Here is a 57,671-nt window from a genome sequence, read left to right on the forward strand (position 1 = left end):
TTGATACTGATAAAGAATTGAAATTAATGCAGATGATAGGCTTTAAGGATGTACACAAGTCTGAGTAATTATTTGAAAAAACATTCTGCTAAACCGGCCAAAAAACCTACCTTTGCATCCCGAACGCAACAATCGGGATTTCCCAATTAAGCGCATAGCGAAAAGTCCTATACTTTCGACTTTTAACTTTTGACTTTTACTTTTTCAAAAAAGCACTATGCCCAAAGATAACTCCATTAAATCAGTACTGATCATCGGCTCAGGCCCAATTATTATTGGCCAGGCCTGCGAATTTGATTACGCCGGCTCACAAGCGGCGCTATCGTTAAAAGACGAAGGTATTTCGGTATCCATTATTAACAGCAACCCGGCCACCATCATGACCGATAAGGTTATTGCCGACCATGTTTACCTGCTGCCGCTAACCACTGCCAGTATTGAACAAATATTACAGGAGCAAAAAATTGATGCCGTACTGCCTACCATGGGTGGCCAAACTGCATTAAACCTTTGTATTGAGGCCGATGAGCAGGGCATATGGAAAAAATATGGTGTTAGGATCGTTGGTGTGGATATTGCCGCCATCGAAAAAACAGAAAACCGCGAAGCCTTTCGCCAGCTAATGGTGGATATTGGCGTGGGTGTTGCCACCTCAAAAATTGCCAATTCGTTTTTGGAGGGTAAAGAGGCTGCACAGCAAATAGGTTTTCCGCTGGTAATACGCCCAAGCTACACGCTGGGTGGTAAAGGCGCAGGCTTTGTACATAAAAAAGAAGATTTTGATGCCGCCCTGAACCGCGGCTTACAGGCATCGCCAACGCACGAAGTATTGGTGGAGCAAGCTGTTTTAGGCTGGAAAGAATATGAGTTGGAGCTGTTGCGTGATAACAACGATAACGTGATCATCATTTGCTCTATCGAAAACTTTGACCCGATGGGTATCCACACCGGCGACTCGATCACCGTGGCACCGGCCATGACTTTGAGCGACCGCTGCTACCAGGAAATGCGTAACCAGGCCATCCGCATGATGCGCGCCATTGGCAACTTTGCCGGCGGCTGTAACGTACAGTTCTCTGTTAACCCGGCCGACGAAGCAATCATCGCTATCGAGATCAACCCGCGGGTTTCGCGTTCATCGGCTTTAGCCTCAAAAGCTACCGGTTACCCTATCGCTAAAATAGCCGCTAAACTGGCTATCGGTTACAACCTTGATGAAATTGAAAATCAGATCACTAAAACAACGTCGGCCTATTTTGAGCCAACGCTGGATTACGTGATCGTAAAAATACCACGCTGGAACTTTGATAAATTTAAAGGCGCTAACCGCGAGTTAGGCTTGCAAATGAAATCGGTAGGCGAAGTAATGGGCATTGGCCGCAGCTTTATTGAGGCTTTACAAAAAGCTTGTCAGAGTTTAGAGATTGGTCGTGCAGGTTTAGGGGCCGATGGCCGCCAGAACCGCAACCTGGACGAGATTATGCACAGTTTGGAAAAACCAAGCTGGGACAGGCTGTTCCATATTTATGATGCCATGAGTTTGGGTGTGCCGATAGAATCTATCCGCAAAGCAACCAAAATTGACCGCTGGTTTTTAAACCAGATACAGGAGCTGATCAACCTGGAAGCAGAACTGCGCCGTTACTCGGTGAATAACGTACCCGAAGAGATCTTAACAAACCTGAAGCAAAAAGGCTTTAGCGATGTGCAGATTGCCTATATTTTGGGTAACAGTACTACCGAAGAAGATGTTTACCAGCGCCGCAAGGCCCTGGGCATACGCCGGGTGTACAAAATGGTTGATACCTGCGCTGCCGAGTTTCCGGCTAAAACGCCATATTATTATTCAACTTACGATGGCGAGAATGAGTCGATCCCATCCGACAGGAAAAAGATCATTGTATTAGGCTCGGGCCCTAACCGTATTGGCCAGGGCATTGAGTTTGATTACAGTTGTGTGCATGGTTTGCTTGCCGCGAAAGAATGTGGTTACGAATCGATCATGATCAACTGTAACCCCGAAACGGTATCTACAGATTTTAACATGGCCGATAAGCTGTACTTTGAACCCGTATTCTGGGAACACGTGCGAGAAATTATCGAACTGGAAAAACCGGAAGGTGTTATTGTTCAGCTTGGCGGGCAAACTGCTTTGAAAATGGCCGAAAAGCTGCATGAGCATGGCATCAAAATTATCGGTACCTCTTTCAACGATATGGATATTGCCGAAGATCGTGGCCGTTTCTCAGACCTGTTGAAAGAACTGGACATCCCATATCCTAAATATGGTGTTGCCGAAAGCGCCGAAGAAGCTATTGAGGTTGCACACCAGGTAGGTTACCCTGTATTGGTACGCCCGAGCTATGTGTTGGGTGGCCAGGGCATGAGCATTGTGATCAACGATGAGGACCTGGAGAAAGCGGTAGTGAACCTGCTGAAAAACCTTCCGGGAAACCGCGTGCTGATAGACCACTTTTTGGATCGTGCTGAAGAGGCCGAATCAGACTCGATCTGTGATGGCGACGATGTGCACATCATCGGTTTGATGGAGCATATTGAGCCGGCGGGTATTCACTCGGGCGACTCATACGCAGTATTACCGCCGTTCAACCTGTCGGACAAGGTGATCAAACAGATGGAAGATCACAGCATCAAGATCGCAAAAGCGTTAAATGTAAGCGGCTTGTTAAACATCCAGTTTGCGATAAAAGACGAAAAGGTTTACGTGATAGAAGCTAACCCGCGTGCATCGCGTACGGTACCGTTCATCGCCAAAGCATATGATGTGCCTTACATCAACATCGCTGCCAAAGTAATGCTGGGCGCGAACAAGATCAAAGATTTTACGATAGAGCGTAAGCTAAAAGGTTATGCCATAAAAGAGCCGGTATTCTCGTACGATAAATTCCCGGAAGTAACCAAAGAGCTTGGCCCCGAAATGAAATCGACAGGTGAAGCCATCCGCTTTATCCCGGATCTGCAGGATCCATATTTCAGGCACTTGTACAAAGAGAAATCGATGTACCTGAGTAAATAGGTTTTGATTTGATCAAAGATATAAGGAGCAAGGAATAAGGATTTCTTGCTCCTTTTTTGTTTCAGTCTTCATCTTTAGATCAAGGATATAAGGAACAAAGAATAAGGATTTTTTGTTAGTCGTTTATCCTTGCTCTTTGTTCCTTCAATCTTTATTCCTACAAAACCATCAACCCCGATGCTTCAAAGCTCAATACCTGTTTGGGATTGGTTTTTACCTGGTGCTGTTTTTTACCTTTTACAGTATCGCCTGCAAAGTGCTGCATATCGTCGGCAATAAACTGCTTTTGGGCAACGCCTTCTATTATTACATTGCGTCCCCTCAGGTCGGCAGGTAGGTTGATGCCATAATCGCGAAAGTGTACTTTGATCACCCGGGCGTTGCCGGCATCCATATCAAACCAGCCGCCTTTAGGTTGGGTTACCCGCAATACTTTGCCTGTTATGGTAGTTGATATGCGCACTTTTTTACCCATAAAGTCTTCTACTTTGTAAGCGGGCATCATGCCGGTAGTATTAACCTTTTGCCCGTATAACATACCATGGGGTAAAGGTGTATGTTTTTGTGCGGTGGCCGCAAAACAGAGCAGCAGGGCAAGTATGGTAAGATGATGTTTCATGGGTAGTGATTATAGGTATGTAACAATGCAGTATACAATATGATTTACTAATGTTAATTATTGTTAAAAACCGCGTTATTAGCTTGCAAAGCCTGTTGGCCAATCAAAAATTCATCTAAATTTCATCTTCGCCGGGGATTTTTATTGGTATGAAAAAAAACATACCTGCCTTATTTGTTCTGTCAATGTTTTTGTTTGCTGCGATCTTCATTACAGGCTGCAGCAAAAACTCCGACACGACTTACACCCCGATTGTACCCGGTATACAAACCACCAATGTTATAGCTAATGTTAACTCAACAAGCGCGGTAAGCGGCGGTAATATTTTATACGCCGGCGATGATACTGTTACCGTAAGAGGTATTTGCTGGAGCTCGACGAACTCGGCCCCAACTACAGCCGATAGCAAAACCGTTGACCCGGTTGTAGAAACCTCTTTTACCCTTAACCTTACGGGTTTAAGTGCGGCAACTACCTACTACGTAAGGGCGTTTGCTACCAGTACAGCAGGTACAGGTTATGGCAGCGTTATCAAATTTACCACCACATCAACCGCCACAATGCCTACTGCTGTTGTAACTACCTTTGCAGGAAGTTTAACAGCGGGTTTTACCAATGGTACAGGTACGGGTGCCCAGTTTAACACGCCTAAAGGTATAGCCGTTGATGCATCGGGTAACCTGTACATTGCCGACTCGTTCAATAACGCGATCAGAAAAGTAACTACCGGCGGTGTCGTAACTACTTTGGCAGGCAACGGTACCCTTGGCTATGTTGATGATACAGGCGCTAACGCCCAGTTTTACGCGCCACAGGGCGTGGTGGCCGATGCCAATGGCAATGTATACGTAGCCGATTACGGTAACAATATCATCCGTAAAATAACCGCGGCAGGTGTGGTATCAACCTTAGCCGGCAGCGGTACACCGGGTTATGCCGATGGCACCGGAAAAGGCTCGGCATTTAAAAGCCCTCGCGGCATGGCTGTTGACGGCAACGGCAACCTGTATGTAGCCGATTACGGCAACAATGTGATCCGTAAGATAACATCGGCGGGTGTGGTAACTACATTAGCAGGTTATGCGGCAGGTGGTTATGTAGACTCGATTGGCACTACCGCCGCATTCAGAAATCCAGCCGGTATAACAATTGATGCCACTGGCGCCAACCTATATGTAGCCGACCAGGGCAACCATGCCATCCGCAAAATAGTAATCGCCACCGGTGTGGTTACTACAGTTGCCGGTACAGCGGTGCAAAGCAAAACCCTGAACAGCCCGAACAGCATTGCGATGGATGCCAATAACAACACCTACTTTATTGATGCTGCGGGCCGCATAATGGAACTAACTTCGGCTAAAGTATTGTATACCCTTGCAGGCAGCAGTAATAGCGGGTTTGCCAATGGCACCGGTGCTGCCGCGCTGTTCAATGCGCCGCAATCGCTTGCGGTTTATCAGGGGGTATTATATGTACTCGACTCCGGTAACAACCAGATCAGGAAACTGGTATTGCAGTAGGGGAGCCTTGATGGATGATGTAAAAAATCCAGGTGAGGTACCCGGTTTGTCATTTCTCTCCCGGTGATCCGGGAGAGAAATTAAGCCTTTTTGTAAATGACCGGCATGAGCCCTTTACAATTTATGTACATCGCCCGAACCGGCTTTTGATATAGCAACCTGCTTGGTAGCGCCGGTATAACGGATATCGCCCGAACCTGAAACCGCGGCGTCGATCTTCACGTTAGCGTTCACCGTTGCATTGCCCGAACCCATCACCTTTACCGTAGTGTTATTGGTCACAAGGTCCCGGCCCGAAAAATCACCTGAGCCTGATACAAGTACAGTGCTTCCGTCGGCATGGCCCGCTAATTTCACATCGCCCGATCCCGAAATAGCAGCATCCAATGTTTTAACAGTTAAATTCCCCGTAATATCACCCGAGCCCGAAACTTTGATCTTCATAGCTTTGGTATTGATACCACTCTTAAAAAACACATCGCCCGAACCGTTTACGGTAATGCTGTTCAAATCTTTGGCTACAACATATATTACGCGTTTTTTACCAATCAGGGGCATCCCGCTGCTATGGCTTTTTTCGTAAATATTTAAAACGCCGCCACGCACTTCGGTAACAATGTGTTCCAGGTCCTCGGCCGGTGCTTCAACCTTAACCGATTCGGCCGGCCCCTGTGTAATATACACATCAAACGATGCCGAAAGGTTAACCGCATTAAACCCCGTCAGGTGGCGATCATCAGTATTAGCTGCTTTAGCTGATACATTGATCAAGGCGACAACAACGGTCGCGAATAAAACTCTGGTCAGTGATTTCATAATTTTGCTGTTTTAAGTTAAGACACGGACTTTGTTCTTTTGGTTACACATTCAATCAAAAGTCCATTATCTGGAGTCTCTTTTTTGACTCAGAACTCAAGACTTCAGACTCAGGACCAAAAAGCCCCCGGGGGAGAGGGTTAATCTACTAATACGCCAATATAATAATTAAACTCATCAACTTCTACATTATCCTTAGTTACGCCTGCCACATCAAAAGGCTGAAACCTGCTGGTAGGCGTTATCATTTTATACTCGCCGCCTTTGGCCCGTATTTTTACCGGCATAGTAAAGCCGGGTGCTTCGGCTACATAACGCGCCATCAGCCTGCCGTTGTTATCAAATCTTAGCTCTAAGGTAGCCAAACTTTTATGACGCAGGTACTGGTCAAACACGCTGCTAAAATTAAAGCCCGATTCTTTGTTAATGTAGTTTACAATATCATCATAAGTTACGGTTTGGTGGTAAAAGGTTTTGTTTAAACCGCGCAGTATCTGGCGCCATTTTTCATCATCGTTAATGGCTGTGCGTATCATGTTAAACAGCACCGAACCTTTGTTGTACATATCACCCGAACCTTCCTTATTAACGCCGTACGGGCCAACAACTGTTTCGTAGTTACCAATAGTGCGGCGCAGCCCATGGTCATACTCCTGCCCGGCTTGCTTGCCATAATACATATCAATAAACAGCGACTCTGAATAATCGGTAAAGCCTTCGTGTATCCACATATCGGCAATATCCTTGCTGGTAATGTTGTTGCCAAACCACTCGTGCCCGCTCTCGTGCACCACAATATAATCCCATTTCAGGCCCCAGCCGGTACCGCTCAGATCGCGGCCCAGGTAACCGTTTCCAAATTTATTGCCGTAAGCTACTGCGCTTTGGTGCTCCATACCCAGGTGCGGGGTTTCAACCAGTTTGTAACCATCCTCGTACCAGGGGTACGGGCCAAACCAGTATTCAAAGGCCTTAAGCATCCGTTTTACATTGGCATCAAATTGCTTTTTAGCTTTCTCTACATTGTACGATAACACCCAGTAATCCAGCGTAAGCTTGCCTTTTTCGCCCGCGTAGCTGTCGCTGATGTGAGCGTAATCGCCGATGTTGGCTGCGATGTCGTAGTTGTTGATGGGGTTGCTCACAAACCAGTCGAATTTGGTATAGCCATTCTTCAGGTCGGTAACCTTACGCAGGCGCCCGTTCGAAACATCCTTTAAGCCGGTAGGCACGCTGATGCTGATCAGTGCGCTGTCAACCTCATCGGCCTGCTGATCCTTGTTGGGGAACCAAACACTGGCGCCCATACCCTGGCAGGCCGTAGCTACCCATGGTTTGCCTAACGAATCGGTAGTAAACACAAAACCGCCATCCCACGGTGCACGCACGGCAATGGTTGGGTTGCCCGAGTAATAAACGGTAAACTCGTCTTTACTGCCTTTGGCAATAGTTTTAGGGAAGGTTACAAACACGGCGTTAAACTCGCGGGTGTAAGGCACTTCTTTACCTTTATAGATGATCTTTTCTATTTTCAGGTTAGCAAACAGATCAACCTGCAGCCTGGTAAAATCAGCCATAGCCGTAAATTTGATCAGGTTGCTGCCGCTGATAAATTTCTGCGCGATATCTACCTTCACATCCAGGTGGTAATAACTAACATCGTAACAGGTGCGGTATGGGGTTGTCAGGCTGCCGCGCAGCGTATCGGCACGGGTAAAAGCAGGTTTAGGCTGCATTAGTTGCGCTTTTGCAGTAATGGCGCTAATGCTCAAAGCCAATGCGCAGGTAATAAGGTGTTGTATTTTCATTTAGGTCAGTTAAACGTATAATCAAATTTGCAACATTTTTCCCGAAGACATAGGTATTTATCGGTATTTTTTAGTTTGGTTTTGTCTCTCTATTATCAATTTGGCAATGGCTCAAGTTCTTTTCGATGCCGGATATATTTGCTGATGATGTTTGAATAATGGTCATTGAACTGAACCTGGGTAATAGAAGCATAATCTACTGATGTTGACTCTTTATCGAAATAGCCTTCAGCATCAAAGTATTGGATATAAACATATTTGCTACCCACATTTGTTATAGGTCCGATAGTAAAAGTATCTATTTCAGGGGTTTCACATTCAACTATCACAGTTAAATCCTTTTTTTGTAATTGTTTAAAAACAGACTGCCAGCTTTTTAGATCTACTACAAAGTCAATTCCAATCTCATCTGTTATTTTTTCCCACCTCATTATTTTATCATAGTATTTATCAGCACGATTCATACGCAGTTCACAAATTTGCCAAATAGGTAATATGATATACCCTAATGCTCTAAAGTCATCCGTTTCATGAAGCAGAATAAAATCTTCAGAATACTGCAAAATATAACCGGCGCTTTTTTCTGTTCCACCACCCGGTATTTGCCTGATGATTTTTACATACTTTTTGCTTTCCTTATGGAACTTTATCCGCTCTATGATCTTATCGTTTTTCATTATTAGCATAGCGATGGGTTTCAAACCCATCGCTATTATGTTTATTAAATCTTACTTACCGACGATAACCCTATTATCAATTTCGCAACGCTTCTCGCGAACACATAGGTATTTATCGGTATTTTTTAGTTTGTTTTCAGTTGTTAATTATCATTTCCGCAATATGATCTGCCGGGTTTTCCATAGATCTTACGCCGACAAACACCAATCGCCTAATGACCGGTGAACTAACAACCAAAACCTAATTTACAACTTTCTTTTGATAAAACTGTATCCCATAATTAAGACTGACCATCTTGTGTGGCCGCTTGATCTGTATATAACCTTCTTATTTATATTTGTATCATTACAAATCACCTGCTCCTTATTAAAATGTATCTAAAAAAGTATTTACACCTCTTTTTTACAATCTCCCTGTGTTTTGCTGCAGCGGGCCTGCACGCGCAACAGCCCGTTCTGGCAGATAATAACACCGATGAGCATATTTTTCATTCGGGTGAAATTGAGTACCTCGAAGATCCACAAGGCAAACTGACCATAGATCAGGCCGAAAGCCAGGCCTTGAGCACCCGATACCAGGTTGCAAAAAATTACTATCCTAAAAACTACAACCTTAGATCGGTTTATTGGTATCGCGTTAAGCTTAATATTGAAAACGACAATAACGGGATATTTGAGTTTTTTGATCAAACCATCGAAGATATTACCGCTTATCTGCCCGATGGCCGTGGTAGCTTCACCGTGAAGAGATCGGGTGCCGCATATGACTTTAAAAACCGGTTGTACCAACACAAAAACTTTGAGTTTCCTCTTAATTCGCAATTAAAGGGTGAGCATACTTATTATTTCAGGGTACGGTCAAGCAAGAACGCAAACATCATTATTGTTTACCGAACCATTGAGCGCTTTATAAAATATGCCTTAACCGAGTATTTAACCTTCGGGCTATTTTACGGTATGATCGTCATCTTCAGTTTTCATAATCTGCTCATGTTTATTGCCATCAGGCGGCGGCGCTATCTTTTTTATGTTTTATATATCCTGAGCGTGGCCCTGTACGAAATGTCGGTTGATGGCATCGCTTTTCAATATGTATGGCCAAACTACCCTGCCTATAACGAGTTCGCATTCGGTTTCCCGTTATTTACGATGAGTATTTTTGCCCTTGTATTTACCCGCGAGCTTTTGCATGTTAAAGACAAAGCCCCAAAACTCGACCTGGTAATTAAAGTTATGCTTGGCGTGCGCGCGGGTTTCTTCGTATTATGCCTGTTCAATACCTCATTGTTCAATTATAAGATATTGGAACTGATACCGCTTACTGTGGCATTTTTTACAGGCATTTATATCTGGAAAAATGGTTTCAGGCCGGCACGTTTTTTTGTTTTAGGGTACTCGTTCCTGTTTACAGGGTTTATTGTTAAAATATTGAGCGTATACGGCTATGCCCGTTTTTTACCAGGCGTGTTTGGCCATTACAGTTTAGCATACGGCTTTGTTTTGGAGATGGTTTTCCTGTCTTTCGCTATTGGCGATCAGGTCCGGATCCTGAAAAAGCAAAAGGACGAAGCCCAGCAAAGGATCATGGAGCAAATGACCGTAAATGCCAAACTCAAAGACGCGCTAAACGAAGAATTAGAGATACAAGTGGCTAAACGTACTAAAGAAGTTGTGCTCAAATCAACCGAACTGGCTATCAAATCACAGGAAGTATTCGAAAAATCAGCATTGATCGAAGTTCAAAACCAGGAACTTCAACACAAAAACAACCTGCTCGAAAAACAAGCCGAAGAGATATCGCGGATGAATGTGCTGCTCGAAAAAGACAATATCAGCCTCAAATCCAATATCGAAACAGCCAATACGGCGCGGACGATGTTGACCGAACTGAGTTTCGAAGAATTTAGTGTTAAATACCCGGATCAGGAATCGTGCTTAAAATTTCTGGCCGAATTGAAATGGCAAAAAGGGTACACCTGTACCAAATGCGGTAACGATCATTACGCTATAGACGACCTTAACCATAGCCGGCGATGCAGCAAATGCCGCTATAAAGAATCGCCTATGTTCAATACCATTTTCGAAAACAACAAGATACCGCTTAATAAAGCATTTTACATGGTCTACCTGATCTATTTTTCAAAAGGTTTGATATCATCGCTCAAGTTGTCGGAGAAGCTGCAGATCAGGCAAAGTACTTGCTGGGCATACGCCAATCGTGTAAAAAGGGTAATGAACGAGCGCAAAAAGGAACTGAAAACAACCAGCAAATCGGGCTGGAGCTCGTTGATTTTGAAATAAGGCCAGGTGGCGATCGGCTATTTTGTTGATTTAAATTTATAGGCGATCAATGGTAATAACCGCCTATAAATTCTATCTTCATCCTCAAAATTCGTCAACACCTCAATTTTTCTACCATGAAAAAAATTTGCACCCTTATCTGTAGCTGCTTGCTTGGTTTGGTAACTTACGCCCAAAACATCCCGGCCATCATACCCAAGCCTGTAAAGCTAACCGTGCGCCCCGGCGAATTTTTGTTACCTAAAACTTTAACCATCTGTGCAGTTGGTAATGTCAGTAATGCCTCAGGCTACTTATCAAAAAAACTGGCCGACCTTGGTTTTAAACCAACTGTAAAACCCGGCACAACAGGCGCCATCAAAATGCAATTACTCAGCAAAACCGATACCGTCATCGGCAACGAAGGCTATTACCTCACCAGCAACACCCAGGGTATAATGCTTAAAGCTAATACGTCGGCCGGGTTGTTTTACGGCGTGCAAACCCTGCTTCAGCTAATGCCGAACACTCCGGGCGGAAAACACAGTGTACCACACCTCCAAATAACCGACCGTCCACGTTTTGCCTGGCGGGGTTTGATGTTCGATGTTGTTCGCCATTTTTTTACCAAAGCCGAGGTAATGCGTTTTATTGACGAGATGGCCCTTTACAAATTCAACCTGCTGCACCTGCACCTGGTCGATGACGAGGGCTGGCGCATCGAAATAAAAAGCCTGCCTAAACTAACACAGGTAGGCGCATGGCGCGTAAACAAGGTTGGCGACTTTGGCTCCTTTACCGCACCTACGCCCGATGAACCCCGCACCTATGGCGGCTATTACACTCAGGACGATATCCGCGAGCTGGTAGCCTACGCCAAAACACGCTTTATTGATATCATGCCCGAGATAGACGTGCCCGGCCATAGTTTAGCGGCCGTAGCTTCATACCCCGAATTATCCTGCACGCCCGGAGCCGAGAATTATCATGTACGCTCGGGCGAGCGGATCATGAATTTTAGCGGCGGCCTCACCGCACTGGTTGATAATACCCTCTGCCCCGCCAACGAAAGGGTTTACACTTTCCTTGACCAGGTTGTGGGCGAAATGGCGCCGCTGTTCCCCTTTGCCTATATGCACATGGGTGGCGATGAATGCGCCAAAAACTTCTGGCTGAAAAGCGATTCGGTAAAAGCCCTGATGCAGCGCGAAAACCTGCAAAACATGGCGCAGGTACAAAGCTATTTTGAAAAAAGGCTGGAAAAGATCGTTGAATCGAAAGGTAAAAAATTTATGGGCTGGGATGAGATCGTAGAAGGCGGGCTTGGCCCGAACGCTGCTGTAATGAGCTGGCGCGGCGTAAAAGGCGGTATCGAAGCCGCTAAACAAGGCCACAACGTAGTGATGAGCCCCACCGATTTTGCTTACCTCGACTATATGCAATCCGACCGCGTAATGGAGCCGCATGTTTACGCCACCCTACGCCTCAACAAATCCTACCAGTTTGACCCGATCCCGACAGACACGATCGACGAACACCTGATCTTAGGCGGCCAGGCCAACCTGTGGACCGAACAGGTTTACAACATGCGCCAGGTGGAGTATATGATATGGCCACGCGCTATGGCTATTTCCGAAGCTGTTTGGTCGCCCAGGGGCAGCAAAAACTGGCCCGACTTTGCCCAACGCGTAGAAAAACACTTTACCCGGCTGGACGAAGCAGAGATCAAGTACTCCCCCGCGGTGTACGACCCAACCTTCACCACATCGCTTACCGCCGACAACCAGTTACAGGTAACCCTAAGCACCGAGATCGACGGCTTAGATATCTACTACAGTTTCGATAACTCGTATCCCGATAAGTTTTATCCGAAATATACGGCCCCGCTCATCGTACCCAAAGATGCCAGCCTGCTGCGGGTAATAAGCTATCGCAACAACAAACCCATCGGGCGAATGATCACCATGCCTGTCAGCGAGCTAAATACAAGGGTAAAAAGAAAACCGGTGCAATAGAGGAAATTCCCAAAAAGCGTTGGATTGCGCGATTCCCCTCTAGAGGGGGTGGAGGGGTGTGCCCTTTATACGGCATAACATACTCCTTCATCACATTCAGTCGATTCGCTACCCCAAACCTCCTGGCTTGTGGTCCGAATGGCTAATGCTTGGGCAAATATCTTCTTCATAGCGATGGGTTTCAAACCCATCGCTATACCAAACCCGCCCGGTTAAGCGTCCGCGCTTAATCGCACCTTTAATGTAAGCGTCCACGCTTACGTATAACTACTCCTGCAACACAGTTACCTTCACGCTCGATGGTGCTTCCTTGTCATGGAAGATCCGCATCGTGGCAGCTTTAAAATCGCTGTCCTTAGCCTTGTAAATATCGATAAACTGCTGCGGGTTTCGGTCGCTAAGCGGGAACCACGAGTTTTGTACCTGTATCATGATCCGGTGACCCTTTTTAAACGTATGGCCAACATCAGGTAGAGTGTATTTCACTTCAGTAATGCGGCCCGGCTCAAAAGCTTCCGGCTTTTCGTACGAGTTGCGGTACCTGCCGCGGAAGATATCGCCACGAACTAACATCTCGTAACCACCCATCGTTATGTTTTTAGGGTTAGGCACCGGGTTCGGAAAATCATCCGGGAAAACATCGATCAGCTTCACTACAAAGTCGGCGTCTGTACCGCTGGTTGAGGCAAACAGGTCGGCAATTACCGGGCCGGTCAATGTCATGTCTGCGGTAAGCACATCGGTCTGGTAAGTTTTAACATCGGGCCTGCGCTCGGCAAAACGCTGGTCGTCTATCATGTACTCGCGGGTACGGCGTTCCTGCACACCGGCCTGGTAAGGCACCGGGCTTGCCGGGTCGCTCACGTACTGATCAAAGCTGTCATCGTAATTCGGTTTATCGAAGGTTATTTTACCATTTGCCTGTAAGTACAGTGATTTTTCAACTGTATTTGCAGGCGGCCAGGTTTTAAACTTGTGCCACTCGTTACTGCCGGTAATAAAAATGGTAGCCTCCGGCAGGTCCATGGTGCCTTTATCCTTCAGGTAATAATTGAAGAAAGGCAGTTCCACATTCTCCCGGAACCAGGCGCTGGTTTTTTGGCCGAAGTTCTGATCGCCAAAAGTATCGCCATCGCTGCGCTCCCATCCACCGTGAAACCATGGCCCTAACACCAGCATATTTTTGGTGGTTTGCGGGTTTTGTTTCTCGATAGCTTTGTAAACGTTTTGCGCGCCAAAAGCATCCTCGGCATCAAAAAAACCACCAACGGTTAATACAGCAGGTTTAATATTTACCAGGTGTGGACGAATATTCATTCCCTGCCAAAACGAGTCGTAGTTAGGGTGGTTCATCATATTATCCCAAAACTTCACCGAATCGCCCAGGTATTTCTTTTTAAAGTTAGGCAGTGCGCCCATCTCCAGGTAAAATTTATAGTTATCGTGCTGGGTATATTTAACCCTGTTTTTAAACTGGGCGGGAGTGATCGGTTTAGGACGGGGTACACCAAAACCGGTTAAAAACGCAAAAGCATCCATCTCAAAAAACGCACCGTTGTGGTGAAAGTCATCACCAATAAACCAATCGGTAACCGGCGCCTGCGGCGATACCGCTTTCAAAGCCGGGTGCGCATTTGGCAGCGAGGCGGTCGAATAAAATCCTGGGTACGATATCCCCTCGATACCTACACGGCCGTTATTGTTCGGTAAGTTTTTTACCAGCCAGTCAATGGTATCATAAGTATCGGTGCTCTCGTCAATATCAGTTTTGTTTTTGTAGCTGTTTAGCTGCGGGCGCACATCTACAAAATTGCCTTCGCTCATCCAGCGTCCGCGCACATCGGCATACACAAAAATAAAACCCTCGCGTGCCAAAAGCATATTTTGCCCTAATGTGCCTTTCATACCATCGCCATAGGGGGCAGCGTTATAGGGTGTGCGGGTCATTAAAATGGGATATTTTTTACTTTGGTCTTTAGGCACATAGATCGAACACCACAGTTTAATGCCATCGCGCATGGTAACCTGTTGTTCCATTTTACTGTAATTATTTCTAACATACAGTGAGTCGTCAATCTGTTGTTGTGTTCGGGCAGCAGGGCGCTGGGCATAAGCGCCGGTGCAAAACAGCGCAATGCAAAATGCGAGTAGCGTTTTTTTCATTTCGTTTTGTTGGTCAGTTAAAGAAAGCTAATTTAGATAAAGCATATCGATTTTAAAATCACAATATTGATACGGATATATTTATGCACGCAAAGGCGCTAAGCTGCAATAAAATCGCGATACGCACATCGCAATACGCAATACTAACCTAATCTTTTTTTGACACTCTTTTGATTTCGTTAGCATTTGATAATGTTTAACTTTGGCGCGTAAAAATCACACTACTATGCAATATGATGTTGTTGTTATCGGTTCGGGCCCTGGTGGCTATGTAGCCGCTATCCGTTGCGCCCAGCTGGGTTTAAAAACCGCCTGTATCGAAAAATACGCTACCTACGGCGGTACCTGTTTAAACGTGGGCTGTATCCCTTCAAAAGCTTTGTTAGATTCGAGCGAGCATTTTCACAATGCCGGCCACACTTTCGAAACCCACGGCATTAAGCTAAAGGACCTGAAAGTTGATATGGCGCAAATGATGAAGCGCAAAACCGAAGTAGTAGCAAAAAACACGGCAGGCATATCCTTCCTTTTCAAAAAAAATAAAATAGATGGTTACCAGGGTATGGGATCATTTAAAGATAAAAACACCATCATCATTACTAAAGAAGATGGTTCAACGCAAGAGATCACCGGTAAAAACGTCATTATCGCCACGGGTTCAAAACCGTCAAGCCTGCCTTTTATCAAGCTTGATAAAAAACGCATTATCACCAGTACCGAGGCTTTAACCTTAACCGAAGTACCTAAACATCTGGTATTGATCGGCGGCGGCGTTATCGGTTTGGAGTTGGGTTCGGTTTACGCGCGCTTAGGTGCCAAAGTATCGGTTATCGAGTTTATGGATGGCATTATCCCAACCATGGATAAAGGCCTGGGCAAAGAGCTGCAAAAAGTGTTAACCAAACTGGGTATGGAATTTTACCTTGGTCATAAAGTTACCGGCGCTACTGTAAAAGGCAAAGAAGTTACCGTAAGCTTTGATAACCCTAAAGGCGAAAAAATGGAACTGAAAGGCGATTACTGCCTGGTAGCCGTTGGCCGTGTGGCTTATACCGATGGTTTAGGTTTGGATAAGATCGGCATCACCGTTGAAGAACGTGGCCGTAAGATCACCGTCGACGAGCACATGGAAACCAGCGTTAAAGGCGTTTATGCTATTGGCGACGTGATCCGCGGAGCAATGCTTGCCCACAAAGCCGAAGACGAAGGTACCATGGTTGCCGAACTGATTGCCGGCCAGAAACCGCATATCAATTATAACCTAATTCCGGGCGTAGTATACACCTGGCCCGAAGTTGCAGCCGTAGGCCAAACCGAAGAGCAATTGAAAGCAGCAGGCGTAAAATATAAAACAGGTTCGTTCCCGTTCCGCGCAAGCGGCCGTGCCGTTGCCAGTGGCGATATGGATGGATTTGTAAAAGTTTTAGCCGATGCCACAACAGATGAAATCCTGGGCGTACACATCATAGGCCCGCGTGCTGCCGATATGATTGCCGAAGCCGTTTGTGCCATGGAGTTCCGTGCAAGCGCCGAGGATGTTACCCGCATGAGCCACGCGCACCCAACCTATACCGAAGCGATGCGCGAAGCTTGCTTAGCAGCTACGGAGAATCGTCCTATCCACATATAGTTTTAAGTGGCAGTTGCAGTAGCAGTTTAAATTCAAAAAGACTGCTACTGCAACTATTAAACTGCCGCTATTCCCAAATTTTCATTCAATATGGACGTTGTTATCAATACGGGAATTATTTTAGCAACGATAATAGTAATGGAGGCTTTCTCCTGGTTTATCCATAAATACCTTTTCCATGGCCCGCTATGGTTTATCCACAAAACACATCACCAACCAAAACACAGTTGGTTTGAGTTAAACGATCTCTTCAGCCTGCTTTTCGCGATGATTGCCTTATGGCTGATGTGGCTGGGGCATTTAAATTTAGATTCTCGTTTCTGGATAGGCACCGGTATCAGTTTATACGGCATCATCTATTTCATCTTCCACGATTGGTTTATCCATAACCGTTTCAAAGCCTTTAAAAGTAACAACCGCTACCTAAGCGGCATTCGCCGTGCTCATAAGATCCATCATAAATCTTTAGAAAGGCAACCCGCTGAGGAGTTTGGTTTATTGGTGGCGAGTAAAAAGTGGTTTAAAAGATAGATACTTATCGAATCTCAAACACACCCAATTCGTTATTATCCAAAAATTCTACAATAGAGTTCTCAAGAGACAATAATTTTTTGGCTATTTCTATTGTAGAAAGATTGCCGGTTCTCAGCCAAATTATTTTCGGAGGAAACCCCAGTAAATTGTGAAGCTCGGTAAAGTCCTCATCAAAAGTTAAAACATGATAATCATTGGTACTTGCGAATTGCCAAATTTTAAAGTCTGATAGCCTTTGATTTTTTTGAATCTCGTTAGAAGGTAGGATAGTCCAATCGGGCAGTGATTTTTTGAGTCGCCATGAAATGTTCTCATCAACAATAGACGAATCTCAGGCAAACTTCACTTTCCTTTCTTTATCCGCAGCATATGCTAAACAAGCATAAATATGATCCTCATTTAGCTGGGGGAAATCTGCTATAATTTGTTTATGCGAAGAGCCTGATGCCAGCCATTGCAACACATCGTACACAGTTATGCGTGTACCCATAATTACAGGTTTACCGAATCGAACTTCCGGGTTAATCTCAATGTACTTACTGTAATCAATTAATTGCGACATAACTCAATTTACATAAAAATCCTTCACAAATAAATACCAATTATCCGGCCGAAGAATTTGGCGTATTGTTGGCGAATAAGAAGTGGTTTAAGAAGTAATCGAATTCTTACGTTATTGTCAATGACAATTTAGCCAGTCCCATAACATCGCAAATTATACTCCCCCTCTTGACCAAACCCACAAATAAATTACATTTGTAAACCTAAATGACTGAGATAGCCCTAATTGTTCATGCTTGCGACAGGTACAGCTTATTGTACCAGGGCTTTGAGTATTTTTTTAAACGCAACTGGCCCTTTTACGAGGTTAACATTAAATATTACTTTTTTACTGAAGAAGCCGGTTACCAGTCGGACCTGTTTACCAATATCAAAACCGGCAAAGGCGAATGGAGCGACAGGCTGCTCAACGGCCTCAATCAAATTCCGGAAGAATACATCATCTACTTCCAGGAAGATATGTGGCTAAGCCGACCGGTGTCCGCCGAAACGGTGAACAAGATCATCGCCTTCGCTTTAGAGAAAGACATTAACCTGTTCAAGCTTTCCAGTAACAGTATTTATAACACTACGTCGACAGGTAATTATATCGACGGGCTATCGGTTTCGGTGCTTAACAACAAAGCGAGCAAGTATTTAATGTCGCACCAGGTATCCATCTGGAAAAAAAGCTTCCTTGCCGATCAGCTTACCTATAAAGAACATCCCTGGCGCAACGAGCGCGAAGGCACCAAACGCCTCCGCATCCTTAATCCTAAAATTTACCATATCGACCTGCTAAGCGAAAACGGACAGCATGCGATCAATAATAACGGCAAATATTTAAAACCAGGCCGTTACTATACCGTATCGCAAAATGCGCAGCTTAACAACACGGCTTTACCCTTTATTGAGGGTATGAAACAAGCTGCTGATGAACACACCAGGCAATACGCGCTCAAACTGCAACACAATTACGATCACGCCATCACTCATGACGGCCAGAGCAAACCCCGTAAACAAGATATCTTTAAAAAGATCAAGAATGCTTTAAAAGGGATCTTCGGGGCAAAATAACTTCGCAAAGGCGCATAAGGCGCTAACAAGAGATTTTAAAAACTTTGCGCCTCAGCGCCTTTGCGTGCCAATAATCACTTAACTTTGAAGTCGTGAACCGCTCATCTACACCTATCCAACCAACAATTGCCTATACCTCAGGTTATCAATACCTGTCATCAGCTCAAAACAGGTCGTTTTTGTTGGTGTTGATATTAGGCATCATGATCAACCTTGCCGGCATCACCACCAAATTTTTCACTGATGATCCTGGCCTGTACGGTTTAATAGCCCGCAACATGGTGGAGAGCCATAACTACGCCAACCTCATGTTCCAGGGGCTTGACTGGCTCGATAAACCTCACTTTCCGTTCTGGGTCATCGCGCTAAGCTTTAAGCTGTTTGGCGTAAATACCATTGCCTACAAGTTGCCCGCGTTGTGCTTCTATTTCATGTCGGTAATTTACACCTATAAGCTCGGCAAAAAGTTTTACGGTGTCGAAACCGCTTTGATAGCCGTGTTAATTCTTTTAACCGCCCAGCATACCATCATGTCAAACACCGATGTGCGTGCCGAACCTTATATTATGGGCCTGCTGATGGGCAGTGTTTATCATTTTTATGGTTTAAAAGAGAAATTCGGCTTACGCGATCTGCTGCTGGGTACCCTGTTCGCCGGCTGCGCTGTAATGACCAAAGGCATCTACCTGCTTATCCCTATCGGTTTTGCCATCATTGGCGATTATATTTTTAAAGGTGATTTTAAGGGCCTGTTTCAATGGCGGTGGCTGTTTGCTATAGTGCTTACCGCGATATTTGTACTGCCCGAAATTTACACCCTGTACACACAGTTCGATCTTCATCCCGAAAAAACGGTATTCCACCGTAAAGGCGTCTCGGGCATTAAATGGTTTTTGTGGGATAGCCAGTTTGGTCGTTTTAACAGCACAGGCTACATTAAGCGCGATGACGGCAGTTACTTTTTCTTTCTGCATACACTGCTTTGGGCGTTTGCACCCTGGGCGCTTTTGCTTTACTATTCAGTGTTCCAAACCATCAAAAAAATAGTAACCCGGGTTATGCTGCCGGAGTATGTCTGTATTTCGGGTGCGGGGGTAATGCTATTCATTTTCTCTATTTCGGCATTTCAGCTTCCGTTTTACACCAATATCCTGTTCCCGTTCTTCGCCATCATTACAGCGGTATATGTACAATCGGTTATCGCAAAAAGCAAAGGGCGCTTCTTCAAGGTCACCCAATACATCATTACAGGTTTACTCATTGTCGCTTTTATCGCGCTCAACTTTATCTTCTCGCCCGAAAAGTTTGTGGTGTTCGGCTTGATCACCCTTGCGCTCGGCCTGCTCACCTGGTATATCTACAAAAATAGTCGATCAGTATATTACAACCTGTTTTTATTTACCTGCTGTGTGGCAGTTTGGCTCAATACTTATTTTTTAAGCGTAGTGTACCCAACCATCATCCGCTATAAACCCGAGGTACAGGCATCAGCTTATGTTAACGAGCATTTAGCCGACAGGCCCATTATTGTCATCTGCGCCATACCCAATGCTTTTCCGTTTTATATTCCCCGGTCAATCGAAGTTAATTCCCTTAGCGGCTTACTGGCCAAACCTGTTGATAAAAACGCGGTGGTGTTAATTGATGATAACCTGGTTAAACAAATGGACTATCGAAAGGTTAATTATACGGTGATCAAAGCTTTTGAAGATTATCCGCAGGAGAATTTAACTTTGCCTTTTATACTGGAGAAACAACGCTACAAAACGCTCGACCATTTTTATTTGGTGAATATATTAGGGATGAAAAAGTAACAAATACAAAGCGCCGGCTTGTGCGATTCCCTCCCCACGGGAGGGTGTAGGGAGGGGTTTATACGCCATGCCAGCGAATAACCCCTCCCTGCCACATCACAACCTATCGCACCCCTCCCCAAGGAGGGAATTGAAAAAGTTGATTATAACTTATATTTTAGACTACTATGCTGCAGATCCATCAAAACATCTCTCTAAAAAATTTCAACACTTTTGGTATTGATGCCAATGCCCGCTATTTTGTTGAGATAGACCATGCCGCCGACCTGGTTGAGCTGTTTATGGACCCGCAATGGAAAACCACCGAACGACTTATTTTGGGTGGTGGCAGCAACTTGTTGCTTACACGGGATTTTGATGGCCTGGTTATCCGGATGAATATCCGCGGCATTGAGCACCGCATTAACCATAACGAGGTTTTTGTAGAGGCAGGCGGCGGCGAAGTTTGGAACGAGTTTGTACAGTACTGCGTTAAATGGCAATTTGCCGGGGTTGAAAACCTGAGCCTTATCCCGGGTTCGGTTGGTGCATCGCCCATTCAAAATATCGGCGCTTATGGTGTCGAGCTCAAAGATGTATTTGATTCATGTGTGGCATTCGAGATCGCGACAAGCACTTTTAAAACTTTTACCAAAGCCGATTGCCATTTTGCTTATCGCGAAAGCATATTTAAGCAGCAGCCCGGCCAACACATTATTGTGAGCGTCAAATTCCATTTGTCGCTCATCCCCGATATCAATACCCGCTACGGCGCCATCGAACAGGAGTTAACCAACCGTGGCATTACCGCGCCCACCATCAAAGATATTTCCGATGTGGTATCACATATCCGCGTATCCAAACTGCCCGATCCGTCAACCATTGGCAACGCGGGTAGTTTTTTTAAAAATCCGGTAATAACGGAGCAGGAGTTTGAAATAGTTAAAGCCAAAGCCCCCGAAGTGGTGCATTACCCTGCCGGGGATGGTTTGGTTAAACTGGCAGCAGGCTGGCTCATAGAGCAATGCGGCTGGAAAGGTAAAGTGGTGGGCCATACCGGCACCTGGAAAAACCAGGCATTGGTGCTGGTCAATCATGGCGGCGCAACAGGCCGCGAGGTTTACGATCTCTCTTCTCAGATCATCCAAAGCGTACAAACCAAATTCGGCGTTACGCTGCAGCGCGAAGTAAATATTCTGTAATAAAAGCCAACTGTTTTAAAAAGTATACAGAAAACTATACACTGTACTACAATTCTGTTTTTGTGTACGCAGGCTTGCAATACCCATAAATATTTTACACCAATTTTTAAAAACAGCCTAATTATCAGCTAATTGTAAATTTCGACACTATTTAAAAACTTATCGTAATAGTCTTTTTAAACTGCTCGCCGTACCTTAACCCATACACTAATTACAAAGCGGTATCATGTTTGTTTTAGAGTTTGTCACAAAACATTAACAACATGACAAAGATTGAGTTTAACACCATGGTACTACGTCAGGCAGGTTCATTGAGGTCATACGCGCTTCACTTCACTCACGACGCTGATGATGCTAACGACCTTGTTCAGGACACAATGTTGAAAGCCATAACTTATTATAATAAGTTTAAAGAAGGTACAAACCTAAAAGGCTGGTTATATACCATCATGAAAAATACTTTCATCAACAATTACCGTCGTTTTGTTAAGATGAGCACTTTTGTTACCAAATCAGATGAGATCTCATCGCCAAACCTGGTATTCAGCTCAACTAAAAACCAGGGCGAGGCTAAATTTGTGATGGACGACATTAAAAAAGCCTTAGAGCGTTTACCCGAAGATTATTACATCCCCTTCACCATGTATTTTGAAGGCCACAAATACCACGAAATTGCCGATGATCTGGATATCCCTATCGGTACGGTAAAAACCCGTATCCACGTAGCGCGTAAGCTATTGAAAAAGAACCTGAAAGCTTATGATAACGGCATTAAAAAACCGATCTACGCCGAAGAGGATTGATCAGTAATTAAACTCAATACATACATCTACATATAGTCAAATGCCTGCGAACCTCGCGGGCATTTGTCGTTTAAAAAGAACTGGCGATTGATCTGCGCATCCGCACATTCACAACCCATTCTGTACAAATACCCTTACTGTTTTAACATACCTTACCATGTAATATTGGTTTAAAGGTGTTTCGGTAACACCATCCTGCCTGCCCGATGTGGAGTGGATAAACTTAATATCCTGGCCGGGCTGCGTGGTAATGATGCCCATATGGCCAACAATTCTCCCGGTGGTATCGGTGCCGGTGAAGAGGATCAGGTCGCCCGCCTTTGCTTCTTTCAGATTAACGGGCTCACCGGCCAAAGTAAAATCAACCGATGTGCGGGGTACGTTGATACCGAAATGATTAAAAATATAGGTAATAAAACCTGAGCAATCAAACCCCTGTGCCGGGTTGATCGAGCCATATTTGTAGGGTATACCGATCAGTGTGCGGGCATAGTTGGTCACCTGCACCGGCATAATGTTGCCGGTAGAAATAGTTACCGGATGCGGTACCGGCCCATCCATATTATCGGACGACATCTCCGGCTGGCCACATCCTACAGCAGCCACAGTAAGCAACAGGTAAATTTTTTTGAAGGTTCGCATACAACATAGTATTGATATTATACTATCGTTGCAAAAACTAAACCAACGGGTTAATTTATTATCCGCACATCTTCCATCCTACCTTATACATCTACCATCACCATCCATCTTCTATCACCTTCATCGCTTCCTTAGCCGCCACCTGCCCCGAAATAATAGCCGGCGGCACCCCCGGCCCGGGCACCGTTAGCTGGCCGGTATACAGCAGATTGTGGATATGCTTTGCCCGCATTGCGGGTTTAAAAAAAGCGGTTTGTTTTAAGGTATTGGCCAGGCCGTAGGCATTGCCTTTGTATGAGTGATAATCGGTTTTAAAATCATTAAGCGCGTAGCTGCGTTTTACAACAATGTTTTCGCGGATGCTTTGCCCGGTGATCTTCTCAAATCTATCCATCATCACTTCGAAGTACTTTTCGCGGGTTTGTTCATCGTCGGGCAGGCCGGGAGCGATGGGCATTAAAAAAAACAGGTTCTCGCAGCCTTCGGGTGCAACATTATCATCCGTTTTTGAGGCGCAGCATACATAGAACAACGGCTTCCCCGGCCACTTCGGGTCGGTATAAATATCGGCCGCATGTTGTTCAAAATCTTCATCAAAAAACAAATTATGATGTTGTATGCCATCCACCTTTTTATTGGTGCCGATGTAGAACAGCAGGCTCGATGGCGACATGGTACGTTTGTCCCAATATCGCTCGTCGTAGTTGCGATGCGGCTTGTCAACCAAAGCCTGGTCCACGTGTTGGTAATCGGCACCGGCAATAATAAAATCGGCTGCTATGGTACCCTGATTGGTTTCAATGTTTTGGGCCCGCTTGTCGCGAATGTTAATTTTGGTAACCTCTGTATCCAGGCGCACTTCCACGCCCAATTCTTTAGCTACAGCCACCATGGCTTTTACAATCTGGTGCATGCCGCCCATAGGGTACCAGGTGCCCAGGGCAAGGTCGGCATAATTCATCAGGCTGTACATGGCGGGGGTATTTTGCGGCGTGGCGCCTAAAAACAACACCGGGAACTCCAACAGTTTAATCAGTTTTGGGTTTTTAAAATGCTTACGCACATGCTTGCTCATGTTACCCAGCATTTGTATCCGCAGGCTTTGGATGATCAGTTTCAGATCAATAAACTCGGTAATGGAGTGCGATGGGCGGAAAACATAGTCGCCCATAGCTACTTTGTACTTGTACTCTGCCTGCTGCAAAAAATGGTGCAGGGCATGGCTGCTTCCGGGTTCAATTTGTTCAAACAGGTTTCCCAGTTCTGGCATACGCGCCGGAATGTCCATCAGGTCATCTTCTCCGTAAAAAATGCGATATCCCGGATCCAGCCGTTTCAGGGTATAATAGTCCGAAACCTTTTTACCAAACAGGGCGAAGTAATTTTCAAACACGTCGGGCATCCAATACCAGCTTGGCCCCATATCAAAAGTAAAGCCATCCTTTTGCCAGATGCGTGCCCGCCCGCCGGGTTGCCCGTTCTTTTCAACTATAGTTACCCTATATCCGGCCTTAGCCAAAACCGAAGCCGCCGATAAACCGGCAAACCCCGCCCCGATAACAATAATGTGTTTGCGATTGTCCATAGGCTATAACGGGCCTAAAGTAATCATTTGTTAGCGTACAGGCAGCAATAAATCAATTAGCCGCAGTACGTGCAACCGGTGCAGGCTTGTTTTGTGCAAAACGTTTGGCAATAACGGCCAGTTGTTCGTCATTGAGTTTTGATGTCGCTTTCAGCACGCCAACAAAGAACGCCACTTCCTTTTCGCTGGCAGGGCAGCCAACGCTTTCGCCTGGTGCATCAAGTGATGCTCCCGCAGGGCGTACCTGGCTATCGGCTAATTCTTTACCATTGGCATCAAGCACCAGCCAAAACGGCAAGCCCGATTTTTCGCCTTTATATTTCTTCAGCACGTCTAACGATCCGGGATTTTCCAGGCTGGCTTTTGCAGGGCGCTCCAGTACATCCAAAGTAGCGATCACATAATTATCGTCGAACATTGTTTTACACGATGGGTCGTTCAGGCTCGCTTCCATTTTTTTGCACCAGCCGCACCACGAGGCATGGAAAATGAGCAATACCTTTTTATTTTCTTTAGCGGCTTGCGTGTAAGCCTGTTTTAAAACACTTTCGGATGTTGGCAGGGTGGTTTGTGCAAAGCCAGTAGCCGCAAACATAAAGCTAAAAGCAATGAATAATATCAGTAGCCTTTTCATGGTTAAATAGTTTTGATAGAGCAAATTAGGCAATAAACTATTTTTATCTGTCAAAATAACGCAACCTTCTGGCTGTTTGTTTTGTTATGTCATCCGCATGACAATGCACACTAAAAAAAGATGTGCTATTTATAACTAAATTTGCTCACCGCATGGCCGATAAAATGGATCTTTTTAATAAAACCTGCTTTGACTGCAGCAAGCTGATAACCAACAATTACAGCACCTCGTTCAGCCTGGGTATCAAAGCTTTTGATCAGCGTTTCCGCGATGCTATTTACGCCATTTATGGTTTTGTGCGTTACGCTGATGAAATTGTAGATACTTTTCACGACCGTGATAAAGTAGCCCTGATAGCCGGTTTTCGCGACGAGACCTTTGCCGCTATTGAACAGGGTATCAGCCTTAACCCGGTTTTGCACGCGTTCCAGATCACGGTTAACCGTTACCACCTGGAGCCCGAACTGATCGAAGCTTTCTTACTGTCGATGGAAATGGATCTTGATCAAACCAACCACAGTCACGAAAGCTATCACTTATATATTTATGGCTCGGCCGAGGTGATCGGGTTGATGTGTTTACGCGTTTTTTGCGAGAACGACCAAACCCTGTACAATGCCTTATTGCCCAAGGCACGCAGCCTGGGTTCAGCCTTTCAGAAGATCAATTTTCTGCGCGATATCCGCTCCGATTTTGAAGAGCGCGGCCGCGTTTATTTTCCCGGTGTCGATTTTAACCAGTTCGGCGAAAGCGATAAACGGGCCATTGAAGCCGACATCAAAACTGATTTTGACGATGCCCTTGCCGGGATCAAACATCTGCCGCAAGGCACACGGCTTGGCGTATACATTGCTTACGTATATTACCTTGAGCTGTTTAACAAAATAAAAAAAACGCCCGCCGGTACACTGATGCAAAAACGTATCCGGGTATCTGATACACAAAAAATGGCGTTGTACGTAAAGGCCGTGGTACAGCAAAAATTGAATAAGATATGAGCATCTTTTTAAATTCCCCTCTCAGGACGGTAATATCCAGCGCCTTTTTAATTCCCTCCCTGGGGAGGGGTGCGGCAGGCTGTGATGTGGCAGGGAGGGGTTTCTGTGCGATGCTTAATGATGAAACCCCTCCCTACACCCTCCCGGGGGAGGGAATCGCGCTTTCCCCTCGCTCGGAAAAATCGTCTGCTCTGTCAGGGGTTATTACCTATGCAAAAAATGAGCTGCTTCGCAGATCTTTTGGAATTTTCATCTTACTGTTTTTCGCTCCCATCATCCCATCCTACGCCCAGTCCGACTCCCCAGCCGAACTAAAACAACTTCGCCAAAAGATGGTGCTGGCACTTAACAGCGGCAAAACAACCGATTCGCTTTACACCGCTTTGGATAAAATGAGCAATAAGCCACCGGTATACCTGGCCTATTTGGGCACTTTGAATGGTTTAAAAGCCAAACACAGCTGGAACCCCTATAGTAAGATCAAATACCTGCGCACTGCCGAAAAGGTTTTAAAACAGGCCACTGACGCCGACCCGCATAACATCGAGATCCGTTTTCTGCGCTTTTCCATCGAAAATAACGTGCCTGGCTTTTTAGGCTACAATAAAAACCTGGATGCCGACAGGGATGAGATGATTCGCCAGTTAAATGAAAAAAATTATGGCACGGCCAACAAACCGCTCACCATTCAGCTCATCAAATTTTTAATAGCATCCAAACTGTGCACACCCGCCGAAACCGAAACTCTGCATAAACATTTAGCCGCATTATCGTGAAATACACTTACCTGCTCATCAACTTTTTAACCATCGTATTCCCGGTGGCGCTATCATTTGATAAGCGGGTGGCCTTTCATAAAAGCTGGAAATTTATCTGGCCCGGCATGGCCATTACGGGTTTGTTTTTTTTAGTATGGGACGTATTGTTCACCGTTAAAGGCGTATGGAGCTTTAACCCCAAATACATTTTGGGCATCAACCTGTTTGGCTTACCTGTTGAAGAAGTGCTGTTTTTTTTAACCGTGCCCTTTGCCTGTATATTTATTTATGCCTGCCTTAACCATTATCTCAACTATATGCTCAGCGATATAGTAAGCGAGGTGCTCTCAAGCGCCTTTGGCATACTGTCTATATTGGTGCTCATCTTTTTTTACCACAAACTGTACCCGTTAGTTACGTTTAGCTTGCTGCTGGTACTCATCATTTTGTTCGAATACGTACTACGCCGGCGCTGGCTCAACCGGTTTTATATCATGTATTTCGTAGCGCTTATTCCGTTTTACGTGGTTAACGGAGCGCTCACATCAATCCCGGTGGTGCTGTACAGCAAAACCCAAACCATGGGCACCCGCGTTTGGACCATCCCCTTCGAAGATCATTTTTATTTAATGGCGCTGTTGCTGATGAACATCGGTTTTTTTGAACATTTTAGTAAGAAAGGAGTAGCAAACGGTGAGTGAGTTACCGGTATATACCAAAAGCCAGTTAGCCTTGCGCAACGGCCAGGATAAGCCCCAGATATGGGTTGCATACCTGGGATTTATTTATGACGTTACCGAAAGCCGGTTATGGCGCAACGGAAAGCACTACGAACACTGGGCCGGACAGGATTTAACCGACGAGCTCAAGGATGCCCCGCATACCGAAGGCGTATTTGAAAAATTTATACCAATTGGTAAATTAGGATAACATCAAAGAACGCTTTTACGCACGAATAATTGGCTCTGTGTACTTTGTGTTTTTCTTTTCGCGTTCTCTGTGGTAAAATTAACCACAAAGATTCACAGAGGCATTACACAGAGTCCGCAGAGATTTTTTCTGACCAGAATCTTAAGCAACTCCCTTACTTGTTATTTCCCCGCCGCTTCCAGAGCTGCCATATCCAACTTACCCATCTGCATCATGGCATCCATTGCCTTTTTTGCTTTTGCCTGATCTTCATTATACAGCAACTGGCCCAGGTTATGCGGAATAATTTGCCACGACAAGCCAAATTTATCTTTCAACCAGCCACAATACGATTCGCTGCCGCCATTAGCAGTAAGCTTTTCCCAATAATAATCTATCTCCTGCTGGTTTTCGCAATTCACATAAAACGATACAGCTTCGGTAAACTTAAACATCGGGCCGCCGTTAAGCGCCATAAACTCCTGCCCTTCCAGTTCAAAAGTAGCCGAAAAGGCCTTATCCTTGCCCGGCATGTGGTTAATGCTGTGAACTTTTGCATTTTTAAATACCGATGTGTATAGCTCAATAGCTTCTTCAATGTTATTATCGAACCATAAAAATGGGGTTATCTTTTGCATCGCTTTCATATTTTTCAAATTGGTTAAACAAATATAGCTGCAATTTTCAGCAGGGTGTAAGGTGCAAATCCGGCATTTTACAGGGGGTATCACGTCGTTAACACAAGTAACATTTTTAGCCGGTGTGCCTTTATGTCAAATCAATACCTAATATTTGTAACTGTAAACCTACCCATTATGCCCCGTAAAAACCATTTGCTTTGCGCGATAGCCGCCGTATTGTTTGGCTCAGCCGTATTTGCTCAAACCGAAACATATCCGCCTGCGGCGCAGGTTGCTGCCGATTTTCATAGAATACTCGACCGGCCTAGGGTACCATTCAATGCCTCTTTTCAAACTACCCAAACTGATTCGGTGATCATTGAGCACGGTTATATTTACAGCGAAGCAAATGAAAAGGTGCCTATGCTGATCTACAAACCTGTATCGGCACAAGCCAAGTTACCTGCCGTTATCTTTCTGCATGGTACCGGCGGCAAAAAGGATGAAGCGCGTATCAAAAACATTCTTTACCGGCTAACCAAATTGGGCATTGCAGGCGTAGCTATCGATGCCCGCTTTCATGGCGAGCGCATTGCCGGTGGTGCGCATGGCTCTGAGGAATATATAGCCGCAGTAACGCAGGCCTGGGAGAACAGCGACAAAAGCCATCAAACTCATCCTTTTTTGTGGGATACCAGTTATGACCTGTGGCGGGTAACCGATTACCTGTGCACCCGGCCTGATATTGACGCTAACCGTTTGGGTATGGGTGGAATCTCCATGGGCGGTATCGAAACCTGGATGGCCGCATCTGTGGACCCGCGTATTAAAGTTGCTGTGCCTGATATCGCTATACAAAGTTTCAAATGGTCGTTAGAAAACGACAGGTGGCAGGGCCGTGTTGGCACCATTAAAGGTGCGCATCAGCAAGCCGCTAAAGATATGGGCGATAGTACCATTAACCAGCGCAACATTAAAGCTGTTTGGGATAAGATCTTACCCGGTATTACCGGCGAGTTTGACTGCCCCTCAATGATCCGCCTTTTTGCACCGCGGCCATTTCTCATCCTAAGCACCGAAAATGATAACAACAACCCGCTGCCGGGAGCTAAAATAGCCTTTGCTGCTGTACAAGCTGCCTATGGCACTGCCAACGCTGATAAGCTTAAAATTGATGTTGCCCCAAAGCTTGGCCACACCACTCCTGAATATCATATACAAATGGCTTTGGATTGGTTTGAACAATGGTTAGTGAAGAAATAAAGCCAGCCATTTTACCCAAAAGATGCGTTAGGGATAGAAGCGGATACCAGCCTCGTGGCTAAGGCCTGTGCCGTATGAGCGGATAGCCCGGCCCGCAGGGAACGCCCCAATTATCATAAATATAAAATGCCGAATTTATTTCAACATCTCACGTGATTGGCAGTACGCATACTGTCCTGAGAGATGCTGAAATAAATTCAGCATGATCTTTATCTTATTAAGCTTTCTTAGCCGGCTTTACGCTCTTCTTCTTTTTATTCTCTACAAAGAAAGCACCGCCCAATGCAAGTACCAACAATATCGAACCTGCCAGTGATATTTTCTCGCCGGTGTAGTATGCCGCCGGGTGGAATATAAACTCAATTTTGTGGTTACCAACCGGTATCTGCGCGGCACGCAACAACCAATCGGCCCTGAAGTATGGTTTCTCAACATCATCTATCAGCATTTTCCAGCCTTCTTTATAATACACTTCCGAAAATACAGCTACCTGTGGTGTTACCGAGCCGCTTTGATAAACCATATGGTCGGGGTTATAGCTTACCAGTTTAATGCTGCCCAATGTATCGATAGATGTTTGTTTATCTTCTATCAGGCCTTTGTATTGCTTATCAACTATAGCTTCGTCTTTAGGGTTAAAGCTGCTAATGGCCTGCATTTCGGCATCGGCGTTATCGGCAAACTTCACGCTTTTTACAAACCAGGCGTGGCCGCAGGCAGTAGGATTTGCATGCATGGTTTGCGATTGCGTTTTGGGGTCGGTAGTAATAATGTATTTGGTATTCAGCATATCCAGTACGTCCTGGTTTATGCTTCCGCTAAATTGCCTTTCCTGCAATTCGTCAAAACGTTTCAGTTTGGCGGCATGGTAACCACCTATCGATTTATAAAAGAACGACGGATTTGAATCGGTAAACGGATTACCCGACGTCATATCAAACACACGGTAGTCCGGGTCCGGGTCACGCAATATCAGCTTATCCACTTCGCGGGGTTGTGGTTGCTGCATATCTTCTTTAGCGCCAAAGCTTTCTTCTTTCAAATAACGTTTGTCCACTACCCACAGATCAACGAGCACCAGGGCCAGTAAACCGATAGATAACACGGTAACATTGAGCTTTTGTTTGATAAAGGCCCAAACAATACCAAAGGCAAGTACTACAAATAACAATGAACGCCAGGCATCGGCTTTAGCCAGCGAAATACGATCCTGAACCAAACCCGATACAAACGCATTGGCTGCCGCACTGTTACCACCCATTTGCTGAGTAAAGCTGTCGATCATTGCCTGATGATTGCTCGATTTGAACGACAGGAACATATCGGGCACCAAAGCCAGCAATAAACATAGGCCGCCGGTAATATAAAATGCGATATAGACCTTTTTCAGTATCTCGGCCCTGTTAGTTGTTGCGATAATTTCGCGGATAGCTAAAAATGCCAACAGCGGGAAACACAGCGTGGCTATGGTTAAAATAGATTCAACCGTGCGGAACTTGTTGTAGAGCGGGAAATGGTTAAAGAAAAAGTCGGACACATACGGCCAGTTTTTGCCGAATGACAACAGCATCACCAATAACACAGTGCCTGCCAGCCACCATTTAAGCCTGTCTTTAACAATGAGTAAACCTGCTATAAACAAAAAACAGATAGCTGCGCCAAAATACCACGGGCCACCGGTAAACGGTTTTTCGCCCCAGTATAAACCTTGCTCGGCAACGCCGATGGCCTGGTTGGGGTCAACATGCAGATCGGTTAAGGCCTGTACGCTTTTCGAATCCTGGTTCAGCGATGCATCGCCGCCGCTTCCGTACAGGTTGGGCACCAAAAAGGTAAAGCTTTCGCTCACGCCCTGGCTCCATTGGTAAGCGTAATCCCTACTTAAACCATTGCTTGGCTCGGGGGTTGCAGCGCGGCTGGTAAGGTTTGATTGCCCGCGGTTACTTTCCTGCCCGTATTGGTAAGTGCTCCACAGCATTGAGGCGTTTACCGCGATAGCCAACAAAGAAGCAGCAGCCAGATAAGCAATGGCTGTAAAAAAGCTCTTGGTTGTTTTGGCTTTAATGGCATGGTATAACTCAATCCCTACCAAAATAGCTATACCGAATAACAGGTAATAGGTCATCTGGATATGGTTGGCCCGAATCTCCATCGCCAAAAACAAAGCGGTTACAGCCCCGCCAAGCAGGTAACGTCCGCGTAAGGTGAGGATAATGCCCGCCAGTATAGGCGCGAAGAATGCGATGGCAAATGCCTGGTTGGCATGTCCTGCCCCGAGTAATATAATATTGTATGATGAAAAGGCAAACGCTATGGCACCAGCGGCCGAAAGCCAGGGATTTATCCGCAATACGCAAAACAGCAGATATGCGCCAAATAAAAACAGCAAAACGGTATCAATAGGCACCGGGAACGTTGCTTTTAAAGCTTTGATGACATAGGTGGTGATGTTGTTGTTGTAAGGCACCCAAATTTGGTAGGTTGGCATACCGCCAAATAACTGGTTCGTCCAAAGGATGGTGGTGTCTTTAGCCTTATAGTCGTTAACCTCTTTGGCCATTGCTGTTGCGTGCAGCACGTCGCCCTGGTTAAGTACCTTGCCCTGAAAAGCAGGCGTAAAATAAAAGAAAGAGATTACTAAAAATAGTGCGGCAATGCCTAAATGAATGCCATTTTGTTTAAACCAATTGTTCATTAAATTTGAGATATGATTTTCAAAAATAGGAATTTAGGCGGGAAAAGAAAGATTTAATTAGCACCCGTTGGTTAACAGTGCTGCGCGCTGCTTCGCAGGGCAAAAAATAGCAGGATCAAACCTGCCAGGCTAACTACATAAGCTATGATGCGCGCTTTATCATACTCCTCGCGCTCGCGGCGTATCTTGTAAAAATTATAAACGGCCAGCAGGCCCATCGTGATCCAAAAATACAAGCTTATTGCAGTGCATTGGGCAAAAAACTGCATGGCCAATACCAGTACAACGTAATTAACGATGATCAGAAAAAATGATTGCGGGGTACCGTAATGCCTGCGCTTATAAACCTCTTCGGGCAGCATGGTTATTTTATTTCTTCGTAATCAATAAAATCACCTTCCGAGTCGGGTATCTGGCTTTTTACTTTGGGCGCATAGTCAACCTTAACACGACCATCTGCCGGGCGGCTGGTGCTTTGCTGGTAGTTTTGCTGATAGTTTTGCTGCCCGTGCTGCTGCGCTTTGCTTACTAACCTTTGCAAAAACAAACGTATAACCACACGGAATAATATAGGCACCAAATACAATGCCAGCCCAGCTATAATGATGAAATCGATTATTTCCATTGCATTAAAATAAAATACAAACTTAAGTAAAAATTAAACTATACAATAGCGCCGTTGCCTGGCCTCAACTATAGTAAGCTCTAATAACGCTAAAATGTTTGATTATGATGCCAATGGGTAAATAATGTTACAATGCTATAGTCATGCGGAGGTAAATATCAAGGTGATGTAATACCCTTCCAACTCCGGTAAGTCAACCGCTATATTCCTTAAAACCCTTTTTTGTTTCTGTAGTTATACCTATTGATCAACCAGTTATTTTTATGAAAGCAATATGGAAAGGATCGATCGGCTTTGGGCTGGTCAATATCCCCATCAAACTCTATTCGGCCGTACAAAGCAGCTCGCTCGACCTGGATATGCTGGACGGGCGCGACCACTCGAAGATTCGTTTTCAGCGGGTTAACGAGCATACCCATAAAGAGGTGCCTTATGATAAGATCGTAAGAGCCTATAAGCTCGACGATGATTACGTGGTGCTGGATGAACACGATTTTGAAGAAGCCGCGCCCGAAAAAAGCAGGGAAATTGCCATTGAAAGCTTTGTTGATATAGGCGAGGTAAACCCCATGTTTTACGAAACATCCTATTACGTAGAGCCGGATAGTAAAAACAGCAAAGCTTATGCCCTGTTGCTCAAAGCGCTGCAGGAATCAAAAAAGGCAGGCTTGGCGCGTTTTGTGCTGCGCAGTACCGAAAGCCTGTGTATAGTGCACCCGCTCGACGAGGTAATGGTGGTTACCCGTATCCGTTTTGCGCAGGAGATCCGCTCGCCTGAGGAGATCAATATCCCCACCAAACACGAGGTGAGTAAAAAGGAGCTGGATATGGGCATGGCCCTGATAGAGCAGTACTCGGGCAAATTTGATGTGTCGAAATTTAAGGACGAATATTCGGACGAGTTGTTGAATATCATTAAGCTTAAAGCCAAAGGCAAACGCCCAACCATCAAGAAGCTAAAACCTAAAAAAGCAGCCGGGGATGATCTGTACGATCAGCTGATGGCGAGTTTGCAAACCAAAAAAGGCGCCTAATGTTTTATTTCTTATAAAGAAATAAATTATATAATAAGTAAAACTGTCAGCTATTAATGTTGTTGATCAATAAAAACATTAATAAAATATTTATGAAAACAACAACATCATCAGCAGTTACAGAACTTGAAGACTCTGCATTAAACGAACTGTTTATTGACGAATTGAAAGACATTTATTGGGCCGAAAAGCATTTAAGCAAGGCTTTACCCAAAATGATCAAAGGCGCAACATCCGAGGAGTTAAAATCCACTATCCAGGCACATTTAACCGAAACCGAAAACCATGTTACCCGGTTGGAGCAGGTTTTTGCATCAATAGGTGAAAAAGCAGTTGCGGTAAAATGCGAAGCGATGGCGGGCTTATTGAAAGAAGGCGAAGAAATTATGGGAGAGACCGAAAAAGGGACATTGACCCGCGACGTTGGCATTATATCGGCAGCGCAAAAAGTAGAACATTATGAGATAGCATCTTACGGAACTTTAAAAACTTTAGCAGCAGTTTTGGGTTATACTGAAGCAGCCGGATTGTTGGAAGAAACACTGGCCGAAGAAAAGAACGCCGATTCTTTATTGACCCAGGTGGCCGAGAGCTGTGTAAACACATCTGCAAGGGCCGAAAAGAAATAAAGGATTGGTTATTATAAACCAATTAACATTAAGATCATGGCAGAAGTAGCAGTAAATGATAAAACTATAGAGCAATTAAAACATTTGCTTTCTATAACTACCGATAGTATGGAAGGGTATAAACAATCGGCCAATAACTCGCCGGGCCCAGAGTTTACGGCCCTTTTTACCGATTATTTGATACAGCGTGGCGAATACGCCGAAGAGCTCCGTGCGGCGATACATTTGCTGGGTGGCGATGCCAAAACCGTATCAGGCGGCACATTTAGTGCCCTTGGAAGATTGTGGACAACCATTAAAACAACTATAGGCAGCGATGCAGAGCGCACCGCCCTGGAGGCTTGCATGGCTGATGAAAAAGCAACTATAGCCGAGTATGAAAAAGTACTGGCAAATGCAGAATTGAGCCCCGAACTGCGTGAAACGCTAACCGACCAGAAAACCGGTGTTGAACGTGCGTTAACCCGCAGCGAGCAATTGGCCAGGGTTTATAATTGACCGATCAGGTTACTTTAAATAAAAAAAGGGGCTTAGGCCCCTTTTTTTATAAATACATCATCACACTCTTCTTCCCAGCCTAAATAGCAGGCGTACCAATGCGCACAATTTTCGAGGATGGCCTGCTCGTTAGTGTTTTTTGGATCAACGATCTCGGCTATAAACATGATCTTTTCGGTATTGCCCATCGTATTCTGATAGGTATAATCAAAATGCCGGCGGTAGCTTGTACGAATTTGATCTGCTTTTTCTTTAGAGATGATATCTGTGTGAATAATATGGATCAGTGACCTGGTAGTTACATGGTAAATAAACAGATTTTCAGTTTCTGATGCCGGATCTTCACATAAAAGGTATTCGGGAATTTGCAACTTCATGGCTCAAAAATTTAATTAGTAAAAATTAATATTGGTGTTGTAACAACACACGTTAGCTGCTAATGTTTTTAGAAGTTAACAATAACAAATTCAGTCGGTTATCAGGTATTTACCCGGTGTTGAAATGATAATTAAGTTTCAATTGTTTTAATAAAAATATCAATACTCCGGGTTAACAGGTGCGAATTTTTGAGGGAGAATTTTAATTAATAGGCAATAAATAAAATGTTATTTTTTGATAAAAAACCGGCAATAAAAAAACCCGGAACAATGTCCCGGGTTAACTTTATGGTTATATAGGGGGTTATATAACTGTTGGCCTTCTGATGATACCTAAAATTAAAGAGATAACCGCGATAACCAACAATACATGTATGATGCCTGTGGCCGAATACATGAATACGCCCAAGGCCCATCCAATAATGAGAATAACCGCTATGATATACAATAATGAGTTCATGGTAGATTGTTTTAAGTAAATAAATTTAGTTTAATTTCTTTCTCTGTATGTATAATATTAATTTGAAAGAAATTGTTTTAATTAATTTACTGAAAGTAATAAGATTAGTGGTCAGCCTTTTTTGCATGCTGAGAGTGCCCGGATTATTCGACGGCCCGTACTGTTATAAGGTTTTGAGGATTGTTGTTAGTTGTAGTTGATACAAATAAAAATAATATGTACTAAATAATATGCACTAAATTATTTTATCTTTATCCCTGCCTTTCGGACACTTAACTGTTTGTGGATAAACACCCGTCGCATGAAAAAACCTTTACTCATCCTCTTTCTTTTCTTACTTGTTGGTAAAACACTGTTAGGCCAGACGCCGGTAATTACATCGTTTAGCCCGGCAAGTGGTCCGGTAGGTACGTTGGTAACAATTACCGGTAGTAACTTTAATAGCACTACAGGAAATAATGTTGTTTTTTTTGGGGGAGTAAAAGCAATACCACAGTCAGCAAGTACTACATCAATAACAGTTGTGGTTCCGGTAGGCGCAACTTATCAACCTCTATCTGTTTTAAATATAAGTAATGGCTTAGCCGGGAATTCGATTCTGCCGTTTGTAGTCACAAGCGATGTAAAAGGTAGTATAACAAGTGTTGATTTTGACCCTAAGGTCAATTTTACGGGAGGAACAGTCCCACAAATGTCATGTATGACAGACATTGACGGAGATGGCAAATTGGATCTTGCTGTGGCAAACTCATCTGGTACTACGGTATCTATTTTTCGCAATACGGCAACTAAAGGAATCATTAATTCGGCATCATTTGCATCCAAATTTGACCTTTCTACGGGAGTTACGCCTACTCAAATAGCTCTTCAGGATTTAGATGGTGACGGCAAACCTGATCTTGTAGTTGCGAGCCAGTCAGGTAAAACCGTTTCAATATACCATAACAACGCTGTAAATGGGGTTATAAATGCCAGTTCATTCGGCCCAAAGATCGATTTTCCTGCCGGAAATTCCCCGGTTTCGATGGCTATTGGAGATATTGATGGCGATGGTAAACCCGATATTGTAATTTCAAATGGAGGGTCAATATCCATATTACTTAATAAATCTGTAACAGGGGCGTTCAATAATTCCTCTTTTGCACCTAAATACGATATTACGATCTCTATTCATTCTATTGTATTGGCAGATCTGGATAGAGACGGTAAATTGGATATAGCCGGTACAAATTCGACAGGTATAGTTTCGGTAATGCACAATGTTATTACCGTAAGTGGTGCAATTAACGCTACATCGTTTGAAGCCCCGGTAAGTTATAATTGTGGCCAGAATCCGGTAGCTATTTGTGCTGCCGACATTGATAACGATGGTAAGCCTGATCTGGTAACAGTTGACAATACCGATAATACCATATCGATATTACAGAACACTATCAGTGGAAGTGGTATAAACAGTAACTCATTTAGTACTAAAGTTAGTTTTGCAACGGGCAGTTCGCCAATGTATGCATCTATAGCTGATATTGATGGAGATGGCCTGGTAGATATTGCTGTGGTTAATTATAACGACAATAATTTTTCATTATTTCATAATACATACACCTCAGGTTTGATCAGCACCACCTCATTTGCTAACAGATTAAACATAGCTTCTGGTACATTTCAGGGCGGCATTTCACTGGGGGATATTGATGGTGACGGTCGACCTGACTTCGTGGTCAGTAATAATTCTACCTTAATATCCGTAATTCGTAACAACCCGGTCAATCCTCCCGTAATTACCAATATTTCACCCTTGGCTGCAGGTACTGGTACACTTGTAACTATTACCGGTAAAAATTTTAGTAAAAGCAATGCCAACAATGTTATTTATTTTGGAGCCACTCAGGCTGTAGTATCATCATCAAGCTTAACTCAGGTTACAGCTACTGTGCCGGCAGGTGCAACGTACAAGCCTATGTCTGTACTTAACGTTGAAACCCAGCGCATAGGCTTTTCATCTAAATCATTCAACACAACTTATTTTGGTAAACGCAATCTTGTAGCAGCCGATTTCGATAGTGGTTCAGGAAGTGTTTACTCAAGTTTAAACAAAATTGGATCCATCAATATCAGTGATATTGATGGCGACGGCAAGCCCGATATGATAACTGCTGATCTAACCGGTCAGACAGTTTCGGTAAGCTTAAACACTTCGTTTAATGGAGTTACTTCAACAATTCATCAATTTGCCCCGAGCATTAGCCTTAATGCCGGTAGTGCCATCGCCCGGGTTCAAATTGGAGACATTGATGGTGATGGCAAGCCAGATATTGTTACACTAAACTCTACAAGTTATATGGTATCAGTATTACGCAATATTTCCACTCCAGGTAATGTTGCCTTTGATAAGCATATCGATCTATCTTACTTTAATTTTCAAAATTTTTCTGAAATAAACTTAGTCGATGTTAATATGGATGGGAAATTGGATATCGTTGCATCTTCGTCAACCCAAATATCCGTATTTCGCAACACGTCTTCCGCCGGTTTTGCTTCATTTTCCACAGCTACAGATATAATTGTAGGCGGGGCGCCAAATGGCGGAGGTTCAGGTTACCCTGAGTCGGCTGTACTGGCCGGGGATATTGATGGCGATGGCAAACCAGATCTTGTATACTATAGTTATTACGGATACGATAACGGCGTAAACGATGGGCTCATCGTTTTGCGCAATACTTCGGTTAACAGTAGCGTCAGTTTTGCCTCACCTGTTATTGTTTCAAAAAACGGATTTGGCAGGTCGCTTTTTTTAGCGGATTTTGACAATGATGGCAAATTAGATATTGTGTTCTCTTCAAATGTATACAAAAATATTGCTTCACCCGGTTCTATCACATCTGCTTCTCTGTCGTCGCCAGTTCCGCTTTCACAGCTTTCACCTCTTGATATCATTTACGAAGTAGCTGATGTTAATGGCGATGGTATGCCTGACATCGTTATGGTAAATGATGATCAGTCAGCCGGAGGCGTTTTTTCTATTTTACTTAATACAACAACTACGGCACTTGCTTTTAGTCCAAGAATAGGTATCAAAACCGGTCCATCTCCACAATTTTTGGGTGTTGGCGATATGGACGGTGATGCAAAACCGGATATTTTAGTTAACAATGGCAACTATATAACGTGCTTTTATGACCATTCGCCGCCGGTGCCAGTGCCAACAATTACCTCATTTACGCCTACTACAGTAGCAGCCGCCGGCAGTACAACAGTAACCATAACAGGCACAAATTTTATCGGTGCAACAATAGTTAGTTTTGGCAATACAGCGGCAGCTACCTTTACTGTAGTATCGGCAACAACAATCACTGCTATAACAGGTGGAGGTACCTCCGGTATTGTTTCGGTAACTACTCCGGGGGGAATAGCAAGTTTAGCCGGCTTTAATTTTGTACCGATACCCACAATTACTGCCGGTGGGCCTACTACCATAGCTACAAGTGGCAGCGTAATATTAACCGCCAACCCGGGTACGGGTTATGCCTACCAGTGGCTTAAAAATGGTGTCAACATTACCGGTGCTAACTCGGCAACGTACACAGCTACACAAAGCGGGGCGTACACGGTAATCATAACCTTAAATAGTGTGAGCCAAACATCAGCAGCGATTACGGTAACTACCGTTTTCACTCTCCCGGCCAATAATTTCACCATCGCCGCCAACAGCGTCACCTGCCGCGGTTCGGCTAACGGTACCATCACCATCACTGCAGCACAAAACCTCAACTATACCGCTACCATAACCGGGGGGAACACCAATGCGAGTTATTCGTTTACAACAGGTACCACTATCAACAACCTGGCAGCAGGCAGTTATAATGTATGCTTTACTGTAGCCGGCCAAACGGGCTATTCGCAATGCTTTACCGTGGTGATCACCGAGCCTAAAGACCTAGCCGTATATGCTGCGGTTAACAACACCATCCAAAGCGTTAACCTTACCCTTTATGGCGGCAGTACCTATTTTGTTACCCTGAATGGCATAACCACAACCACCAATGCCAGTAACATTACACTTGCGCTGAACCGGGGTGTTAACGATGTAACGGTAACCACCGATAAACCCTGCCAAGGGATTTATCAAAAACGGATCGACGTTTCGTTAGAAGTGCTGGCTTATCCAAATCCGTTCACATCTGCATTAAACATAAACCTGGGCAATGATAAGGTAGCTTCTGCAACCATCGAATTATACAATACGGCAGGCACCAGGGTATATAGCAAACAATTTAACAATGTATCGGGCGAGGTGCAGATAACTCCGGGTAATTTAGCCCCGGGTATGTATATGCTTAAATTATCAGCCGGCCAATTGGAAAAAGTGTTTAAAGTTGTAAAACAATGACAAAGTACATCATCATATTAACCGCAATAGCAGCCTTGATGGCAGGTTGCGGTAAAAAGAACGACCCCAACGGTGCACCCGATCCGCAGGCAGCTAAGCTTACTTTCCCGGCGCAAAGCTCGGCATGCACAACCGGTACGGTCATTTCATCAACTCAAAGTACCATTGTATTTACCTGGAACAGCGCTTCGGGTACGGATAGCTATGAGATCGATATCAAAAACCTGTTGACAGGTACCATCGCGACGCAAACCGTTAGTACCAACCAATACACAGCAACCTTGCTTCGCGATACGCCTTACTCATGGTATGTGGTATCTAAATCAAGTTCATCGGCAGTTACCGCCAAAAGCGAGGTATGGAAGTTTTATAATGCAGGTATAGGTACCGTATCACATCCGCCATTCCCGGCCGATAACCTGTCGCCTACCTTCGGGCAAAACGTATCGGCAACAGCGGGAGCCATTAACCTGAGCTGGACAGCCAGCGACCCGGATAACGATATTGCTGCCTACGATGTTTACTTTGGAACCACCAGCACCCCTGCCATATCCAAATCAAACATCACCGATAAATTTGCGAATGGTATCACGGTGACATCAAGGACCACTTACTACTGGAAAGTGGTTACCAAAGATGCTGCTGGCAATACTTCCGATTCGGGCGTATTTCAGTTTAAGGTCAATTAAGAGGTATTACAAATGCATCCACATCTTCCTTACCGCTAACATATCGGCGGTTGGGGTGCCGTTATCTTCAATGTGGTATTTAACGCCGGGGTTTCTTAGCAGGGTTACCGGGATGATCATTTTGATGCCATCGCGCACTACGGTAATGTTAAGCTTATCCCCAACCTTTTTATTAGCTGTAATAAATTTATCTATCTCGGGTATAACTACGCCATCAATAGCGATGATCTCGTCGTTAACGTTAATGCCATCAACCCAACCGGCGCCATCGCGCATAACGCCGGTAACTATTGATTTGCTGCCACCGCTAACCATGGTTATACCAAGTGTAGGGATATTGTTTGCTGCATAATCGTCAACCAGTTTATAGCCGGCATAGGCCAGGTATTTGTTATAGTCGAGCGGTGCCAGGCCGTTCACATACTTGTTATAAAAGTCGTCGAGGTTGGTGCCGGTAAATTTTTCGAGTGTGGCTTTAAATTCTTCGTCGGTATAGCCGCGTTGTTTTACCTTGTAATACTCATCGTACATGTATTTCATTACATCATCAAGGCACTGCGCGCCTTTGCTGTGTTTAAGGATTTCCAGATCGAGCAGCATGGCCACATTTGCCCCTTTGCCGTAGTATGACGCATTGGTATTGGGCGTGTTTTCGGTAGGGCGGTAATATTTTATCCAGGCATCAAAGCTGGCATCGCTTAATGATTGTGTTTTGTTGCCCTTTAAGTTTTCGGCGCTGCTAATGTTGGTTGCAATTACACCCAGGTAAACTTCGGGCGTATATAAACCGGCCCGGCGCATAATTACATTTTGGTAGTAAGTGGTAAAACCTTCGGCTATCCAAAGGCTGCGGGTATAGTTTTCGGTATCGTAATCAAAAGGGCCAAGAGCTATCGGGCGCAGGCGCTTAACGTTCCAAAGGTGAAAATGCTCGTGGGCGGCAAGCGATAAAAAATTATGGTAAGTACCCTCGGCTGCATACCCATCGCGCGAAGCGCCTAAAACGGTCGAGCTTAAATGCTCCAGGCCGCCGCCGCCTTTAGTATAGTTGTGTACAATAAAAACATACCGCTTATTGGGGTTTTCGTTGAAGATGGCGGTTTCGGCCTCTACAATTTTGGCCAGGTCGGTTTTCATTTGTTCGCGGTTATAGTTACCGCCGCCGCGCATGGCCACTTCGTATTTTACGCCTGCGGCATCAAAACCGAAAACGTCCTGCGTACCCACTTCGATAGGCGAATCGAACAGGATATCGTAGTTTGGCGAATGCAGGGTAAACGGATCATTGCCAACTTTATCCAGGCTGGTTGAAACGGTTGTCCAGCCTTTATAAGGTTTGATGTGGATGGTCGACGGTACTTGCAGGCTATCGGCAGGGTACATAAACATGCCCGAGGTGGATAAGAACGCGTGCGATACATCGATAAAAGCGGTACGTACCGATATCTCAAAAGCATAAACTTTATACACTATTTTAACTGCACCTGCCTTGCCGTTACTGATGCGCCAGGTGTTTTTGCTGATCTTGATAAATGGTATCTCTTTGCCATCCGCGAAAGCGTTAAAGCCTTCTACGCTTTTGGCAAACTCGCGTACCAGGTATGAGCCGGGTGTCCAAACGGGCATTTTAATATCGATGGTTGAATTTTTGATGCCGCTAACGGTCATTTCGATATTCGCATAATGCGCCTGCGCCTCGGGAAAGGTAACGGTATAATTGATCGTGGTTTTTTCGGTTACCGCAGAGGCTGGGGTAGTCAATGTCATGAATATAAAGATTAAATAATACGCTAAACTGAAGATTTTTTTCATGACGGGCAAAATACTAAATTATATATTTTAAATAGAAAAACAGACGTAAAAGACAGTAAATCACGTGTAATATGGTTGATACATACAACTATTATATTTGCAAACTAAATAGCTTTGTTGTTCAAAATTATGGTGCAACTGGACGAACCGATATCGCGTAAATTGCTGCAGCTGGCTAAAACCTACCTGAGTGCTTTTTCGAAAAGAATTGAGCACCTGGACCTTAACAGGTACCACTATATGCTGGTGCTTATAGCAGAGAACCAGGGCCACCTTACACAAAAAAAGATAGCCGAGATAACGGGGAAAGATAAATCGCACATGGTAAGCATTATTGATACCCTTGCCGAAAAGGGATACGTTTACCGTGAGGTTAACCCCGATGACAGGCGCCAGCAACTGATCAGGATAACCGAAAAGGCTGAAAATGAATTGCCGGCCATTCGCGAATCATTCAGCTTACTTAACAGCAAGGCCACCGAAGGCATCAGTGCCGATAAATTAAGGATATTTAACGAGGTGCTCCAGCAAATGTCGGGCAACCTTATACCATACACCTCGGCAAACGTTACTTTCAGGCTTAAAAAAACTACAACCCTAACGCGTAAAAAATAATTATGAAGGCAAAATACATTATTTATCCCCTGTTAATTTTACTGATAGCCTACCTGGTTTACAATAAATTTTACGGTACAAAAGCAAAAGAAATGGCAGCCGCTATAGGTGGTGCCGGTGGCAAAAAAGGCGGTAAAAGGGGGGGAGTAGTGCCTGTTAACGTAATGATTGTTAAAGATACCGCTTTTAGCAGTGCTATTGATATAACAGGTACCATTGCTGCCAATGAGCAGGTTGACCTGCGCAGCGAAACCGCAGGCAACATTACCGGTATTTTTTTTAACGAGGGCAGCCATGTTGAAAAGGGCCAGATGCTGGTTAAAGTTTACGATAAGGATCTGGTGGCCAACCTGAAACAGGTACAGGTGCAAATAAAACTGGCCGAGCAAATTGAGAACCGCAACAAGATATTGCTTAGCAAAGAGGCTATCAGCAAAGAAGAATACGACACTTCGTTAACGTCGCTAAACTCGTACCAGGCACAGGCTGATGCCATCAGAGCACAAATTGATAAAACAGTGGTACGCGCGCCCTTTTCGGGAACGATCGGTTTACGCAATATAAGCCCGGGCGGCTACCTGTCGCCACAGGGATCCATCGCCACATTAGTTAACATCGACCCGGCAAAAATAACTTTCTCGGTGCCCGAGCGGTACCTGCCGCTGGTGCATGTTGGCAGCAAAATAAACTTCACTATCGAAAGCTCACGCAACAATTTTACCGGTACAGTTTACGCTATCGAACCTAATATCGATATCAACTCACGCACCATAACACTGAGGGCCAAAGCCGACAATAAACAAGGGCTGTTAAAAGCAGGCGGTTTTGCCAAGATACACTTCGCATTGGATCAGATACCAAAAACCATTATGGTACCTACCGAGGCCGTGATACCCGATATTAAAGGCAGTAACGTATTCTTAGCTAAAAATGGCGAGGCTGTAAAAAAAGCGATCAAAACCGATACCCGTACCGAATCGAAGATACAGGTTGTTGATGGTTTAAAGGCCGGCGATAGCCTGATAGTAAGCGGTATCATACAGATGCGCCCTAAGGTAAAAATTAAGGTTGTAAAAGTTATTAACAAGTAACCAACTCATGAGTTTATCCTCCGTCAGTATAAAAAGGCCGGTATTGGCCACTGTGCTATCCATTGTTATTGTGGTGTTCGGGGTTATCGGGTATACGTTTTTGGGCGTGCGCGATTTCCCGTCGGTAGATCCGCCGATCATTACTGTAACCACCAGTTACTCGGGTGCAAACTCGGATGTAATTGAATCGCAGATAACCGAGCCGCTTGAAAAAGCGATCAACGGTATCCCGGGTATCCGTAATATCTCGTCCACCAGTTCGGTAGGTTCAAGTAATATTACCGTTGAGTTTAACCTGGATGCCGACCTGGAGACCGCCGCCAATGACGTGCGCGACAAGGTAGGCCAGGCGCAGCGCCAGTTACCGCAGGATATTGATGCGCCGCCGGTTGTTACCAAGGCCGATGCCAATGCCGATAATATAGTTACCCTTACCGTAAGCAGTAACACCCGCAATATTTTGCAGATTGATGATTATGCCGAAAACGTATTACAACAGGCATTGCAAACTATACCCGGGGTAAGCTCGGTTAACGTACAGGGCCAAAGGCAATACGCTATGCGTTTATGGATAGACCCCAATAAGCTTACCGCTTTTGGTTTGGCCGCGAGCGATATCAGCGCAGCTTTGGCAAAAGAGAACGTGGAGTTGCCGGCCGGTAAAATTGAAGGCAATAACACCGAGTTAACTATCCGCGCGTTAGGTAAACTAACCACCGAAAAAGATTTTAACAACCTGATATTACGTGCCGATAGTGCGCATGTGATACGTCTGAGTGATATAGGTTATGCCATTTTGGGAGCGGCTAACGAAGAAACGGGCTTAAAGGAATCGGGCATACCCGAAGTGGGTTTGGCCATAGTACCGCAGCCGGGTGCCAACTATGTGCAGATAGCCAAAGACTTTTATAAAAGGCTTGAGCAGATAAAGAAAGACCTGCCGCCGGATATTAAGTTAGAGGTAGCGCTGGATAACACCAGGTTCATTAACCAGTCGATAGATGAGGTTAAAGAAACCCTGCTTATATCGTTCATCCTGGTGGTGATCATTATCTACCTGTTCTTCCGCGATTGGCTCATCGCTTTCCGGCCATTGATCGATATCCCGGTATCGCTGATAGGCGCGTTCTTTATTATGTATGTTTTTGGTTTCTCCATCAATATATTAACCTTGCTGGGGATAGTACTGGCAACGGGCCTGGTGGTTGATGATGGTATTGTGGTTACCGAAAACATTTATAAAAAGGTTGAGGATGGCATGCCTGTACGCCGGGCCGCATTTGAAGGATCGGCAGAGATATTCTTCGCGGTAGTGTCAACATCGGTAACGCTGGCGGCTGTGTTTTTACCCATTGTGTTTTTACAAGGCTTTACCGGTCGTTTGTTCCGTGAGTTTGCCATAGTGGTTGCCGGGGCAGTTTTAATATCGGCATTTGTATCGCTTTCGCTTACGCCGATGCTGAACGTTAAGCTGATCCGCAAGAATTCAAAAAAATCAAAATTCTACGAGCGAACAGAGCCGTTTTTCCAGAACATGACCAACTCTTACCAGGAATCGCTTACCAAGTTTATGAAGCATAAATGGATATCGGTATTGATCCTGGTGGTATCGCTGGTAATGACCTACTTTTTGTATAAAGGCATACCATCTGAGCTGGCGCCGCTTGATGACCGTAGTTTGCTGCGTTTATCGGTAACAGCGCCCGAAGGTTCATCGTACGAATACATGACCCGCTATATGGATAAGGTATCGCAAATAGTTGACGATTCTATCCCCGAGAACAAGGTAAACATTAGTTATGTTGCGCCCGGCTTTAGTGGCGGTGGCGCCGTAAATACAGGCTTTGGCCGTGTAGGGCTGGTTGATCCGGACAAGCGCAAGCGCACGCAGCAACAACTGGCCGATTACCTCACTAAGCAACTGGCTAAGCTGCCAAATGCCCGAACAGCCGTTATACAGGAGCAAACCATTAGCGGTGGCGGTAGCGGCGCCAAAACAGCCCAGCCGGTACAATATGTGATACAAAATCAGGATTTTGAACAGTTGCGCAAAGTATTGCCCGAATTTTTGGCGGAGGCCAATAAAAGCACGGTTTTGCAGAGTGTGGATGTTAACCTCAAATTTACCAAACCGCAGTTATCGGTAACTACCGACCGCGACCGTGCCCGCGACCTGGGCGTGGCCGTGAGCGATATTGCCCAAACGCTGCAACTGTATTACAGCGCCGGCCGTTTGGATTATTTTATCATTAACGGTAAACAGTACCAGGTAATAGCCCAGGTTGACCGCGCCAACCGCGATCAGCCGTTGGATCTTAAGTCGGTATATGTACGCAGTTCGACAGGTAAACTGGTACAATTGGATAACGTGGTATCGATGAAAGAAAACTCTACGCCACCGTCTATCTATCACTTTAACCGCTTTAAGTCGGCTACCATATCGGCAGGTTTGGCGCCTGGCCACACCATTGGCGACGGCGTGGCCGAAATGCAGCGAATAGGTAAACAGGTACTTAAAGATGCATCGTTCAGCTCCGATCTGGCCGGGCCATCGCGTGATTTTGCCGAAAGCTCAGGCAATATTATGTATGCCTTCGCCTTTGCGTTATTGCTCATCTACCTGGTATTGGCAGCGCAGTTTGAAAGCTTTATCGATCCGTTTGTAGTGATGCTTACCGTGCCGTTGGCTATTGCAGGCGCGTTTTTATCGCTATGGCTGTTTAATCAAACACTGAATATTTTTAGCGAGATAGGGATGATAACCCTGGTGGGTTTGGTAACCAAAAACGGTATTTTGATCGTTGAGTTTGCCAATCAGCGGATGGAACATGCGGGCATACCTAAATTTGAAGCAGTTATTGAGGCGGCAACATCGCGTTTACGCCCTATATTAATGACTACCCTGGCTTGCGTGCTGGGCGCTGTGCCAATTGCGTTTGCCTTGGGTGCCGGTGCAAAAAGCCGTACATCGTTGGGTATAGTAATTATGGGTGGCTTATTATTCTCGCTGGTACTTACGCTTTACGTAATACCGATGATGTACGCCATATTTTCATCGAGCATTAAACGCGACCCGGATGCAGAGCAGGAAGGTGACCATGAAAGTAAAAAGAAATCGAAACATAAGGTGAAAGAAATTTCGCTGGAAAATGAGTAATACGATGATAAAACCTGTTAAATTTAATTGGATATTGATTGTTTGCCTGTTAGGTAATTTTAAGCTGATGGCACAGCAGGCGGCGCCTTTATTAACCGTTAAAGATGCCGTTGAGATCGCTTTAAAAAACAATTACAACATTAAGCTCACCAAAAACAATACCACCATAGCCGGTAATAATGTAACCTATGGCAATGCGGGGATGTTACCGCAGTTATCGGGCAGTTTTGGATCTACCAATAGCATACAGGGTACCAAGCAAACCAGAACAGATGGCTCGGTGACTGAATTGAACAATGTGCATAACAGCACGCTTAATTACGGTTTAAACCTCAACTGGACCATTTTTGATGGCTTTGGCATGTTTGCCAATTACGATCAGTTAAAGCAACAGAACGAACTGAGCCTGATCAGCCAGCGTGATACCATTCAAAGCACCATAAGCGATGTGATCAGTACTTATTATAACCTGGTGAACCAGAACCAGTTGCTTATCGCTCAAAAAGGCGCTATCGAGATATCGCGTACGCAATTGCGTTATGCCAATGATAAGTTTGAGGTAGGCCGAGCATCGCGGTTGGATGTACTGAACGCCCAGGTAAATTTAAACACCGATACGGCTACGATGCTTGCCGATATACAGCAATTTAAATCGCTGAAGATACGGATGAACCAGCTACTGGTGCGCCCGCTGCTAACCGATTTTTCGGTTGTGGATACCATTATTATTGATGATAAGCTTGTTTTGGGCGACATTATTAACCAGGCGCAAACAGCTAACCCTAAAATACTATCATCGCAAATTAACCGCCGCCTGGCCGAAACCAATTTAAAACAGGTACAGGCCCTGCGCTATCCGCAGGTGGGTGTTACGGGCGGCTATATTTTTACCAATGCGCGCACGCCGTCAAACCTGGTTACGCGCCAGCAGGATATCCATGGTTTAAACTACGGCCTTACCGCCAGTATCAACATTTTTGATGGCTTAAACCAGTCGCGCAAGGAGCGCAACGCCAAAATACAGATCGATAACGCCGCCATTAGCCTGGCACAAACAAAGCAAAACATTGAAGCACAGATCAATGACTTTTACATCAGCTACATTTCGGCGCTCGACCTGATGAAGCTAAACCAATCCAACGTGGCGGTAGCTAAACGTAACCTCGACATCTCGCTCGAGAAATATAAGCTGGGCAACATCACCCCATTAGAGATAAGAGAGGCGCAAAAGAACTATCTTGATGCACAATCGCGGTACTATACAGCCCAGTATCAGGCCAAAAGCGCCGAAATTACCCTTAAGGAGATAACAAATAATATTAATATTCAGTAAATTTTGCTGATTATTAATATAAACTATTATTTTTGACGGTGATGGCGGCACCTCGTTTTAAAATTTGCTTACTTATTGACGATAATTTTATCGATAATTTTGTAACGCGTAAGATTTTGGAAACCAGTAATTTTGCTGAAAAGATCGTCGTTATTCAATCGGCACCCGAAGCAATAGCCAAATTACAATCGAAGGAAATTGAACCCGACGTGATCTTTTTGGATATCCGTATGCCTTTTATGGATGGTTTTGAGTTTTTAAAAGAGTTTGATAGCCTTCACCTTGACGATGATAAAAAGATCATGATCTACATGCTGTCTTCATCGTTGGATCCGGTTGATTATAAACTCTCGAACGAAAATAAATATATTACCGGATTTGTCCACAAACCGCTTACCCACAAGGTTTTGGAAAGTTTAAGTGCATGATATTAGTTGCCGATAGCGGTTCTTCAAAAACTGATTGGCTGTTAGAAAACCCCGGGGGCGAACCCGAAGAGTTTAAAACAGACGGCCTGAACCCGTACTTTTTAAGCGAAAAAGAGATCGTTAAGATACTGCAGTTGCAAGCGCAGGACCTGATCAAAAGAAACCACCGGATAAGCGAGATCTTCTTTTTTGGAGCAGGCTGCTCAAATCCCGACAGGCGCGAGATCATATCGAACGCGCTGAGCCAGGTATTCCCAAAAACTTACATCAGCGTTGATAGTGACCTGCTCGGTTCGGCATATGCCACCTGCGGTAAGGAAAAAGGTTTGTGCTGCGTGCTGGGCACCGGTTCAAATATTTCGTTTTTTAACGGCGAGGATATTTTTGAAGGCAAGCAGGGCCTGGGTTTTGTTTTGGGCGATGAAGGTTCGGGCAGCTGGTTTGGTAAAGCGCTGGTGCGCGATTTTTTGTACGGCAATATGCCGCCCGAAATAGCCAAGGCCTTTACCGAACGTTATCATCTGGATAAAGAGACGATCATCAAAAATGTATATCAAAAGCCCAAGGCTAACTCTTACCTGGCGGCATTTGCCCGGTTTTTAAACGAGGTGCGCCCGTCGGCCTACGCGCAGGACATGCTGCAAAAGGGCTTTGCCGAATTTGTTGAAACCAACATTAAAACCTACCCTGAGTACCACAAATACAAATGCAATTTTGTAGGATCGATAGCTTACCAGTTTAGCGACGAGCTTAAAGCGATATGCAAAGAGCGGGGCGTGCTTGTGGGTAAGATCATTAAACAGCCCATACACGAGCTGCTGGATTTTGTGCTGAAGAATCAGTAGGTCATTGGTTCACTTGTTCATTGATCATTAGTATTCTGTCATTTCAACCAGCAAAAGATTTCTCACTATCGTTCGAGATGACAACGTCATCTATTTGTTGGGCGTTGCCTCCGGCCCGCGCTTTACGCTCATACGCCTGCAGGCCTTAGCCACGGGCCGGTATCCGCTGCAATCGCTAACGCAAATACAGTTGTAAAACCGCCTATAATTTAGTATATTGCATGTATGAATGCTTGAAGCGCGAAGCTAAAAGCTGTGAAATTGTCGAAAAAATTCTTACAATTTCCCCCCTTGCCCCGGATAGTTATTCGGTTAAGGAAAGCACGTTGCCATCGGGGTCTTTAAACCAGGCGACCTTTGCGCCGCCGGGTGCTGTCCAGATACCCAGGTCATCCTGCTCTAAAAAGCCGTACTTTTCGCAAAAGACGCCTTTTTTATTGAGCGACTGTATGATAGCTGTCATATCGCCAACGTTCCAGCCTAAAGCAGTAAATGGATGAGGTTTTAATTCGGGGACAATAATTACCCGTAACAGAACGCCATTGGCGTTAAATTCCAGAGCGTAATCGTCTTCGGATAGCAACTGCAGCCCTAAAATATCCCGGTAAAATAGTTTTGCTTCGCCCGGTTTCACGGTGGGAACAAACGCCTTAAGTTCTTTGTCGGCAAGCATATCGATCTGTTTTGAATAGGTTGAGCGTTGATTACTATAAAGTTAAGTAAACTATCTGCGCCGGTCCAAAACAAATATCGATGACTTATGCTTTCAATCGCTTTTTACTTATACGTTTATATCCAATAAAACCCATACCCAGCAAAGTAATGATGCAAGCCCCTTTCGGGATATAATCGCCGTGCTGTACGTAAAAGGTAAGCTCGGTGTTGAGGTTGATATTTTGCTTAATGGCTGTTTTTACCCACCAGCCGGTATGCTGTACCACATCGCCGCGCTGATTGATAAAAGCCGAGATGCCCGTATTGGCCGAACGGCATACCCAGCGCCGGGTTTCGATGGCGCGTAGCTTGGCGTAATCGAGGTGCTGATCTTTACCCGAGGTGTTTTCCCACCAGCCATCGTTGGTGATAATGGCGATAAATTGCGCGCCTTTACGTACCGATTGTGCTACCCACTCGCCCCAGATGGACTCGTAGCAAATAACCGGTGCGGCACCAATACCGCTTTGCGAGTACAATGCGTTTGGCTCTTTTTGGCCAGCGTAATCGCCGGTGGCGCCGCCTAAATGTGCAAATACGGGTTTTAAAAACGAGAGTGTGTTTTTAAACGGAAGCGACTCGGCACCGGGAACGAGTTTGGATTTGTGGTAGAACTGTACTTCGGCCGAGTTTTCGATATTGATGGCTGTGTTAAAACGATCGTAAAACTGGCCGGCACCGGTGGGATTGGCAGTTTCGGTAGCCTCGTAGTTATAAACCTTGTAACCTTCGATACCGGTTATCAGGTTGCCGTTCTTATATTTCTGTAAAAAGCGCTGTGCCTGAAAAAAGTAAGGGTTGGTGCGGATCCGGTCTTCATTGATACCATCAGCATCGGCAATGGCGGTTTCGGGCCAGATGAAAAACTCGGTGTTAACCTGGCCTATTGAGTCGGACAGGTGAATGAGGGAGTTGATCTGCTGCGCAACAGGTATAGAGCCTTCCTTTTCGTAAGGGTCTACATTGGGCTGCACTATCACAATGTTCGATGGATCGACGTTCTCCTTATAGCCATTATAGGTGTACAGCGAATAGCCCACCGGTAACAAAATGGTGAGCGTAAGCGCGGTGATGAGTTTTAACCTGAGAGCGCTGGTCTGAGCCTCGCGTAAGCCGGTATAGATCAAAAAGATGAGGATGTTTGACAGCAATATCCAGACCGTGCCGCCATAAACGCCGGTATACTCGTACCATTGTACCAGTTGATGGCTTACGGCAAAACCGTTACCTAAGGTCATCCAGGGGAATTTGAGATCCCAGGTTTGGTGCAGGTATTCGTACGCTATCCAAAAACAAACCAGCAGCGCGAGGCTGTAGTTGCGGTTTGTAAGCAGGCGTGCGCGGTAATACAACCAGCAGGCGGTAGCCATCAATAGCGGCCCAAGTGCATAGGGGATGAGTGAAATGGGCATAGCCACTATCGGGCCGATTATTTTGAGCGAGTTGTATACCCAGTAAATGCAAAGCGTGTTCCACACAAAAAATCCCACGAAAGTGGTATTGAAAATGCGTTTGCCTTTTTTAGTTTGTGTTGAGTTGATGATGTTTTCCATCGCGACAAGCACCGGCACAAAACCAAATAGCAAAATAAAGGTGGTATATGGCGTTGGCGGCCAGGCTATCCAAAGCAGTAAACCGGAGAGTATGGCGAGTAAGATGTTCTTTTTCATTGATGCTATCTAACCGTCATTGCGAGGAACGAAGCAATCTCTATGCTGTACAGGTCCGATTGAAGGTATCGAATGTCCTCAGTAGAGATTGCTTCGCTACCGCTCGCAATGACGTTATTTGTTAATTGTATAGTCGTTATTCGTCGTCGTCTTGTTTGTATTTGTTCTTTGTCTTTTGCAATTCCAAACCTGCTACGCAAACTACAAATTCGCCCTTAACGGGATGTGTTTCGAAATAGGTTTTTACTTCGGCCACGGTGCCGCGCACGGTTTCCTCAAACATTTTGGTCAGCTCGCGCGATACGGAGATCTGTCTTTCGGCGCTAAAATAAGTTGCCATTTCCTCGAGTGTTTTGAGTATGCGGTGCGGCGATTCGTAAAATACAATGGTGCGTTCTTCTTCGGCTAAAGCCTTATAACGGGTTTGGCGGCCTTTTTTCAAAGGCAAAAAGCCTTCAAAGCAAAACCTATCGGTAGGGAAGCCAGAGTTAACCAGCGCCGGTACAAAAGCCGTGGCACCAGGCAGGCACTCAACAGGCAAGTCGTTCTTTACTGCTTCGCGCACCAGGAAAAACCCCGGATCACTGATGGCAGGCGTACCTGCATCGGATATCAGCGCGATGTTTTTGCCCTCCCTTAAAAAGCGAATGATCTCGCCTGTGCTTTGGTGCTCATTATGCTGATGGTGCGCGTACACCTTTTGGCTAATGCCAAAGTGCTTGAGCATAGGCGCCGATGTACGTGTATCCTCGGCCAGGATGATATCGGCTTCCTTTAAAATACGCAACGCCCGCAGGGTAATATCCTCCAGGTTGCCAATGGGTGTGGGTACTAAGTAAAGTTTGCCGCTCATTTTTGCTGGTTGTGTGTTGCATGTTTCGGGTTGTGGGTTAACATATTGATCAAATAAAACTCACAACACGCAACAGAAAACTGGCAACACATCTTATCTTTGTCAAAAAAATAAAATAATGCTGCAAGTTAGTTATATCCGCGAAAACAGGGAACATGTATTGGAACGTTTAGCGGTAAAAAATTTTAAACAGCCAGAGTTGGTTGATGAGGTGATCAGATTAGACGAGCAACGCCGTCAAACGCAAAATACTTTGGATGGTATTTCGGCCGAGTCGAACACTGCCGCAAAGCAAATTGGCGAACTGATGCGTACCGGTAAAAAAGAGGAAGCCGAAGCAGTAAAAGCAAAATCGAATACATACAAAGACGATATCAAAAAATATGGCGAGCAGTTAGCCAATATTGAACATGAGCTGCAGCAAAAACTTGTACTGTTGCCAAACCTGCCGCATACATCGGTACCCAAAGGCAGCACGCCCGAAGAAAACGAAGTGGCTTTTGAGCACGGTGAAAAACCTGCTTTACATGCTGGTGCGTTGCCGCATTGGGAGCTTGCTGCTAAATACAACCTGATAGATTTTGAGCTGGGCGTTAAAATAACCGGCGCAGGTTTCCCGGTATACAAGGGCAAAGGTGCCAAGTTACAGCGTGCCCTGATCGCTTTCTTTTTAGATGAGGCCGAAAAGGCAGGATACGATGAAATGATGCTGCCATTGGTGGTAAACGAAGCTTCGGGTTTTGGTACCGGACAGCTGCCGGACAAAGAAGGCCAGATGTACTACATCAACGAAGATAACCTGTATTTGATACCTACCGCCGAAGTGCCTATTACCAACCTTTACAGGGATGTGATCTTAAAAGCTGATGAACTGCCTGTAAAGAACTGCGGTTACACAGCATGTTTTCGCCGCGAAGCAGGTTCATACGGTGCGCACGTACGCGGCCTGAACCGTTTGCATCAGTTTGATAAAGTGGAGATTGTACAGGTAGTAAAACCCGAAACATCATACGAAGCACTGGAACAAATGAGCGCGCACGTGCAAGGCTTGTTGCAAAAGCTTGGCCTGCCTTACCGTGTTTTACGTTTATGCGGCGGCGATATGAGCTTTGCATCGGCATTAACCTTTGATATGGAAACGTGGAGTGCGGCACAGGGCCGCTGGCTGGAAGTATCGAGTGTATCGAACTTTGAAACTTTTCAGAGCAACCGCCTTAAACTGCGTTTCCGCAACAGCGAGGGTAAAACTCAATTGGCGCATACCTTAAATGGCAGCGCTTTGGCTTTGCCGCGTATTGTAGCTACCTTATTGGAGAATAATCAAACCGAAAGAGGTATCAAAATTCCGGAAATACTGGTGCCTTACACTAAATTTGAGTGGATAGACTGATTGGATAAAGTGATTTAGCACAAGTATAAATTGACTTGATTGTTATAGTAATTATAAAAACAATTAGTTAAATTTGATTATACTTGTTATTAACCTAACGCACTGACTATGAAAACTCTGATAAACTTTGCGACTAAGATCGCCTTTTTGCTCGTTGTTACTACCCTGGTATTTAATACGGCTTCGGCACAAGACAAGAAAAAGGAGCGCAAGGCCAAAAGGCAGGCCGAAGTAAAGCAGGTGATAGAAGACAGGCGCTATGTTTTTGAGGCAACTTATATGAACCCGATGCGCGGCGGTGGCAAGGCGCTGACCTCCGAGTATGATATGCAGGTGAAAGGCGACAGCGTGATCAGTTATCTGCCTTATTTTGGACAGTCGTACCAGGCGCCGATGGACCCGACAAAAAACGCGTTGGATTTTACTTCAACCAAGTTTACATACACCGTTTCTACACCCAAAAAAGGTGGTTGGGAGATAACCATTGTTCCAAAAGATAATAAGGATCTTCAAAAAATGTATCTCAGCATTTCTGAAGATGGCTATGCAACCCTGCGTATAAGCAGCACCAACCGTGATGCCATATCGTTTGACGGCACCATTGAGGCGCCGAAGAAAAAAAGTTGAACCGTTTGCCGATATTAAAAAAAGGTGTTTGCTGATACGATCGAAAACACCTGCTCGTACATGTATAAAATAGTTACGGTAACCGCGTTTGTGTTTTGGGTGGTATGTGCGTTTGGGCAAACCGACACGGGTTTGGTTACGCGGCCAAAATCTGGTTTCCAGATAGGCATTGCCTATACTAATAACGATGTTTACCTTGGCAGGACAGATACGGTAACTACGCCTTATTTCTCGCCTAAACTTACTTATACACTTAAAGCGGGTATTTATTTTTCGGGAAGTTTGGAGTTTATTACCAATCGTAAAAAAGGCAAACTTGATGGTAGCAGCCTGGAGGCGGGGTATGATCACTCGTTTAACGATAACCTGGAAGGCGGGACATCATTTACCAAGCTTTTTTATAACAGCAACAGCACGCAGGTTTCATCGTCAATAAGCAGCATGCTTAATGTTTATGTTGATTATGATATTGCAGACATCATTACCTCCGAACTAAATGTTGGCTATAACTTTGGCAAAAACGGTGGCGCCGGTGGCGATTTTGTCATTAACCCCAATATTTCGCACCAGTTTGAGGCGGATGGCCTTTTTAACGACGACGACCTTTTATTGATTACCCTGCAAGCGGGCCTAAATGCCGGATCGCAAAATTTTTATGGCGGTTATCTTGAACGTAAGGACAGGTTAACCAAAAAAGGAGCCACCGCTGCTAACAAGGTATACGATAATTATTATGATGCACTAAGCAAATTTATCCTGCTCGATTATGAATTTACAGTGCCGGTAGAATATAGATCAGGTAAATTTAGTGCCCAGCTGACACCTACTTATACTTTCGCTAAGGATAATTTACCAAGAGGAACAACTGCCGAACAAGTTTTAACCAAGGTTATTGAAGCCAGCCAGCCTTTTAAAGCGAGTGTATTTTACCTCGAAGTGGGCTTATATTTTAAATTTTAATTACCAAAGGCCCAGGTTAAAAATTTAGGCATGGCTTTGGCCCAGGTTGGCATATCGTGTTTACCGCCAACAACTTCCAGGTATTGTACGTTGGCCGGGCGGGTATAGCCTTTAGCCTCCAGTTCTTTGATCAGGTCGATGGTATCGTCTATCGAATCGATGATGCCGTTGTTGTTACGGTCGGCAGTCTCATCCAGCGTGCCGGTTTGCAGCCAGAATTTTAAGTCGGGCTTGTTTTTGCTTTCGCGGATAACGCGGTGCATAATACGGTCGGCATCGGTATAACCGTCGTTAAGAGCCTTACTCCGCCACCAGAGTGATCCCGAAAAAACGCCCACTTTGTTAAAAATATCGCTGTGGTTCCAGGCAATATCCAAAGCGGTTAACCCACCTAATGAAAATCCCGCGAAAGCGATGGTTTTAAAAGCTTTTACGGCGGTATGTGTATATAGCTGGGGTAATAATTCGTCTAAAATAAAATCGGTATACAAACCCGCTTTGGCACCACGGTCCTTATAATCGGGATGATGGGCTACCCCATATTCCTGTAAACGTTCTTCGCCGGCATGGATGGCCGCTATTACAACAGGCCTGATCTTGTTACTATGATACAGGTTTTGAAGCGTTGTGCTTAGCAGCAGATTGTTAACCTCCTGGCCATCATTCAGCAGTAACAAATTGAGTGGTTCGGCAAAATTGAATTCGCCGGGCATTAACAACGTGATAGTTACCTCGCGGTTTAGTATTTCAGAATCGATCAGCAAGCTCTCTTCGGCAACGGTCATCTCAGCGGTACGCAACATCAAAATAAAATTGAGGCCACAAATGTAGGGTTATCTTTATAAACATGAAGTAAATT

At 44.9% G+C, this 57,671-nt stretch carries 51 protein-coding genes (1 of these 51 only partly in view); 30 read left to right on the forward strand and 21 right to left on the reverse strand.

What is annotated here, in order from left to right; genetic code table 11:
• A protein-coding gene (locus tag ACFGVR_RS08030; RefSeq protein ID WP_448702276.1) for a sterol desaturase family protein crosses the window boundary here: on the forward strand, positions 1–68 show its 3' end. 655 nt of this gene lie to the left of the window's left edge; the window shows 68 of its 723 coding nt (coding positions 656–723); the start codon falls outside the window, past its left edge; it ends in the stop codon at positions 66–68.
• A 149-nt stretch (positions 69–217) separates the two neighbouring features.
• Positions 218–3,037: a carbamoyl-phosphate synthase large subunit gene (carB, locus tag ACFGVR_RS08035; RefSeq protein ID WP_448702277.1), complete on the forward strand. Its 2,820-nt coding sequence runs from the start codon at positions 218–220 to the stop codon at positions 3,035–3,037.
• Between the two features lie 157 nt (positions 3,038–3,194).
• Here the strand turns inward: carB and ACFGVR_RS08040 are convergent, their stop codons facing one another.
• Complete coding sequence (locus ACFGVR_RS08040; RefSeq protein WP_448702278.1) at positions 3,195–3,656, reverse strand: DUF4920 domain-containing protein; 462 nt, start codon at positions 3,654–3,656, stop codon at positions 3,195–3,197.
• Between the two features lie 149 nt (positions 3,657–3,805).
• Between ACFGVR_RS08040 and ACFGVR_RS08045 the strand changes: the two genes are divergently transcribed.
• Positions 3,806–5,176, forward strand: coding sequence for an NHL repeat-containing protein (locus tag ACFGVR_RS08045; RefSeq protein ID WP_448702279.1), 1,371 nt, complete (start codon positions 3,806–3,808; stop codon positions 5,174–5,176).
• 114 nt (positions 5,177–5,290) lie between these two features.
• Here the strand turns inward: ACFGVR_RS08045 and ACFGVR_RS08050 are convergent, their stop codons facing one another.
• From ACFGVR_RS08050 to ACFGVR_RS08060, 3 genes are all read right to left on the reverse strand, one after another.
• Positions 5,291–5,992 carry a head GIN domain-containing protein gene (locus ACFGVR_RS08050; protein ID WP_448702280.1) on the reverse strand — a complete coding sequence of 234 codons (702 nt, stop codon included), beginning with the start codon at positions 5,990–5,992 and terminating at the stop codon, positions 5,291–5,293.
• Between the two features lie 140 nt (positions 5,993–6,132).
• A complete protein-coding gene (locus tag ACFGVR_RS08055) occupies positions 6,133–7,800 on the reverse strand; it encodes a M1 family metallopeptidase (RefSeq protein ID WP_448702281.1) in 1,668 nt (555 codons plus the stop codon).
• 95 nt (positions 7,801–7,895) lie between these two features.
• Positions 7,896–8,477 (reverse strand): hypothetical protein, encoded by a 582-nt coding sequence (locus tag ACFGVR_RS08060; protein ID WP_448702282.1) that lies wholly within the window; start codon positions 8,475–8,477, stop codon positions 7,896–7,898.
• A 372-nt stretch (positions 8,478–8,849) separates the two neighbouring features.
• On the opposite strand from ACFGVR_RS08060, the gene ACFGVR_RS08065 reads away from it, so the two are divergent.
• Both ACFGVR_RS08065 and ACFGVR_RS08070 read left to right on the forward strand, forming a co-directional pair.
• Positions 8,850–10,778, forward strand: coding sequence for a 7TM diverse intracellular signaling domain-containing protein (locus ACFGVR_RS08065; protein ID WP_448702283.1), 1,929 nt, complete (start codon positions 8,850–8,852; stop codon positions 10,776–10,778).
• A gap of 116 nt (positions 10,779–10,894) precedes the next feature.
• Complete coding sequence (locus ACFGVR_RS08070) at positions 10,895–12,772, forward strand: beta-N-acetylhexosaminidase (RefSeq protein ID WP_448702284.1); 1,878 nt, start codon at positions 10,895–10,897, stop codon at positions 12,770–12,772.
• A gap of 267 nt (positions 12,773–13,039) precedes the next feature.
• Here the strand turns inward: ACFGVR_RS08070 and ACFGVR_RS08075 are convergent, their stop codons facing one another.
• Positions 13,040–14,935: a CocE/NonD family hydrolase gene (locus ACFGVR_RS08075; protein ID WP_448702285.1), complete on the reverse strand. Its 1,896-nt coding sequence runs from the start codon at positions 14,933–14,935 to the stop codon at positions 13,040–13,042.
• Between the two features lie 226 nt (positions 14,936–15,161).
• Here ACFGVR_RS08075 and lpdA point away from each other — a divergent pair, with 226 nt between their 5' ends.
• Together lpdA and ACFGVR_RS08085 are read left to right on the forward strand one after the other, a co-directional pair.
• Positions 15,162–16,565, forward strand: coding sequence for a dihydrolipoyl dehydrogenase (gene lpdA, locus ACFGVR_RS08080; RefSeq protein ID WP_448702286.1), 1,404 nt, complete (start codon positions 15,162–15,164; stop codon positions 16,563–16,565).
• Between the two features lie 90 nt (positions 16,566–16,655).
• Complete coding sequence (locus ACFGVR_RS08085; protein ID WP_448702287.1) at positions 16,656–17,096, forward strand: sterol desaturase family protein; 441 nt, start codon at positions 16,656–16,658, stop codon at positions 17,094–17,096.
• Positions 17,097–17,100: 4 nt separating this feature from the next.
• Here the strand turns inward: ACFGVR_RS08085 and ACFGVR_RS08090 are convergent, their stop codons facing one another.
• Both ACFGVR_RS08090 and ACFGVR_RS08095 read right to left on the reverse strand, forming a co-directional pair.
• Positions 17,101–17,421: a DUF5615 family PIN-like protein gene (locus ACFGVR_RS08090; RefSeq protein WP_448703034.1), complete on the reverse strand. Its 321-nt coding sequence runs from the start codon at positions 17,419–17,421 to the stop codon at positions 17,101–17,103.
• Positions 17,422–17,430: 9 nt separating this feature from the next.
• Positions 17,431–17,661, reverse strand: a complete 231-nt coding sequence (locus ACFGVR_RS08095; protein ID WP_448702289.1) for a DUF433 domain-containing protein — start codon at positions 17,659–17,661, stop codon at positions 17,431–17,433.
• A 206-nt stretch (positions 17,662–17,867) separates the two neighbouring features.
• Between ACFGVR_RS08095 and ACFGVR_RS08100 the strand changes: the two genes are divergently transcribed.
• The 4 genes from ACFGVR_RS08100 (at position 17,868) to ACFGVR_RS08115 (ending at position 22,514) form a co-directional block, all read left to right on the forward strand.
• A complete protein-coding gene (locus ACFGVR_RS08100; protein WP_448702290.1) occupies positions 17,868–18,716 on the forward strand; it encodes a hypothetical protein in 849 nt (282 codons plus the stop codon).
• Positions 18,717–18,808: 92 nt separating this feature from the next.
• A complete protein-coding gene (locus tag ACFGVR_RS08105) occupies positions 18,809–20,530 on the forward strand; it encodes a glycosyltransferase family 39 protein (RefSeq protein WP_448702291.1) in 1,722 nt (573 codons plus the stop codon).
• 167 nt (positions 20,531–20,697) lie between these two features.
• Positions 20,698–21,711, forward strand: coding sequence for a UDP-N-acetylmuramate dehydrogenase (gene murB / locus ACFGVR_RS08110; protein ID WP_448702292.1), 1,014 nt, complete (start codon positions 20,698–20,700; stop codon positions 21,709–21,711).
• Between the two features lie 263 nt (positions 21,712–21,974).
• Positions 21,975–22,514: an RNA polymerase sigma factor gene (locus ACFGVR_RS08115; protein WP_448702293.1), complete on the forward strand. Its 540-nt coding sequence runs from the start codon at positions 21,975–21,977 to the stop codon at positions 22,512–22,514.
• Positions 22,515–22,622: 108 nt separating this feature from the next.
• Here ACFGVR_RS08115 and ACFGVR_RS08120 read toward each other — a convergent pair whose 3' ends face one another.
• The 3 genes from ACFGVR_RS08120 to ACFGVR_RS08130 all read right to left on the reverse strand — a co-directional run bounded on the left by ACFGVR_RS08120 (position 22,623) and on the right by ACFGVR_RS08130 (position 25,375).
• On the reverse strand, positions 22,623–23,156 hold the full coding sequence (locus tag ACFGVR_RS08120; protein WP_448702294.1) for a C40 family peptidase: 534 nt from the start codon (positions 23,154–23,156) through the stop codon (positions 22,623–22,625).
• 97 nt (positions 23,157–23,253) lie between these two features.
• Complete coding sequence (locus tag ACFGVR_RS08125; protein WP_448702295.1) at positions 23,254–24,741, reverse strand: phytoene desaturase family protein; 1,488 nt, start codon at positions 24,739–24,741, stop codon at positions 23,254–23,256.
• Between the two features lie 52 nt (positions 24,742–24,793).
• Positions 24,794–25,375: a thioredoxin family protein gene (locus ACFGVR_RS08130; protein WP_448702297.1), complete on the reverse strand. Its 582-nt coding sequence runs from the start codon at positions 25,373–25,375 to the stop codon at positions 24,794–24,796.
• Positions 25,376–25,527: 152 nt separating this feature from the next.
• On the opposite strand from ACFGVR_RS08130, the gene ACFGVR_RS08135 reads away from it, so the two are divergent.
• The 4 genes from ACFGVR_RS08135 to ACFGVR_RS08150 all read left to right on the forward strand — a co-directional run bounded on the left by ACFGVR_RS08135 (position 25,528) and on the right by ACFGVR_RS08150 (position 28,061).
• Positions 25,528–26,373: a phytoene/squalene synthase family protein gene (locus tag ACFGVR_RS08135; RefSeq protein WP_448702299.1), complete on the forward strand. Its 846-nt coding sequence runs from the start codon at positions 25,528–25,530 to the stop codon at positions 26,371–26,373.
• 332 nt (positions 26,374–26,705) lie between these two features.
• Entirely contained in the window at positions 26,706–27,149 is a 444-nt protein-coding gene (locus tag ACFGVR_RS08140) for a hypothetical protein (protein ID WP_448702300.1), read from the forward strand.
• On the forward strand, positions 27,146–27,832 hold the full coding sequence (locus ACFGVR_RS08145; protein WP_448702301.1) for a lycopene cyclase domain-containing protein: 687 nt from the start codon (positions 27,146–27,148) through the stop codon (positions 27,830–27,832). The genes ACFGVR_RS08140 and ACFGVR_RS08145 overlap by 4 nt, the downstream gene beginning before the upstream one ends.
• Complete coding sequence (locus ACFGVR_RS08150) at positions 27,825–28,061, forward strand: cytochrome b5 domain-containing protein (RefSeq protein ID WP_448702302.1); 237 nt, start codon at positions 27,825–27,827, stop codon at positions 28,059–28,061. Before ACFGVR_RS08145 ends, ACFGVR_RS08150 begins: the two co-directional genes overlap by 8 nt.
• A 161-nt stretch (positions 28,062–28,222) precedes the next feature.
• Here the strand turns inward: ACFGVR_RS08150 and ACFGVR_RS08155 are convergent, their stop codons facing one another.
• Positions 28,223–28,687: a VOC family protein gene (locus ACFGVR_RS08155; protein WP_448702303.1), complete on the reverse strand. Its 465-nt coding sequence runs from the start codon at positions 28,685–28,687 to the stop codon at positions 28,223–28,225.
• A 168-nt stretch (positions 28,688–28,855) separates the two neighbouring features.
• Here ACFGVR_RS08155 and ACFGVR_RS08160 point away from each other — a divergent pair, with 168 nt between their 5' ends.
• Entirely contained in the window at positions 28,856–29,923 is a 1,068-nt protein-coding gene (locus ACFGVR_RS08160) for an alpha/beta hydrolase family protein (protein ID WP_448702304.1), read from the forward strand.
• A gap of 217 nt (positions 29,924–30,140) precedes the next feature.
• On the opposite strand, the gene ACFGVR_RS08165 is transcribed toward ACFGVR_RS08160, so the two are convergent.
• The 3 genes from ACFGVR_RS08165 to ACFGVR_RS08175 all read right to left on the reverse strand — a co-directional run bounded on the left by ACFGVR_RS08165 (position 30,141) and on the right by ACFGVR_RS08175 (position 33,243).
• Positions 30,141–32,618, reverse strand: coding sequence for a hypothetical protein (locus ACFGVR_RS08165; RefSeq protein ID WP_448702305.1), 2,478 nt, complete (start codon positions 32,616–32,618; stop codon positions 30,141–30,143).
• A 71-nt stretch (positions 32,619–32,689) separates the two neighbouring features.
• The gene (locus ACFGVR_RS08170; RefSeq protein WP_448702306.1) at positions 32,690–32,980 is read right to left on the reverse strand and encodes a hypothetical protein; all 291 of its coding nucleotides are present in this window, start codon (positions 32,978–32,980) and stop codon (positions 32,690–32,692) included.
• A gap of 2 nt (positions 32,981–32,982) precedes the next feature.
• On the reverse strand, positions 32,983–33,243 hold the full coding sequence (locus ACFGVR_RS08175; RefSeq protein ID WP_448702307.1) for a DUF4834 family protein: 261 nt from the start codon (positions 33,241–33,243) through the stop codon (positions 32,983–32,985).
• 263 nt (positions 33,244–33,506) lie between these two features.
• Between ACFGVR_RS08175 and ku the strand changes: the two genes are divergently transcribed.
• The 3 genes from ku (at position 33,507) to ACFGVR_RS08190 (ending at position 35,404) form a co-directional block, all read left to right on the forward strand.
• Positions 33,507–34,277 (forward strand): non-homologous end joining protein Ku, encoded by a 771-nt coding sequence (gene ku, locus ACFGVR_RS08180; RefSeq protein ID WP_448702309.1) that lies wholly within the window; start codon positions 33,507–33,509, stop codon positions 34,275–34,277.
• Positions 34,278–34,369: 92 nt separating this feature from the next.
• Entirely contained in the window at positions 34,370–34,906 is a 537-nt protein-coding gene (locus tag ACFGVR_RS08185) for a YciE/YciF ferroxidase family protein (RefSeq protein WP_448702310.1), read from the forward strand.
• Between the two features lie 36 nt (positions 34,907–34,942).
• Positions 34,943–35,404 carry a PA2169 family four-helix-bundle protein gene (locus tag ACFGVR_RS08190; RefSeq protein ID WP_448702312.1) on the forward strand — a complete coding sequence of 154 codons (462 nt, stop codon included), beginning with the start codon at positions 34,943–34,945 and terminating at the stop codon, positions 35,402–35,404.
• Positions 35,405–35,436: 32 nt separating this feature from the next.
• Here the strand turns inward: ACFGVR_RS08190 and ACFGVR_RS08195 are convergent, their stop codons facing one another.
• Positions 35,437–35,781: a hypothetical protein gene (locus ACFGVR_RS08195; RefSeq protein WP_448702313.1), complete on the reverse strand. Its 345-nt coding sequence runs from the start codon at positions 35,779–35,781 to the stop codon at positions 35,437–35,439.
• Between the two features lie 304 nt (positions 35,782–36,085).
• A complete protein-coding gene (locus tag ACFGVR_RS08200) occupies positions 36,086–36,241 on the reverse strand; it encodes a lmo0937 family membrane protein (protein WP_448702314.1) in 156 nt (51 codons plus the stop codon).
• A 301-nt stretch (positions 36,242–36,542) separates the two neighbouring features.
• Between ACFGVR_RS08200 and ACFGVR_RS08205 the strand changes: the two genes are divergently transcribed.
• Positions 36,543–40,628 carry an FG-GAP-like repeat-containing protein gene (locus tag ACFGVR_RS08205; RefSeq protein WP_448702315.1) on the forward strand — a complete coding sequence of 1,362 codons (4,086 nt, stop codon included), beginning with the start codon at positions 36,543–36,545 and terminating at the stop codon, positions 40,626–40,628.
• Positions 40,625–41,317, forward strand: a complete 693-nt coding sequence (locus ACFGVR_RS08210; RefSeq protein ID WP_448702316.1) for a hypothetical protein — start codon at positions 40,625–40,627, stop codon at positions 41,315–41,317. Before ACFGVR_RS08205 ends, ACFGVR_RS08210 begins: the two co-directional genes overlap by 4 nt.
• Positions 41,318–41,323: 6 nt before the next feature.
• Here the strand turns inward: ACFGVR_RS08210 and ACFGVR_RS08215 are convergent, their stop codons facing one another.
• Positions 41,324–43,084, reverse strand: a complete 1,761-nt coding sequence (locus tag ACFGVR_RS08215) for a M61 family metallopeptidase (protein ID WP_448702317.1) — start codon at positions 43,082–43,084, stop codon at positions 41,324–41,326.
• Between the two features lie 174 nt (positions 43,085–43,258).
• Here ACFGVR_RS08215 and ACFGVR_RS08220 point away from each other — a divergent pair, with 174 nt between their 5' ends.
• From ACFGVR_RS08220 to ACFGVR_RS08245, 6 genes are read left to right on the forward strand one after another with little or no spacing between them, the layout of a single operon-like run.
• On the forward strand, positions 43,259–43,744 hold the full coding sequence (locus ACFGVR_RS08220) for a MarR family winged helix-turn-helix transcriptional regulator (protein WP_448702319.1): 486 nt from the start codon (positions 43,259–43,261) through the stop codon (positions 43,742–43,744).
• 2 nt (positions 43,745–43,746) lie between these two features.
• The gene (locus ACFGVR_RS08225) at positions 43,747–44,835 is read left to right on the forward strand and encodes an efflux RND transporter periplasmic adaptor subunit (RefSeq protein ID WP_448702321.1); all 1,089 of its coding nucleotides are present in this window, start codon (positions 43,747–43,749) and stop codon (positions 44,833–44,835) included.
• A gap of 7 nt (positions 44,836–44,842) precedes the next feature.
• Complete coding sequence (locus ACFGVR_RS08230; protein WP_448702322.1) at positions 44,843–47,992, forward strand: efflux RND transporter permease subunit; 3,150 nt, start codon at positions 44,843–44,845, stop codon at positions 47,990–47,992.
• Entirely contained in the window at positions 47,985–49,325 is a 1,341-nt protein-coding gene (locus tag ACFGVR_RS08235) for a TolC family protein (RefSeq protein WP_448702323.1), read from the forward strand. The genes ACFGVR_RS08230 and ACFGVR_RS08235 overlap by 8 nt, the downstream gene beginning before the upstream one ends.
• A gap of 41 nt (positions 49,326–49,366) precedes the next feature.
• Positions 49,367–49,753, forward strand: a complete 387-nt coding sequence (locus tag ACFGVR_RS08240; RefSeq protein ID WP_448702324.1) for a response regulator — start codon at positions 49,367–49,369, stop codon at positions 49,751–49,753.
• Positions 49,750–50,598, forward strand: a complete 849-nt coding sequence (locus tag ACFGVR_RS08245; RefSeq protein WP_448702325.1) for an N-acetylglucosamine kinase — start codon at positions 49,750–49,752, stop codon at positions 50,596–50,598. The genes ACFGVR_RS08240 and ACFGVR_RS08245 overlap by 4 nt, the downstream gene beginning before the upstream one ends.
• Before the next feature lie 304 nt (positions 50,599–50,902).
• Here ACFGVR_RS08245 and ACFGVR_RS08250 read toward each other — a convergent pair whose 3' ends face one another.
• From ACFGVR_RS08250 to rsmI, 3 genes are all read right to left on the reverse strand, one after another.
• Complete coding sequence (locus ACFGVR_RS08250; RefSeq protein WP_448702326.1) at positions 50,903–51,271, reverse strand: VOC family protein; 369 nt, start codon at positions 51,269–51,271, stop codon at positions 50,903–50,905.
• An 85-nt stretch (positions 51,272–51,356) separates the two neighbouring features.
• A complete protein-coding gene (gene lnt, locus ACFGVR_RS08255) occupies positions 51,357–52,982 on the reverse strand; it encodes an apolipoprotein N-acyltransferase (protein WP_448702327.1) in 1,626 nt (541 codons plus the stop codon).
• Between the two features lie 136 nt (positions 52,983–53,118).
• Entirely contained in the window at positions 53,119–53,835 is a 717-nt protein-coding gene (gene rsmI / locus ACFGVR_RS08260; RefSeq protein ID WP_448702328.1) for a 16S rRNA (cytidine(1402)-2'-O)-methyltransferase, read from the reverse strand.
• Between the two features lie 118 nt (positions 53,836–53,953).
• On the opposite strand from rsmI, the gene serS reads away from it, so the two are divergent.
• The 3 genes from serS (at position 53,954) to ACFGVR_RS08275 (ending at position 56,812) form a co-directional block, all read left to right on the forward strand.
• Entirely contained in the window at positions 53,954–55,225 is a 1,272-nt protein-coding gene (serS, locus tag ACFGVR_RS08265; RefSeq protein WP_448702329.1) for a serine--tRNA ligase, read from the forward strand.
• 108 nt (positions 55,226–55,333) lie between these two features.
• Positions 55,334–55,852, forward strand: coding sequence for a DUF4251 domain-containing protein (locus tag ACFGVR_RS08270; protein WP_448702330.1), 519 nt, complete (start codon positions 55,334–55,336; stop codon positions 55,850–55,852).
• A gap of 24 nt (positions 55,853–55,876) precedes the next feature.
• Positions 55,877–56,812, forward strand: coding sequence for a hypothetical protein (locus tag ACFGVR_RS08275; RefSeq protein ID WP_448702331.1), 936 nt, complete (start codon positions 55,877–55,879; stop codon positions 56,810–56,812).
• Here ACFGVR_RS08275 and ACFGVR_RS08280 read toward each other — a convergent pair.
• Positions 56,809–57,615: an alpha/beta hydrolase gene (locus tag ACFGVR_RS08280; protein WP_448702332.1), complete on the reverse strand. Its 807-nt coding sequence runs from the start codon at positions 57,613–57,615 to the stop codon at positions 56,809–56,811. The genes ACFGVR_RS08275 and ACFGVR_RS08280 overlap by 4 nt on opposite strands.
• Between the last annotated feature and the right edge of the window lie 56 nt (positions 57,616–57,671).

Source organism: Mucilaginibacter aureus (assembly GCF_053514885.1).

Excerpts from the sequence above, each read along its gene's own strand:
- carB (WP_448702277.1), top strand. The coding sequence starts at position 218 with ATGCCCAAAGATAACTCCATTAAATCAGTACTGATCATCGGCTCAGGC.
- ACFGVR_RS08040 (WP_448702278.1), bottom strand. The coding sequence starts at position 3,656 with ATGAAACATCATCTTACCATACTTGCCCTGCTGCTCTGTTTTGCGGCC.
- ACFGVR_RS08045 (WP_448702279.1), top strand. The coding sequence starts at position 3,806 with ATGAAAAAAAACATACCTGCCTTATTTGTTCTGTCAATGTTTTTGTTT.
- ACFGVR_RS08050 (WP_448702280.1), bottom strand. The coding sequence starts at position 5,992 with ATGAAATCACTGACCAGAGTTTTATTCGCGACCGTTGTTGTCGCCTTG.
- ACFGVR_RS08055 (WP_448702281.1), bottom strand. The coding sequence starts at position 7,800 with ATGAAAATACAACACCTTATTACCTGCGCATTGGCTTTGAGCATTAGC.
- ACFGVR_RS08060 (WP_448702282.1), bottom strand. The coding sequence starts at position 8,477 with ATGAAAAACGATAAGATCATAGAGCGGATAAAGTTCCATAAGGAAAGC.
- ACFGVR_RS08065 (WP_448702283.1), top strand. The coding sequence starts at position 8,850 with ATGTATCTAAAAAAGTATTTACACCTCTTTTTTACAATCTCCCTGTGT.
- ACFGVR_RS08070 (WP_448702284.1), top strand. The coding sequence starts at position 10,895 with ATGAAAAAAATTTGCACCCTTATCTGTAGCTGCTTGCTTGGTTTGGTA.
- ACFGVR_RS08075 (WP_448702285.1), bottom strand. The coding sequence starts at position 14,935 with ATGAAAAAAACGCTACTCGCATTTTGCATTGCGCTGTTTTGCACCGGC.
- lpdA (WP_448702286.1), top strand. The coding sequence starts at position 15,162 with ATGCAATATGATGTTGTTGTTATCGGTTCGGGCCCTGGTGGCTATGTA.
- ACFGVR_RS08085 (WP_448702287.1), top strand. The coding sequence starts at position 16,656 with ATGGACGTTGTTATCAATACGGGAATTATTTTAGCAACGATAATAGTA.
- ACFGVR_RS08095 (WP_448702289.1), bottom strand. The coding sequence starts at position 17,661 with ATGTCGCAATTAATTGATTACAGTAAGTACATTGAGATTAACCCGGAA.
- ACFGVR_RS08100 (WP_448702290.1), top strand. The coding sequence starts at position 17,868 with ATGACTGAGATAGCCCTAATTGTTCATGCTTGCGACAGGTACAGCTTA.
- murB (WP_448702292.1), top strand. The coding sequence starts at position 20,698 with ATGCTGCAGATCCATCAAAACATCTCTCTAAAAAATTTCAACACTTTT.
- ACFGVR_RS08115 (WP_448702293.1), top strand. The coding sequence starts at position 21,975 with ATGACAAAGATTGAGTTTAACACCATGGTACTACGTCAGGCAGGTTCA.
- ACFGVR_RS08120 (WP_448702294.1), bottom strand. The coding sequence starts at position 23,156 with ATGCGAACCTTCAAAAAAATTTACCTGTTGCTTACTGTGGCTGCTGTA.
- ACFGVR_RS08125 (WP_448702295.1), bottom strand. The coding sequence starts at position 24,741 with ATGGACAATCGCAAACACATTATTGTTATCGGGGCGGGGTTTGCCGGT.
- ACFGVR_RS08130 (WP_448702297.1), bottom strand. The coding sequence starts at position 25,375 with ATGAAAAGGCTACTGATATTATTCATTGCTTTTAGCTTTATGTTTGCG.
- ACFGVR_RS08135 (WP_448702299.1), top strand. The coding sequence starts at position 25,528 with ATGGCCGATAAAATGGATCTTTTTAATAAAACCTGCTTTGACTGCAGC.
- ACFGVR_RS08140 (WP_448702300.1), top strand. The coding sequence starts at position 26,706 with ATGGTGCTGGCACTTAACAGCGGCAAAACAACCGATTCGCTTTACACC.
- ACFGVR_RS08155 (WP_448702303.1), bottom strand. The coding sequence starts at position 28,687 with ATGAAAGCGATGCAAAAGATAACCCCATTTTTATGGTTCGATAATAAC.
- ACFGVR_RS08160 (WP_448702304.1), top strand. The coding sequence starts at position 28,856 with ATGCCCCGTAAAAACCATTTGCTTTGCGCGATAGCCGCCGTATTGTTT.
- ACFGVR_RS08165 (WP_448702305.1), bottom strand. The coding sequence starts at position 32,618 with ATGAACAATTGGTTTAAACAAAATGGCATTCATTTAGGCATTGCCGCA.
- ACFGVR_RS08170 (WP_448702306.1), bottom strand. The coding sequence starts at position 32,980 with ATGCTGCCCGAAGAGGTTTATAAGCGCAGGCATTACGGTACCCCGCAA.
- ACFGVR_RS08175 (WP_448702307.1), bottom strand. The coding sequence starts at position 33,243 with ATGGAAATAATCGATTTCATCATTATAGCTGGGCTGGCATTGTATTTG.
- ku (WP_448702309.1), top strand. The coding sequence starts at position 33,507 with ATGAAAGCAATATGGAAAGGATCGATCGGCTTTGGGCTGGTCAATATC.
- ACFGVR_RS08185 (WP_448702310.1), top strand. The coding sequence starts at position 34,370 with ATGAAAACAACAACATCATCAGCAGTTACAGAACTTGAAGACTCTGCA.
- ACFGVR_RS08190 (WP_448702312.1), top strand. The coding sequence starts at position 34,943 with ATGGCAGAAGTAGCAGTAAATGATAAAACTATAGAGCAATTAAAACAT.
- ACFGVR_RS08195 (WP_448702313.1), bottom strand. The coding sequence starts at position 35,781 with ATGAAGTTGCAAATTCCCGAATACCTTTTATGTGAAGATCCGGCATCA.
- ACFGVR_RS08200 (WP_448702314.1), bottom strand. The coding sequence starts at position 36,241 with ATGAACTCATTATTGTATATCATAGCGGTTATTCTCATTATTGGATGG.
- ACFGVR_RS08205 (WP_448702315.1), top strand. The coding sequence starts at position 36,543 with ATGAAAAAACCTTTACTCATCCTCTTTCTTTTCTTACTTGTTGGTAAA.
- ACFGVR_RS08210 (WP_448702316.1), top strand. The coding sequence starts at position 40,625 with ATGACAAAGTACATCATCATATTAACCGCAATAGCAGCCTTGATGGCA.
- ACFGVR_RS08215 (WP_448702317.1), bottom strand. The coding sequence starts at position 43,084 with ATGACATTGACTACCCCAGCCTCTGCGGTAACCGAAAAAACCACGATC.
- ACFGVR_RS08220 (WP_448702319.1), top strand. The coding sequence starts at position 43,259 with ATGGTGCAACTGGACGAACCGATATCGCGTAAATTGCTGCAGCTGGCT.
- ACFGVR_RS08225 (WP_448702321.1), top strand. The coding sequence starts at position 43,747 with ATGAAGGCAAAATACATTATTTATCCCCTGTTAATTTTACTGATAGCC.
- ACFGVR_RS08230 (WP_448702322.1), top strand. The coding sequence starts at position 44,843 with ATGAGTTTATCCTCCGTCAGTATAAAAAGGCCGGTATTGGCCACTGTG.
- ACFGVR_RS08235 (WP_448702323.1), top strand. The coding sequence starts at position 47,985 with ATGAGTAATACGATGATAAAACCTGTTAAATTTAATTGGATATTGATT.
- ACFGVR_RS08240 (WP_448702324.1), top strand. The coding sequence starts at position 49,367 with ATGGCGGCACCTCGTTTTAAAATTTGCTTACTTATTGACGATAATTTT.
- ACFGVR_RS08245 (WP_448702325.1), top strand. The coding sequence starts at position 49,750 with ATGATATTAGTTGCCGATAGCGGTTCTTCAAAAACTGATTGGCTGTTA.
- ACFGVR_RS08250 (WP_448702326.1), bottom strand. The coding sequence starts at position 51,271 with ATGCTTGCCGACAAAGAACTTAAGGCGTTTGTTCCCACCGTGAAACCG.
- lnt (WP_448702327.1), bottom strand. The coding sequence starts at position 52,982 with ATGAAAAAGAACATCTTACTCGCCATACTCTCCGGTTTACTGCTTTGG.
- rsmI (WP_448702328.1), bottom strand. The coding sequence starts at position 53,835 with ATGAGCGGCAAACTTTACTTAGTACCCACACCCATTGGCAACCTGGAG.
- serS (WP_448702329.1), top strand. The coding sequence starts at position 53,954 with ATGCTGCAAGTTAGTTATATCCGCGAAAACAGGGAACATGTATTGGAA.
- ACFGVR_RS08270 (WP_448702330.1), top strand. The coding sequence starts at position 55,334 with ATGAAAACTCTGATAAACTTTGCGACTAAGATCGCCTTTTTGCTCGTT.
- ACFGVR_RS08280 (WP_448702332.1), bottom strand. The coding sequence starts at position 57,615 with ATGTTGCGTACCGCTGAGATGACCGTTGCCGAAGAGAGCTTGCTGATC.